The sequence below is a fragment of the Kitasatospora sp. NPDC096140 genome, from assembly GCF_040303045.1.
Classification (GTDB): Bacteria; Actinomycetota; Actinomycetes; order Streptomycetales; family Streptomycetaceae; genus Kitasatospora.
This window is the reverse complement of the sequence record NZ_JBEOUW010000062.1, coordinates 1-46,393: the sequence shown is the minus strand read 5'-3', so window position 1 is coordinate 46,393 and position 46,393 is coordinate 1. Positions and strand designations below refer to the sequence as shown.

Annotated in this window: 40 protein-coding genes and 1 riboswitch; of the genes, 14 read left to right on the top strand and 26 right to left on the bottom strand. The window is 74.0% G+C overall.

The window, feature by feature from the left end; genetic code table 11:
• Positions 1–240: 240 nt before the first annotated feature.
• The gene (locus tag ABT048_RS38230) at positions 241–1,545 is read right to left on the bottom strand and encodes an MFS transporter (protein ID WP_350526241.1); all 1,305 of its coding nucleotides are present in this window, start codon (positions 1,543–1,545) and stop codon (positions 241–243) included.
• A 55-nt stretch (positions 1,546–1,600) separates the two neighbouring features.
• Here ABT048_RS38230 and ABT048_RS38225 point away from each other — a divergent pair, with 55 nt between their 5' ends.
• Complete coding sequence (locus ABT048_RS38225) at positions 1,601–2,620, top strand: helix-turn-helix domain-containing protein (RefSeq protein ID WP_350526240.1); 1,020 nt, start codon at positions 1,601–1,603, stop codon at positions 2,618–2,620.
• Positions 2,621–2,766: 146 nt separating this feature from the next.
• On the opposite strand, the gene ABT048_RS38220 is transcribed toward ABT048_RS38225, so the two are convergent.
• Together ABT048_RS38220 and aceB are read right to left on the bottom strand one after the other, a co-directional pair.
• The gene (locus ABT048_RS38220; RefSeq protein WP_350526239.1) at positions 2,767–3,168 is read right to left on the bottom strand and encodes an allophanate hydrolase-related protein; all 402 of its coding nucleotides are present in this window, start codon (positions 3,166–3,168) and stop codon (positions 2,767–2,769) included.
• Positions 3,169–3,311: 143 nt separating this feature from the next.
• Positions 3,312–4,994 carry a malate synthase A gene (gene aceB / locus ABT048_RS38215; protein ID WP_350526238.1) on the bottom strand — a complete coding sequence of 561 codons (1,683 nt, stop codon included), beginning with the start codon at positions 4,992–4,994 and terminating at the stop codon, positions 3,312–3,314.
• A gap of 201 nt (positions 4,995–5,195) precedes the next feature.
• Between aceB and ABT048_RS38210 the strand changes: the two genes are divergently transcribed.
• Both ABT048_RS38210 and ABT048_RS38205 read left to right on the top strand, forming a co-directional pair.
• Positions 5,196–5,993, top strand: coding sequence for an IclR family transcriptional regulator (locus tag ABT048_RS38210; RefSeq protein ID WP_350526237.1), 798 nt, complete (start codon positions 5,196–5,198; stop codon positions 5,991–5,993).
• Positions 5,994–6,288: 295 nt separating this feature from the next.
• A complete protein-coding gene (locus tag ABT048_RS38205; RefSeq protein WP_350526236.1) occupies positions 6,289–6,981 on the top strand; it encodes a hypothetical protein in 693 nt (230 codons plus the stop codon).
• 77 nt (positions 6,982–7,058) lie between these two features.
• On the opposite strand, the gene ABT048_RS38200 is transcribed toward ABT048_RS38205, so the two are convergent.
• Positions 7,059–8,369, bottom strand: a complete 1,311-nt coding sequence (locus tag ABT048_RS38200; RefSeq protein ID WP_350526235.1) for a hypothetical protein — start codon at positions 8,367–8,369, stop codon at positions 7,059–7,061.
• 1 nt (position 8,370) lies between these two features.
• A riboswitch (cyclic di-AMP (ydaO/yuaA leader) is annotated at positions 8,371–8,500 on the bottom strand.
• Between the two features lie 302 nt (positions 8,501–8,802).
• Positions 8,803–10,086: an esterase/lipase family protein gene (locus tag ABT048_RS38195; RefSeq protein ID WP_350526234.1), complete on the bottom strand. Its 1,284-nt coding sequence runs from the start codon at positions 10,084–10,086 to the stop codon at positions 8,803–8,805.
• 230 nt (positions 10,087–10,316) lie between these two features.
• Between ABT048_RS38195 and ABT048_RS38190 the strand changes: the two genes are divergently transcribed.
• Positions 10,317–10,646, top strand: coding sequence for a phenolic acid decarboxylase (locus tag ABT048_RS38190; protein WP_350526233.1), 330 nt, complete (start codon positions 10,317–10,319; stop codon positions 10,644–10,646).
• Between the two features lie 69 nt (positions 10,647–10,715).
• Here the strand turns inward: ABT048_RS38190 and ABT048_RS38185 are convergent, their stop codons facing one another.
• Positions 10,716–11,858, bottom strand: a complete 1,143-nt coding sequence (locus tag ABT048_RS38185; protein WP_350526232.1) for an alpha/beta hydrolase — start codon at positions 11,856–11,858, stop codon at positions 10,716–10,718.
• A gap of 274 nt (positions 11,859–12,132) precedes the next feature.
• A complete protein-coding gene (locus ABT048_RS38180) occupies positions 12,133–12,753 on the bottom strand; it encodes a TetR family transcriptional regulator (protein ID WP_350526231.1) in 621 nt (206 codons plus the stop codon).
• A 137-nt stretch (positions 12,754–12,890) separates the two neighbouring features.
• Here ABT048_RS38180 and ABT048_RS38175 point away from each other — a divergent pair, with 137 nt between their 5' ends.
• Positions 12,891–13,655: an SDR family NAD(P)-dependent oxidoreductase gene (locus ABT048_RS38175; RefSeq protein ID WP_350526230.1), complete on the top strand. Its 765-nt coding sequence runs from the start codon at positions 12,891–12,893 to the stop codon at positions 13,653–13,655.
• A 384-nt stretch (positions 13,656–14,039) separates the two neighbouring features.
• Here ABT048_RS38175 and ABT048_RS38170 read toward each other — a convergent pair whose 3' ends face one another.
• From ABT048_RS38170 to ABT048_RS38150, 5 genes are all read right to left on the bottom strand, one after another.
• The gene (locus ABT048_RS38170) at positions 14,040–14,714 is read right to left on the bottom strand and encodes a Pr6Pr family membrane protein (RefSeq protein ID WP_350526229.1); all 675 of its coding nucleotides are present in this window, start codon (positions 14,712–14,714) and stop codon (positions 14,040–14,042) included.
• A 128-nt stretch (positions 14,715–14,842) separates the two neighbouring features.
• Positions 14,843–15,808: a phosphotriesterase family protein gene (locus ABT048_RS38165; RefSeq protein ID WP_350526228.1), complete on the bottom strand. Its 966-nt coding sequence runs from the start codon at positions 15,806–15,808 to the stop codon at positions 14,843–14,845.
• The gene (locus tag ABT048_RS38160) at positions 15,805–16,323 is read right to left on the bottom strand and encodes a carboxymuconolactone decarboxylase family protein (RefSeq protein WP_350526227.1); all 519 of its coding nucleotides are present in this window, start codon (positions 16,321–16,323) and stop codon (positions 15,805–15,807) included. The genes ABT048_RS38165 and ABT048_RS38160 overlap by 4 nt, the downstream gene beginning before the upstream one ends.
• A 17-nt stretch (positions 16,324–16,340) precedes the next feature.
• Positions 16,341–16,928 carry a DUF4865 family protein gene (locus ABT048_RS38155; protein WP_350526226.1) on the bottom strand — a complete coding sequence of 196 codons (588 nt, stop codon included), beginning with the start codon at positions 16,926–16,928 and terminating at the stop codon, positions 16,341–16,343.
• A 113-nt stretch (positions 16,929–17,041) separates the two neighbouring features.
• Entirely contained in the window at positions 17,042–17,608 is a 567-nt protein-coding gene (locus ABT048_RS38150) for a TetR/AcrR family transcriptional regulator (RefSeq protein WP_350526225.1), read from the bottom strand.
• 508 nt (positions 17,609–18,116) lie between these two features.
• Here ABT048_RS38150 and ABT048_RS38145 point away from each other — a divergent pair.
• Positions 18,117–19,109, top strand: coding sequence for an aldo/keto reductase (locus tag ABT048_RS38145; RefSeq protein ID WP_350526224.1), 993 nt, complete (start codon positions 18,117–18,119; stop codon positions 19,107–19,109).
• 516 nt (positions 19,110–19,625) lie between these two features.
• Positions 19,626–20,408: an IclR family transcriptional regulator gene (locus ABT048_RS38140; protein ID WP_350526223.1), complete on the top strand. Its 783-nt coding sequence runs from the start codon at positions 19,626–19,628 to the stop codon at positions 20,406–20,408.
• A 126-nt stretch (positions 20,409–20,534) separates the two neighbouring features.
• On the opposite strand, the gene ABT048_RS38135 is transcribed toward ABT048_RS38140, so the two are convergent.
• The 6 genes from ABT048_RS38135 to ABT048_RS38110 all read right to left on the bottom strand — a co-directional run bounded on the left by ABT048_RS38135 (position 20,535) and on the right by ABT048_RS38110 (position 27,351).
• Positions 20,535–21,017 (bottom strand): winged helix-turn-helix domain-containing protein, encoded by a 483-nt coding sequence (locus ABT048_RS38135; protein ID WP_502894120.1) that lies wholly within the window; start codon positions 21,015–21,017, stop codon positions 20,535–20,537.
• An 881-nt stretch (positions 21,018–21,898) separates the two neighbouring features.
• Positions 21,899–22,045, bottom strand: coding sequence for a hypothetical protein (locus tag ABT048_RS38130; protein WP_350526222.1), 147 nt, complete (start codon positions 22,043–22,045; stop codon positions 21,899–21,901).
• Between the two features lie 444 nt (positions 22,046–22,489).
• Positions 22,490–23,083, bottom strand: a complete 594-nt coding sequence (locus tag ABT048_RS38125; RefSeq protein WP_350526242.1) for a GTP-binding protein — start codon at positions 23,081–23,083, stop codon at positions 22,490–22,492.
• A 37-nt stretch (positions 23,084–23,120) separates the two neighbouring features.
• The gene (locus ABT048_RS41770) at positions 23,121–23,450 is read right to left on the bottom strand and encodes a DUF742 domain-containing protein (RefSeq protein ID WP_402807078.1); all 330 of its coding nucleotides are present in this window, start codon (positions 23,448–23,450) and stop codon (positions 23,121–23,123) included.
• A 260-nt stretch (positions 23,451–23,710) separates the two neighbouring features.
• On the bottom strand, positions 23,711–24,130 hold the full coding sequence (locus ABT048_RS38115) for a roadblock/LC7 domain-containing protein (RefSeq protein WP_350526220.1): 420 nt from the start codon (positions 24,128–24,130) through the stop codon (positions 23,711–23,713).
• Positions 24,127–27,351, bottom strand: a complete 3,225-nt coding sequence (locus ABT048_RS38110; RefSeq protein WP_350526219.1) for a sensor histidine kinase — start codon at positions 27,349–27,351, stop codon at positions 24,127–24,129. The genes ABT048_RS38115 and ABT048_RS38110 overlap by 4 nt, the downstream gene beginning before the upstream one ends.
• A gap of 607 nt (positions 27,352–27,958) precedes the next feature.
• On the opposite strand from ABT048_RS38110, the gene ABT048_RS38105 reads away from it, so the two are divergent.
• From ABT048_RS38105 to ABT048_RS38095, 3 genes are all read left to right on the top strand, one after another.
• The gene (locus ABT048_RS38105) at positions 27,959–29,785 is read left to right on the top strand and encodes an AMP-dependent synthetase/ligase (RefSeq protein ID WP_350526218.1); all 1,827 of its coding nucleotides are present in this window, start codon (positions 27,959–27,961) and stop codon (positions 29,783–29,785) included.
• A gap of 329 nt (positions 29,786–30,114) precedes the next feature.
• Positions 30,115–31,275: a polysaccharide deacetylase family protein gene (locus ABT048_RS38100; protein ID WP_350526217.1), complete on the top strand. Its 1,161-nt coding sequence runs from the start codon at positions 30,115–30,117 to the stop codon at positions 31,273–31,275.
• Positions 31,276–31,691: 416 nt separating this feature from the next.
• Complete coding sequence (locus tag ABT048_RS38095; protein WP_350526216.1) at positions 31,692–32,600, top strand: nitroreductase/quinone reductase family protein; 909 nt, start codon at positions 31,692–31,694, stop codon at positions 32,598–32,600.
• Between the two features lie 94 nt (positions 32,601–32,694).
• Here ABT048_RS38095 and ABT048_RS38090 read toward each other — a convergent pair whose 3' ends face one another.
• From ABT048_RS38090 to ABT048_RS38075, 4 genes are all read right to left on the bottom strand, one after another.
• Positions 32,695–33,492: an SGNH/GDSL hydrolase family protein gene (locus ABT048_RS38090; protein WP_350526215.1), complete on the bottom strand. Its 798-nt coding sequence runs from the start codon at positions 33,490–33,492 to the stop codon at positions 32,695–32,697.
• Positions 33,493–34,032: 540 nt separating this feature from the next.
• Positions 34,033–34,659: an NUDIX domain-containing protein gene (locus ABT048_RS38085; RefSeq protein ID WP_350526214.1), complete on the bottom strand. Its 627-nt coding sequence runs from the start codon at positions 34,657–34,659 to the stop codon at positions 34,033–34,035.
• Complete coding sequence (locus ABT048_RS38080) at positions 34,656–34,823, bottom strand: hypothetical protein (protein WP_350526213.1); 168 nt, start codon at positions 34,821–34,823, stop codon at positions 34,656–34,658. Before ABT048_RS38080 ends, ABT048_RS38085 begins: the two co-directional genes overlap by 4 nt.
• Before the next feature lie 206 nt (positions 34,824–35,029).
• The gene (locus ABT048_RS38075) at positions 35,030–36,205 is read right to left on the bottom strand and encodes a DUF8829 domain-containing protein (RefSeq protein ID WP_350526212.1); all 1,176 of its coding nucleotides are present in this window, start codon (positions 36,203–36,205) and stop codon (positions 35,030–35,032) included.
• Positions 36,206–36,498: 293 nt separating this feature from the next.
• On the opposite strand from ABT048_RS38075, the gene ABT048_RS38070 reads away from it, so the two are divergent.
• Both ABT048_RS38070 and ABT048_RS38065 read left to right on the top strand, forming a co-directional pair.
• Complete coding sequence (locus ABT048_RS38070; RefSeq protein WP_350526211.1) at positions 36,499–37,668, top strand: exonuclease SbcCD subunit D; 1,170 nt, start codon at positions 36,499–36,501, stop codon at positions 37,666–37,668.
• A complete protein-coding gene (locus ABT048_RS38065; RefSeq protein WP_350526210.1) occupies positions 37,665–40,706 on the top strand; it encodes an AAA family ATPase in 3,042 nt (1,013 codons plus the stop codon). The genes ABT048_RS38070 and ABT048_RS38065 overlap by 4 nt, the downstream gene beginning before the upstream one ends.
• A 117-nt stretch (positions 40,707–40,823) precedes the next feature.
• Here ABT048_RS38065 and ABT048_RS38060 read toward each other — a convergent pair whose 3' ends face one another.
• Both ABT048_RS38060 and ABT048_RS38055 read right to left on the bottom strand, forming a co-directional pair.
• Positions 40,824–41,045, bottom strand: coding sequence for a hypothetical protein (locus ABT048_RS38060; RefSeq protein WP_350526209.1), 222 nt, complete (start codon positions 41,043–41,045; stop codon positions 40,824–40,826).
• Positions 41,046–41,117: 72 nt separating this feature from the next.
• Positions 41,118–42,191, bottom strand: coding sequence for a TetR/AcrR family transcriptional regulator C-terminal domain-containing protein (locus tag ABT048_RS38055; RefSeq protein WP_350526208.1), 1,074 nt, complete (start codon positions 42,189–42,191; stop codon positions 41,118–41,120).
• Positions 42,192–42,412: 221 nt separating this feature from the next.
• Between ABT048_RS38055 and ABT048_RS38050 the strand changes: the two genes are divergently transcribed.
• A complete protein-coding gene (locus ABT048_RS38050; protein ID WP_350526207.1) occupies positions 42,413–43,528 on the top strand; it encodes an FAD-dependent monooxygenase in 1,116 nt (371 codons plus the stop codon).
• Between the two features lie 243 nt (positions 43,529–43,771).
• The gene (locus tag ABT048_RS38045; protein WP_350526206.1) at positions 43,772–44,323 is read left to right on the top strand and encodes a DUF1990 domain-containing protein; all 552 of its coding nucleotides are present in this window, start codon (positions 43,772–43,774) and stop codon (positions 44,321–44,323) included.
• A gap of 103 nt (positions 44,324–44,426) precedes the next feature.
• Here the strand turns inward: ABT048_RS38045 and ABT048_RS38040 are convergent, their stop codons facing one another.
• The gene (locus tag ABT048_RS38040) at positions 44,427–44,879 is read right to left on the bottom strand and encodes a YjbQ family protein (RefSeq protein WP_350526205.1); all 453 of its coding nucleotides are present in this window, start codon (positions 44,877–44,879) and stop codon (positions 44,427–44,429) included.
• Between the two features lie 331 nt (positions 44,880–45,210).
• Positions 45,211–45,477: a hypothetical protein gene (locus ABT048_RS38035; protein WP_350526204.1), complete on the bottom strand. Its 267-nt coding sequence runs from the start codon at positions 45,475–45,477 to the stop codon at positions 45,211–45,213.
• Positions 45,478–46,393: the final 916 nt, after the last annotated feature.

The following is a 46,393-nucleotide window of genomic DNA, read 5'->3' as shown; positions in this document are numbered from 1 at the left end:
CCGCCCCGCCCCCCCCGCCCCCCCGGCCCCCCGCCCCCCCGGCCGGGGGGCCGCGCCCCCGCCCCCGGGGCCCCCCTGGCACGGGCCCCACCCGTACCCCGCGCACCCCGCCGCGGGGGCGCGGACCGCGGCCCCGGACCCACGGCGAGGGTCCGGGGCCGCGGCGCGCCCGGCCCGGCCGGCTCCCACCCCCGTGGGGAACCGGCCGGACGATCAGGAGGGCTCGGAGCGCTCCCGGGGTCAGTGGACGGCGGTCGGCTGCTCCCCGCTGCTCGCTCCGGCTCCGGGCCCATGTCCGTGTCCGGCCTCGCTCCGGGTCCGGGTCCGGGTGACGGCCGGGAGCGCGGCACCCGCGAGGGCGAACACGCCCGCCAGGACCGCCCAGCCGACCGCACCGTGGTCCACCACCGTCAGGCCGACCACCACCGGACCGAGCACGTGCGCCGCCGCCTGACCGCTCATGAAGACGCCCTGGTACTCACCGTGGGACCGCGGATCGGCCAGGTCCAGGCTCAGCGTCCAGCCGCCGGCCGAGGTGAGCAGCTCGCCGAGGCTGTGGACCAGGGCGCCGAGCAGGATCGCCGCCGTGGCGACCGCCGCCGGGCCGAGCTGCGCCGCCGCGTACAGCAGGCAGCCGACCGCCAGCAGCAGCGCACCCCGCAGACAGGCCCGCGCCGCCGACGGGACGTCCACGACGCCCCGGCTCGCCCGCACCTGGAACACCACCACCAGCAGGCAGTTGACCACGTTGACGGCGGCCACCACGGCCGCGGGCGCATCCGTCGCGAGGACGGTCCAGAGCGGAATCCCCACGCTGAGCAGCGCGAGCTGCAGCTCCAGGACGGCGTGCAGCGCGGCCACGAGCAGGTACCGGCGGTCGCGCAGGGCTGCGCCCCGGGTCCGCACCGGAGCGCCGGTGCCGGCATCCCGACCGTCCGTCACGTCGGCGACGGGCAGCCCCGCCAGGAGCACCGCGGCACCGAGGAAGCTGACCGCGTCCAGGACCATCACGGTCACGTAGCCCGTGTAGCTGTCCGCCTGCAGGGCCAGCGCCGCGCCGCCCGAGCCGACCACCAGACCGGCGTTCATCACCGACCGCAGCAGCGCCCGCGAGTGGACCTGCCGCTCCGCCGGGAGCACCCGGGCGATCAGCGCGCTGCGCACCGCCGCCGCGCCGCGCTCCAGCAGCGTCGCCACGCAGGCGAGCGCGACGAAGGCGGCGAAGGAGTGCACGAAGGCGTACCCGAGGACGGCGACGGCCTCCAGCGGCCCGACCACGAGCAGCAGCCGCTTGCTGCCGACCCGGTCGGCGAGCCGCCCTGCGGGCACCCCGGCGAACACCCCGCAGATGCCGGCCGCGGCGAGCCCGAGCGCCGTCCGGCCCGGGGTCAGGCCGACGGAACGGGTCAGGAACAGCACGCTGACCGTCACGAACAAACCGTTGCCGATGTTGGTCACCAGGCTCATCAGGGCGAGCCGGCGCACCAGCGGGTCATGACGGAGGAGGCGTCCGGAACTGGCCGGACGCACGGCGGTCGTAGTCATGGCAGAAGGAGACCGGGGTTCCCGAAGCCGCGGAACTCTTTTACCGTTGCGGTCAATGTTCGAGTTCCGCTTGGGCGTCGACGACCTCGCCGCCACCTGGTTCGGCTACTCCGCCCTGCAGGAGGCGGTGTTGAGCATGCGCGCCCGCCTCTGGCCGGGCCGCTACCCGGAGCAGCAGCCGTGGATCGCCGGCTGGCAGGAGCGCTACCAGACCCTGGACACCGCGCTGTTGGAGTCGATGATCGCGCCGGTCGGCTTCGTGCCCGACTTCCTCACGCCACGTCCGCTCGGCCCCCGCCCGGACTTCGCGACGGAGGTGGAGCGGCTGGCGGCCACGCCGGCCGAGGTGGTGCGGGCCGACGTGCTGGAGGCGTACCGGGGCGGCGGGAACCCGAGCCCGCTGCCGCCGGTGCTGACCGCGCTGATCGACGACCCGGCGGCCCTGGCCGCCCGGCTGGCCGAGGCGCTGGACGCGTACTGGACGCACTGCCTCGCCCCCGCCTGGTGGCCGCGCGCCCGGTCGGTGCTGGAGGCGGACATCGCCTACCGGGGGCGGATGCTCTCGGAGCGCGGGGCGGAGGGGCTGTTCGCGGACCTCGACGCCCGGCTGACCTGGCACGCCGGGGTGCTGCGCCTCGTCGACCCGCACCCGGCCGTGAAGGCGGTGGGCACCACGGTGGACGTCGCGGGGCGGGGGCTGGTGCTGATCCCCACGCTGTTCGGGCTCGGCGCGCAGACCGACGTCACCCAGGCGGGGCCGCCGCTGGTCTGCTACCCGGCCCGCGGCAAGGCGACGATGGCGGAGGGGCTGGGTGCGCAGCTGCCGTCGGCGCGGGCCGGCGCGGCGCTGGTGGGGCTCATCGGGGCGCCGCGGGCGCGGCTGCTGGTGATGCTGGAGACCCCGGCGAGCACGACGGAGCTGGCGCAGCGGCTCGGGGTCACCCCGGGCGCTGTCAGCCGCCACCTGGGCGCGCTCGCCGCGGCGGGGTTGCTGGACCGCACCCGGCACGGCCACCGCGTCCTGTACCGGCGCAGCCGGCTGGGCAACGCGCTGGTGGCGGGCGGGGACGGGTGAGGGGACGGGTGACAGGGGTGGGACCGGCGAACAGGATTCAGCTGACAACTTTCATCATCTGTCAGCTGTCATCTGTTATCCGTCGGTCGTCGGCTGAAGGTTGCCGGCCGCCGGCTGCTCCGCCTCCACCCCCCGCCCCGCCACCGTCAGGCCGAGCGCCCGATCGTCGCCAGGTAGGCGCGCCAGCCGCCGTGGTGGGTGATCTCGCGGTGGACCCCGCGCTCGACCTCCCCCCGGGCGAGCAGCATGGAGAAGCAGGCGGAGCCGTCCGCCAACGTGATGACGCCCAGCTCCAGTTCGCGCGGCTCGCCGGGCAGGATGACGTCCCGCAGCCGCTCCAGGCCGACGTCGTACAGCTCGCCCTCGATGGCGGTGTCGACGTTCGGGTCGGGCAGCAGCCCCGGGCAGACGTCCGTGCCGCCGCTGTGGTCGATGGAGAAGAAGCGGTAGCCGGGTGCGGTCCGTACGGGCCCGATCAGCGCGTCGGCGACCTTGGCGTGGAACGGGCCGCCGACCATCGCCTGGCCGTTGAAGAAGATGCGCGGCATGGGTGGACTCCTCGTGGGAAAGGCCGTTCCGTACGGCGACGAGAGGACAGGTGGATTCGTCGCCGTACGGAACGGAGTAACGGGCCGCCGGAGTGCTACAGCCTGGCAGGCGTCGGCGCCGGCAGCGGCGGACTACGTTGGTCTCAGCCCAGCAGGGGCAGCGCGGGGAGGGTCAGGAAGTCCGCGAACTCCTCGGCCAGGGCGACCTGTTCGAAGAGCTTGGCGGCCTCGCGCCAGCGGCCGGCGCTGTAGGCGTCCTCGCCCAGCTCGGCGAGGAGTTCGGCGAGCTCCGTGGCGACGAGCGCGCGGACCAGCTCGGCGGTGGCCTTCTCGCCGGTGTCGGACAGCACGACCCCGTTGTGGATCCACTGCCAGATCTGCGAGCGGGAGATCTCGGCGGTGGCGGCGTCCTCCATCATGTTGAAGATGGCGACCGCGCCCAGCCCGCGCAGCCAGGCCTCGATGTAGCGGATGCCGACCTGGACGGCGTTGTGCAGCCCCGCGTGGGTGCAGGTGCCGCCGGCGCCGGCGACGTCGAGCAGCTGGGCGGCGGTGACCGGCTCGGACGGGCCGGGGTCGTCCTTCTGGTTGGGCCGCTCGCCGAGGACCGCGTCGAAGGAGGCGCGGGCGACGGGCACCAGGTCGGGGTGGGCGACCCAGGAGCCGTCGAAGCCGTTGCCGGCCTCGCGGTCCTTGTCGGCCTTGACCTTCTCCAGTGCGGCCGCGTTGACCTCGGGGTCCTTGCGGCTGGGGATGAACGCGGCCATGCCGCCGATCGCGTGGGCGCCGCGCCGGTGGCAGGTCTGCACCAGCAGGCGGGTGTAGGCGGCCATGAACGGCGAGGCCATGGTGACGCTGTTGCGGTCCGGCAGGATGTAGTGCTCGCCGGCGTCGCGGAAGTTCTTGACGATCGAGAACAGGTAGTCCCAGCGCCCGGCGTTGAGGCCGGCCGCGTGCTCGCGCAGCTCGTAGAGGATCTCGTCCATCTCGAAGGCGGCGGTGATGGTCTCGATCAGGACGGTGGCGCGGATGGTGCCGTGCGGGATGCCGAGTTCGGCCTGGGCGTGGGTGAACACGTCGTTCCAGAGCCGGGCCTCCAGGTGGCTCTCGGTCTTCGGCAGGTAGAAGTACGGCCCGGAGTTGGGGTCGTCGGCGCCCTTGGCGAGCAGCCGGGCGGCGTTGTGGAAGAAGTACAGGCCGAAGTCGAGGAAGGCGCCGGCGACCGGGGTGCCGTCGACCAGCAGGTGGTTCTCGTCCAGGTGCCAGCCGCGCGGGCGGACCACGACGGTGGCGAGCTCGGCGGCGGGCTTGAGGGTGTAGGCCTTGCCGGCCGGGCTGGTGAAGTCGATCCGGCCCTCGTAGGCGTCGATCAGGTTGATCTGGCCGCTGACCACGTTCTCCCAGGTCGGGGAGGTGGCGTCCTCGAAGTCTGCGAGCCAGACCCGGGCCCCGGAGTTGAGGGCGTTGATGACCATCTTGCGGTCGGTCGGGCCGGTGATCTCGACCCGGCGGTCCCGGAGCGCGCGCGGCGCCTCGGCGACCTTCCAGTCCGCGGCCCGGATGTCGGCGGTTCCGGGGAGGAAGTCCAGCGTGCCGGCCGCCGCGATCTCGGCGCGTCGGGTCTTCCGCCTGGCCAGGAGTTCCTGCCGGCGGCCCTCGAAGGTGCGGTGGAGGCCGACGACGAAGGCCACGGCCTCCGGAGTGAGCACCTCCTCCGCCCGATGGACGCGCGGACCGGCGACAGTGACGACCGGAGCGGCGGGAGAGGAGGTGGTTGGGGGTACCCCCGGCCGGAGGCTGGGGGAGGGCCCCTGATCTGCAGCCATGAGCAGGACACTCCTAAGACGGTTGAGCCTGGCGAAGGGAGCTCCGGTGGGAACTTCCTCGTGTACTTCCTCGATCGATTCCCGCCTGTCGGCGAGATCGATTCTGTAAGGTGGAGACTAGTTTCCGCGATACAGAATTTCAACGGTTTGTTGAAGAGGTCGCCGGGACTCTACTCCTCCCCGACAGCGAAGGGAACGCCGGTGGTTGCGACCCCCGACACAGCATCGACGACGGGCGCCGACCGCGCGAGCGGCGGCGTGCAGTCCGTCGAACGCGCCTTCCAACTCCTGGAGGCGCTGGCCGACTCGGGCGGCGTGGCCACGCTCAGCGAGCTCTCCACCAGTTCCGGCCTCCCGATGCCGACCATCCACCGCCTGGTTCGTACCCTCGTGCAGCAGGGCTATGTCCGCCAGGACACCGCACGCCGCTACACCCTCGGCCCCCGGCTGATCCGCCTCGGCGAGACCGCCGGCCGCCTGCTCGGCAGCTGGGCCCGCCCCTACCTGGCCGAACTCATGGAGGCCACCGGCGAGACCGCGAACCTGGCGGTGCTGGAGGGCGGCGAGGTGGTGTACGTCGGGCAGGTGCAGTCGCGGCGCTCGATGCGGATGTTCACCGAGGTCGGACGGCGGGTGCAGCCGCACTGCACCGGCGTCGGCAAGGCGCTGCTCGCCCAGCTCCCCGAGGAGGAGGCGCGCGCCGTGCTCGGCCCCAACCCGCTGCCGGCGCACACCGAGTACACGGTCACCGACCCGCAGGAGCTGATGCGCCAGCTCGCCGAGGCGCGCGAGCGCGGCTACGTCGTCGACGACCAGGAGCAGGAGATCGGCGTCCGCTGCATCGCGCTCGCCGTCCCGGGCGCCCCGACGCCCACCGCCCTCTCGGTCTCCGGGCCGGAGGCGCGCATCCGGGCACTGGAGGAGCAGGCCGGCGCCGCCTCGCTGGTCCCGGTGATGCACCAGATCGCCACCCGGCTCGGGCAGGTCCTCGCGCCCTGACCCTCCGTCAACCTGCTTGGCAGTCCGGCGAGGCGGGACGATCTCGGCGGGCGAGGAAGGACCGGCGCGGCGGGCGAGGAAGGACAGTCTCGTAGAACGGGGCTGGGCCGTTGCGGAGCGGGCAGGCCGACCGCCGCCCCGCCGGGCAGGCCGACGGGCCGGCGTCCTCCGTTCGAGCGCACGGCGGGCGGGGCGGGTCGGGTCGCGCCAGGTCACGGCAGCGGCTCGGCCACCCTGGTGCCGACGCGGCCCGCGACGGTGCCGGCCGCCGGAGCACGAGAGCAGGGTGACCGGGATGAGACACCGGGATGTACGGGGTGGCGCGGACCCGCGGCGCGGCGCGAGGGTCGGGGGGTTCGGCCGGGTCGGGCTGGTCGCGGTCGTGACGGCGAGCTGCGCGGCGACGGTGCTGGCCACCGGCCCGTCCTGGGCACTGCGTCGGCCTGAGCCACGCCCGGCAGTGGACGTCGTCACGCCGAAGGCGCCGGTCGTGCCCGTCGTGCCCGTCGCGCCGGGCGCACCGGGCGCACCGGGCGGGTCCGCCGGCCCCGCGGTGTCGACGCTGCCGGCCCTGGTCGCCCAGCCGTCCCACTCCCGCCTGCAGGTGGTCCGGCTCGACCCGGAGGCGGCAGCGCCCGACGGCACCACGACGATCCACGCCTTCGTCGCCAACCGTGGCCCGGAGACCACCGCCTCCCCGTTCACGGTCGTGGTCACCCTGCCGCCGGGTGTGACCCCGGTGGGCCCGTTCTTCCCCGAGGACTGCGAGGTGTTCCAGGGCGGCCACCGGGTGCGCTGCGTCTTCGGCCCCGGGCTGAAGGAGGGGCGCAGCGCGACCGCCCTCGTCCCGGTCCGGCTGGACCCCGACCTGCCCGTGGGAACCCTGAGCGGCGGCTGGGTCGCGGTGCGCAGCGCGGACGACCAGGACGAGAGCAGCCACCGGCAGCCGTTCGACATCACGGTCGCCGAGCCGGCCGACGGCTCCTGAACCACGTCGACCCACCGGTCACCGGCCGCCGGCGAGCGGCTGCCGGCTTCCGGTGACCGGTGGGACGCCCTACCCGACTACCGGTAGACGCGGACGTAGTCGGCGGCCATGGTGATCGGAGCGGTCCCCTGCGGCGCGGGGTGGTACTGGCCCGCGCACACCGAGAGGTTGAGGATCAGGTACGCCGACCAGTTGGCGCCGACGCCCTTGCCGTCCGAGAAGACCTTCGCGCCGTTGACGTACCAGTCCACCGAGTTGGCGCCGTAGTAGGTGCCGATGGTCACCCACTGGTCCTTCGCGACGGCGCTCGCGTCGGTGTAGTACTTCGCGTTGCCGGGGTTGACGTGGTTGGTCAGCTCCAGCAGGTTCGGGTTGTCGGGGTGGTACTCGAAGGAGTCGACCTCGCCGTTGCCGTTCTTCCAGGTCCACAGGGCGGGCCAGGCGCCGGTGCCGGCGGGCAGCTTGACCCGGGTCTCGGCGTAGTCGCCGGTCTTGACCTGGAAGCCCTCGCCGGAGCCCTCGGTGGTCAGGAAGCCGGTGTTCCAGGACTGCTTGCCGTTCTCCAGGGCCGGGCCGCCGGAGGTGGCGGTGAAGGTGGCGACCCCGTTCGCGACGCTGACGTTGTTCTTGTTCAGCCAGTCCAGCTTGTTGTCGTCCGGGTTGTGGTTCCCGTACTTGTAGGCGGTGCTCTTGTCGCCGACCCAGCGCTGGCCCCAGGAGATGGCGCTGTTGAACTCGTCGGACCAGGTCAGCGACTTGCCGGCGACCGGGGAGGACGGCGCGGGGGTGGTCGCGCTCGCCGTGGCGCTGGGGCTCGGCGCGGGGGTCGCGGTGGCGCTCGGGGTCGGCGTGGCGCTCGGGGTCTGCGTGGGGGTCGGCGCCGGGGTCGGGGTGGCCGTCGGGGCCGGGGCCGGGGTGGCGGTGGCCGAGACCACCAGCTGCTGCGAGGGCAGGTTGTGCCAGACGCCGCCGAGGTCCTGCCAGAATCCGAACTCGGTGTACGTCCCGGCCGGCAGGGTGCGCGCGCCGCTGGTGAAGTTCACGCCGCTCGGGCAGATATGCACGTTGGAGGCGTTGCCGGGGAAGTCGAGGTTGGTGCCGCGCGCGTCGCGGACGCCCACGCCCACGGTCTTGGCGGTGAAGCAGGCCGAGGAGTGCAGGCCGAGCGAGGCGGTGGCGGCCTTGCCCGCGACCATGGTGGCGGGGGCGAGCCGGTCCTGGGTGACGGTCGGCGCGGTGGCCGCCTGGGCACCGGTGACGGACGGCACGCCGAGCAGGCCGGCGCCGCTGATGGCGAGCGCCCCGGTGGCGGCGAAGGCGGCGTTGCGGCCGCGGTGGGAGGGGCGGGCGTGACGCGGTGCACGGCGCCGGGCAGCAGGCTTGGGCATGAGGTGACCTCTGCGACGCCTGCGAGGTTAGCTGTCGGGTTCGGGCTGCAGTTGCCCGGCCGCCTGTGGAGCGGCTTCACCCCTAGCCTCGACCCGTACGCGCGAGCGCACGGGCCGGGCGCCGACCTTGGTTTCCCCGCTCCCGTCCGCTGTGGTGCTCGGTGACCCGCCGACGGGTGGACGGGACTCGGCGTCCCGGCGGCGGGGTCCGCCAGGGGCGGACGACCGTTGCAGGCTAGGCAGGCCGTACGTGAACGGACAACTCCGGCGGACGGGTTGTCGCGCAGCTCACAGTGGCGTCGATCAACGACGCTGTGTGGCGGCCGAGTTGATCAGTTCACGTGGCCTGGAACGATGCCCGGCGGGGTGGCTCTGCGGGTGTCCGGCCGGGCGTTCCGGTTGCGCGTTCCGGTTGCGCGTTCCGGCCGGGCGTTCAGCCGAGCCAGGCGTCCACCTGGCTCTCGGCCTCCGGCGCCCACCCGAGCTCCAGGTGGTCGAGGCCGCTCAGCAGCCGGGTGCCGCCGACCGTCGCGATGCCGGTGGTGTCCAGGGCGCTCGCCGTGAACACGATGCCGTCACTGGGCCCGCGGTTCTCGTTGAGCACGCCCGGGATGTCCGCCGACCCGCCGGCCAGCAGGTAGGTGCGCACCGCGGCCGGGATCCCGGCCTGCTGGAGCGGGGCGATCAGGGAGCCCGCGTCGATCGCCGCCTGGATGCCCTGGCCGGAGGTGTAGAACCCCTGGCCGCCGTAGTAGGTGGTCCACCAGTCCTGGGCGCTGCCGTCCACTCCGTACCTGCCGTCCCAGCGGGCGAGCAGCTGGCGCTGGCCCGGGTAGCAGTCGTACCCGCCGGCCGGCAGCACGCCGAGGCAGGGTTGCGCGGTGTACGTGCCGTAGCAGGTCATGTACAGGTGCGGGGACGGTGCGTTGGCGGTGCCGCCGCAGGCCGGCCACGTCGCCAGGTCGAACGACCAGCCGTGGGCGTAGACGTAGTCGAGCCCGCCGTTCGGCCCGCCGAGGGTGACCAGACGGCGCACGTCGCCCGCGTACGCCCGCCCCCAGGACGGCCGCACCGAGGACACGTACGCCCTGGCGGCGACCTCGCCCTTGCTCCAGGCGACCACGTCGACCTGCGGGGCCCCGAGGCGGGCCCGGATCAGCGCGATCGCGTCGCCGACGGCCTGCGCCTGGAGCAGGTTGTCACCGTGCTTGTGGGCGAAGCCGATGGCGAAGACCCGGTGGCCGGTGCCGGCGAGGTACTGGGCGAGGCCGGTGGACGGGCAGGTCGCGGCGCCGCAGGTGCCGCTCTCCCCCGGGTTCGCCCAGGCGCGGTCGGCGTTGTCGTTGGCGCCGTGGACCAGCAGGACGGGCGTGGCCCGGCTGCCGGTGTCCCAGCCGGTGGCGGAGTAGAGCAGGAAGCGGCCGGAGGAGGGCTCACCGGTGCCGAAGTACGTCCGGCGGGCTCCGTCCTGGTCGCCGCGGCCGTCGGACGGGAACTGCTCGGTGCGGAAGCCGGGGGTGGTGTCGAGGTAGCGCTCGACCTTGGCCCAGCCGTTGCCGGGGGCGGGGAAGGCGGCTTCCAGGGTGAGGGCGGCGGTGGCGGTCCCCGCTCGGGCGGAGGCGGTCCCAGCTCGGGCGGAGGCGGGGGCGGAGGTGCCGAGGAGGAGGGCGGCGAGGGCCAGTAGGACGGCGGTGAGCGTGGTGGGGGTACGTCTCACGCGGGCGTGTCTCGCGCCGGTACCGGCCGTGGGGGTGCGTCTCATGGCCGGACGGTAGGACCGGTGCGCGACGGGTGCCCATGTGCCGGTCGCACACCCGGTGAGCAGCGCTGTGGCGATCCGTACCGTGGCAAAGCGATGACCGTGTACACCCGGTCGGATAAATTGGAGGTCCGACATCTTACGCAGTGCACAACACCACCACACCGGAAACGAGGAGCCGCCCCACCATGACCGCGTCCCTGCCCGCCTTCGCCGGCCGTACCTACGTCTTCCGGGCCGACAACGGCGCGGCCTTCCGCAACACCTACTCGGCCGACGGCACGCGGCTGCGCTGGGAGGGCCTCGGCGAGTCCGCGGGCCAGTGGGAGGACGTGCGGCTGCACGTCGCCGAGGTCGCGCCGGAGATCTACTTCGTCAGCTGGACGGAGCAGAGCGGGATCACCGTCAGCCACGTGATGGACCTCAACGAGCTGACGGTCCGGGCCTTCTGGACCTTCGAGGGCGAGGGCGGACGGGTCGGGCAGCTGCACACCGGAACGCTGGAGCGCGTGGCCTGAACCGCGGGACGACCGAACCCCCCGGGCCCTGCGTTCAGGCCCCGGGGGGTTCGGTCGTTCGGACGGTCCTCAGGCGGTCGGGTTCGGGACCCTGAGGTGCTGGGACAGCCACTCCAGCGAGGACGGCAGCAGTGCGCTCCAGGTCTCGAAGTTGTGGCCGCCGTTCTCCAACATGCTGTACGAGACGTTCATCGGGCTCCGCGCGGCGTCGACGAAGGCCTCGGTCTCCCGCCGGTAGTCGCCGTCGCCCTTCTTGGTCCCGGCCAGCAGCAGGGACACGTTCGGCTGGGGCAGGTTCTTCAGCCGCCAGATCAGGTTGGCCTCGTCGCGGCGCTGCTTGCTGCCGCCGAAGAGGTCACCGGTGGTCGGGTCGTCGGCGGCGTCGTAGTAGGCCGAGAGGGCGACTGCCGTCGGGAAGACGTCCGGGTGGCGCATGGCCAACTTGAGCGCGCAGTAGCCGCCGGTCGAGTTGCCCATGAAGGCCCAGGCCTGCGGGTCCGAGGAGACCCGGAAGCTGGCCTGGATCGCCGCGGGCACGTCCTTGGTGAAGTACGTGTCGGACTGCGGGCCGTTCGGGATGTCCTCGCACTCGGTGTCCTGCGGCAGCGCGGGCGAGGGACGCATCAGGACCATGACGGTCGGCTGCATCCGGCCCTCCTGCAGCAGCTTGAGCGCCGCGCCCGGGTAGTTGAACCGAGTGATCAGGTTCTCGGCGATTCCTGGGAATCCGGTGCTGACGATGACGGCCGGGAACTGCTTGTGCGCGTACTCCGGCTGGAAGTACTGCGGGGGCAGGTAGACGTAGCCCTCGGTCGACAGCCGGCTGACCGCGCCGTCGATCCGGACCTTGCGGATCTCTCCCGACTGGCCGGGCTCACGGCCCATCGCGCCACCGCCCTTGACCGAGGCGTGGCCGATCGTCTCCACCAGGAGGCGCCCGGAGGCGTCCGCCTTGTTGTGGATCACCACCGGGCCGGTGTCGCCGGTGCCGAGCAGGTCGTCCCAACTGCTGTAGAAGGCGAAGTAGTTGTTCGCCACCAGGCCCAGGGCCGAGAGCACCGCGAGCTGGGTGACGAGGAGTGCGCCGATCCGGCCGATCACCGCCTGCCAGGTCTTCCTGGCCAGTCTCGGCCACAGCCAGACCGTGCCCCCCATCACCACGACGGCTATCAATACGGTCAGCGCCAACATCTTGTGGCTCGTCAGACCCATGTCCTGCTTGCTCCCACGCCTCGAACTCCAGTCCCCTCCGCTGGGGACATCCGAGGAGGTCACCCCGGTTCCCCCGCCGGGGCGCGATCACCAACCCTAGCGGCAGCTGGGAGAAGTCTGATGACGGCTGGGAGGTTGCGGGGAACGGCCGGACTTCAGGTTTCAGGCGACAGACAACGGATGACAGATGACAGATTTCGAAATCTGTTATCTGTCATCTGAAACCCATCTGGCGACACTCCCCCGCCCGCCCCGCGTCGGGACCCGCGCGGGCTCAGGACACCCGCTCCCAGAGCCGCAGCCCCGCCGTGAGCTCGCGCATGCACCGCGCGCCCAGGTCGTGCGGGGACCCGGGGCCGGTGGCGGGGGCGTCGGAGGAGGCCCACTGCTCCAGCGCCACCCGGATCGCCGCGGTCGCGGCGGCGGCGGCCAGCCGGATCTCCAGCGGATCGGTGCCCTCCGGACAGCGCTCGGCGAGGACGGCCCGCAGGCGCACCTCCGAGTCGGCGTGGACGCGCTGCCAGGTGCCTTCCAGGCGCGGGTCGCGGAGCAGACTGCGGGTCCACTGCATCATCTCGGCGCCCGCTTCGTCGGCCGGCGTCAGCGAAGCGACCGCCGCACTCTCCAGCGCCTGACGCAGCGGCAGGTCGGCCGAGCTCTCGGCGAGTTGCTCGACCCACTGCCGTCCGCCCGCGGCGAGCAGCGGGGCGACGGCGTCCTCCTTGACGGAGAAGTATCGGTAGAAGGTGCGCAGCGAGATGCCCGCGGCGAGGGCGATCTCCTCGGCGGTGGTGGCCTCCGCCCCTTTGTCGGCGAACAGTGCGGCAGCGGTGCGGGCGATCTCCAGCCGGGTGGCGTCACGGCGGCGCTGGTTCAGGGTCGGGCGTCCGGTCACGGGGTCAGCCTACGCGGCCGAGTGCCACTGTGGCGCATCACGCCCTCATGGCACTTCGAGACTTGTTGGCACGACGTGCCACTTGGGCGTACCGTGTCTCTTGAGGTCGAGAGACCACGAACGAACGGAGTACCACCATGGAGCGCTTCAGCGGACGGAACGTCCTGATCACCGGCGGCGGCTCGGGCATCGGCCAGGCGACCGTGCACCGGATCCTCGCCGAGGGCGGGAAGGTCGTCGCCGTCGACGTCGACGAGGACGGCCTGAAGAAGACCCTGGACCGCGCGACCGCAGACGGCACCGCGGACCGCCTGACCCTCCGGGTCCTGGACATCTCCGACGAGGCAGCCGTCGTCGCGGGCGTCGGCGCGGCGGTCGCCGAGCTGGGCGGCCTGGACGTCCTGGTCAACGCGGCCGGCATCCTCCGCGCGTCGCACACCCACGAGACCACCCTGGACTTCTGGAACAAGCTCCTCGCGGTGAACCTGACCGGCACCTTCCTGATGACCCGCGAGGCGCTGCCCGCGCTGCTCGCCGGCGGCAAGGGCGTGGTGGTCAACTTCAGCTCCACCTCCGCGACCTTCGCCCACCCCTACATGGCCGCGTACGCCGCGACCAAGGGCGGCATCCAGTCCTTCACGCACGCCATCGCCTCGGAGTACTCCAAGCAGGGCCTGCGCGCGGTCTGCGTCGCCCCGGGCAGCATCGACAGCGGCATGACCAACAACCCCGGCCTGCCCGCCGACACCGACCTCAGCCTGCTCGCCAAGCTCTCCCCCGCCCTCGGCCGGGGCTTCGCGGGCCCGGAGACGGTGGCCGGTGTGATCGCCATGCTCGCCTCCGACGACGGCGCCTTCGTCACCGGCACCGAGCTCCGCATCGACGGCGGCACCCACATGTGACCGCCGCCCCCGAACCGCGGGGCCTGTGCCATCCCCCGTACGGCACAGGCCCCGCTCGTGTTCGGCGCCCCGGCCGCGTGCCTGTGGGGCGACCCACAGCGATCGCAACTCCCGTACACCGTCCGGGGATCCGTGGAGTCCGCCGACGAGCCCGACCGGGTCGTGCGCCAGGAAGGCGGCGACGTGGTGGGCACCCGGGAGGTGGAGGCGGGCGCGCCACCGTTCCTCGCCGCCCGCTCGCCACTCGGCGAGCCCGTACGCGAAGGCGTGCGGCGCGTCGGTCAGGGCGGCGAGACGGAGGTCGCGCCAGAGCGGCCAGTCGGCGGTCGTGAGAGTTCGCAGCGTCACCATGGTCAGCACCGTAGGCAGCGCGTCCGGTGTCCGTCAGCCCGTTCCGGCACGGGCGTGACGGCCCCCGGGGATCGCTCCGTCGCCGGCGTCCCGGCGTGCAGCGAGGGCGTTGCCCAGCGCGGCGACGGCGGCCCCGAGCAGGACGAAGGCCGCCGCCGTCAGGACGCAGGCCCCGGACACCCGGCGGTAGCCGCCGTGCCGGCCGGGGTCGAGGAACACGTACGGGTACCAGTCGATCGCGTAGCCGCGCAGCAGGGCGTAGGTCAGGTACACCAGCGGGAACGCCATCCAGCCGAGCACCGTGACCGGGCGGATGCGCCGGGTGGGCGGGTCGACCAGCCAGTCGGCGAGCACGACGAGCGGCAGCACGCGGTGCACCACGTCGCTCACCCACGGGATCGTCTGCTGCTCCGGATACGTCGCGAGCTGCGTGCCGTAGAACAGCCCGGTGACCACCAGGTAGAGCACGACCGCCCCGCGCACCTCGTCCGGCACCGGGCGGCGTCCGGTCAGGCCCGCCCAGCCGCTGTATCCCAGGACGGCGATGCCGGCGAGGGCGCTGAGGTTGGTGAAGTAGCTGAAGAAGTTCACCACCCCGGGGGAGTCGGTCGCCGCGCGGTAGCCGGAGAAGCAGAGGGCGACGGCGACGAGGGCCGCGACGGCGAGCCGGGCGGGTGCGAGCCACGAGTGGGCCGGTTGTGCGGGCATCGTCGGGACCGCCTCTCTGAGGGCGCCCCTCATCCGGCTGGAGGGCTATTCGGATTCAAACCCGGGCGGGAGGAGTCGGCCACAGGAGCGCGGGTGAGCGGCGCGCCTCCTGCCCGGGTCTGCCGAGGTCACGGCGTGCGCCAGTCCGCGGCGAAGGCGGCCGCCGGGTTGGCGGTGAGGAGCAGCTCGGGCAGCTCGGGACCGAAGGTGCGGGCGAGGCGCGGGGCGAGGTCGGTGAGCAGACGGGTCGGGCCGCCGGCCTGTCGGGCGGTACGGGTCGTGGTGTCGGCGCCCAGCAGCAGCTGGCCGGCGTGCCCCGCCTCGACCAGGTCGGCGATCACGTCGAAGGCCTGCAGGTCGGCCGGGTGGCCGGAACGCGAGGGACTGTCCAGCGCGAGGTGGACTCCCGCGGCGGCGAGACTGCGGTACACGGCGCGGTCGGGGAAGCGGGTGAGGTGCCCGAGGATGATCCGGTCGGGCCGGACTCCGTTCCGGCTGCTGAGCCGGAACAGGACCTCGTGCGGATCTCCGTCGGGTTCGAGGTGGACGGCGATCGGCGCGCCGGTGGCGTGGTGGGCCTCGGCGGCTGCGGCCATCGTCCGGCGGGTGTGCGGGGTGGCGGGGCCGGCGTCGTCGGCGACCTTGATCAGCCCGGCCCGGACGGCGCCGGATGCGGTGGGCACACCCGGCACACCGGGCACGCCGACGGTGTCCGGGGACGGCTCGGCGCCCGGCAGTCCGGTGGTGAGCTCGGCGACGAACCGTGCGGCGAGGTCGTCGGGGGCGGGGTCGGTGCCTGGCGGGTAGTGCACCGCCTGGTGCGCGCCGGTGGCGGCGACGACGTGGACGCCGGTCGTGCGGGAGAGGGCGGCGAGGGAGTCCGCGCCCCGGCCCATGCCGAACGGGGTCCACTGCACGAAGGCCCGGCCGCCGACAGCCGCGTAGGCGCGCAGGACGTCCTCGGCGGCAGCCGGATCGTCCAGCTCCTGTCCGGGGAGCAGCGGGCTGCGGATGAACAGGTGGTCGTGCGAGTCGGTGATGCCGAGGTGGGCGGGATCGAGGTCGCCGAGGACGGTACGGACGGTGCGGCTCATGCTTCGTCCTCGGGGGTCTCGGGGGTCTCGGGGGCGTCAGGGGTTTCCGAGGTCTCGGAGGTCTCGGGGCCGGGGGCGGGCGCCGGGTCGGCGGCGGCTTCCGCGAAGGTGGCGGTCGCGACGCGCAGGCCGGCCAGGGCCTTGGGGAGCCCGACGTAGGGGGCGAGGTGGAGGATGACCTCGGTGACCTCCTCCCTCGTCATGCCGATCCGCAGGCTGTAGCGGACGTGGTCGGCGAGCTGGGGATCCACGCCGCCGAGGGCGGTGAGGGCGGCCAGATTGGCGATCTGCCGGTCGCGCAGGGCGAGTCCGGGGCGCTGGTAGGTGCCGCCGAAGAGGCTGGTGACGATCCAGTCGGGGAAGCCCGGCGCGAGCGCGTCCAGGCCCCCGAGGGTGGCGGCGGCGCCCGGGCCGGCGAGTTCGGCGAGCAGGGCGTAGCCGGCTTCCCGGTCGAGTGGCGCGGGGGTGAGCGGGGCGGCGGTGAGCGGGGCATTGGTGAGCGGGGCGGAAGTCATCGGGGTGTCCTGGCCTTTCACCAGTGGCGACCGGTCGGCAGCCGGTCGAGTTCGGGGCGGGAGAGGTGCAGCACCTGGTAGCGAGTGCCGGGCGCGTCCTGCGGGGCCGGGCCGCGCCACAGGGCGAGGCGGAGCAGTTCCCAGCGGCTCGGGTCCACGGCGACGGCGGCGGTGTGCAGGGCGGGGTCCGCGGGGAGTTCGGCGAGGGCCCGCTCGACGGCCTCGGCCGGGTCGACGGCTTCCGGCAGCCGTACGGTGTCGCGGGTGGCGGTGGTCGGGTCGGCCTCCCCCGCAACGCCCGCTCCGCCGTGCGCCAGCCCCGATCCGAGCCAGTGGTGGACGACCGGGCGGCCGAAGTCGGCGCTCAGGCCACGGAAGCCCGGGCCCCAGAGGAAGCTGTTCATGCCCTCGGCGGTGCGCCAGAGGTAGAACGGCGCGTACTGGTTGACCGGGGAACCGTCCCGGCCGCGCTCGCGGACCAGGTACGCCTTGAGGCCGAGGCCCGGGTGGGCGTCGAGCAGATGGCCCTTGTCGGCGACGCGCTTGCGGATGATGCCCATGTCGTAGTCGGCGGGGAGGGTGATCTCGTACTGCATGGCGTGCACGGCGGGGCTCCTCGGGGTCGGTGGGGCGACGTCGGGCCGTCGGCCGGGGGTGCCTTCGGTCGGTCCGGTTCGGCCGGCTCAAGCGGTTCGGCCGGCTCAAGCGGTTCGGCCCGTCAGGCCGTCCGGTGTGCCACCAGCAGGCCGAGGGCGCCGCGGACGGCCTGGTCGAAGGGCTCGGCGCTGTCGGCGGCGCGCGCCAGCACGTAGCCGCCCTGGACGACGGCGACCACGGCGGCGGCGGTGTCGGCCGGGTCGAGCCCGGGGGCGAACTCGCCGCCCGCCTGGCCTTCGGCCACCAGGTCGGCGATCCGGCCGCGCAGCCAGTCGAAGGTCTCCTCGACGGGGGCGCGCAGCTGCGGGTCGGCGATCACGTCCGGGTCCTGGGCCATCCGGCCGATCCGGCAGCCGCGCAGGACGTCGCGGTCACGGCGCAGGTACGAGGCGATCCGGTCGTAGGCGCTGCCGGGGGCGGCGAGGTCGGCCTCGGCGATGCCCCGGATCTCCCCGGCGCTTCGGCGCAGGGCGACGGCGGCGAGGTCGGGCTTGCCGGTGAAGTGGTGGTACATGCTGCCCTGGCCGACGCCGGAGCGCTGCTGGATGGCCTTCGGGCTGGTGCCGACGTAGCCGCGCTCCCAGAGGAGGGCCTGGGTGCTCTCTATGAGGCGGTCCTGAGTGCTCATGCGGATCACTGTACATACCAGTAGGTACAAACAGCCAGCCCTCTTCCGGATCCGATTTCCGGCTTCTTCCGAACGGGCTTCCGACTTCCGACCTTCGGCTTCCGACCTTCGGCTTCCGACTTCCGGGGCGATTCCCGGAAGCGCCTTCGGCCGCCGAACGATTGAGGGCCGTGCGCCGCCCCCCGGCGGCCACGGCCCCTCGACCGTTCGTCATCCCCCGTACCACCGAGGGGCATTCCGGCCCGACCGGTGGCGCGCGTCACGTCACACACGGTTGTCGGCATCACGCCCCGTAGGGGGTGCACGGCGCGCTGCGCGGGCGGACGGCGGAGCGTCAGCCGAGGGCGCTCGCGCCGGATCGCGGGAGCCACCCCGCCCGCGAGCAGCTCCAGTTGCTCGCGCCGCGCTCCACTCGGCGTGCGCACCGACGGTCCTCCGCACGGACGGGCACCGGCCGGAATCGGGGCGAAGCCTTGATCGATCGGGGGCGGCTGGCAAGATGTCCGGCATGAACTACCTCGCCGCGGATGACCGCTATGCCTCGATGACCTACCGGAAGGCCGGGCGCAGCGGCGTCCAGCTGCCCGCCGTCTCGCTCGGGCTCTGGCACAACTTCGGTGACGCCCAGCCGCTGGAGGTGCAGCGGGCCGTGCTGCGCCGGGCCTTCGACCGGGGCGTCACGCACTTCGACCTGGCGAACAACTACGGCCCGCCGTACGGCAGCGCCGAGCGCAACTTCGGCTACCTGTTCGCCCAGGACTTCCGGCCGTACCGGGACGAGCTGTTCATCGCGACCAAGGCCGGCTGGGACATGTGGCCCGGCCCGTACGGCAACGGCGGGAGCCGCAAGTACCTGCTGGCCAGCCTCGACCAGTCCCTGGAGCGGATGGGGCTGGACTACGTCGACGTCTTCTACTCGCACCGCTACGACCCGGACACCCCGATCGAGGAGACGATGGGGGCGCTGGACAGCGCGGTGCGCTCGGGGAAGGCGCTGTACGCGGCGATCTCCAACTACCCAGCGGAGCAGCACCGGGAGGCGGTGGCGATCCTGCGGGAGCTGGGGACGCCGGTGCTGATGAACCAGTCGGCGTACTCGATCCTCAACCGGTCCGTCGAGGAGGGCGGCGTGCTGGACGCGGTGGGCGACACCCAGACCAGCCTGATCGCCTACTCGCCGCTGGCCCAGGGGCTGTTGACGGACCGTTACCTCACCGGCGACGTGCCGGCGGGCTCGCGGATGTCGGTCGGGAAGTTCCTGACCGAGGAGGCGCTGACCAGGCAGAAGCTGGAGCAGCTGCGGGCGCTGAACAAGATCGCCGAGGGGCGCGGGCAGTCGCTGGCGCAGCTGGCGCTGTGCTGGGTGCTGCGGGACCCGCGGGTGGTGTCGGTGATCATCGGCGCGAGCAGCGTGGCCCAGCTGGACCAGAACCTCGACGCACTGGCCGGTGGGCCACTGACGGCGGAGGAGCTGGCGGAGATCGACCGGCTGAGCCGGTGAACCGCCCGTCGGTCCGATCGCCGGCCCGCTGGGGCGGCGAGCGGTAGCTGACGGCGAGCGGGCAACAGATGACAGCCGACAGATTTCAACATCTGTCGGCTGTCATCTGTTCTCTGTCATCTGTTCTCTGTCATCTGTCCGTGGTGAGGTGCCCGGGGCGTCGATGAGTTCGGCATCCTTCAGGGTGAGCCCGGCGAGCGCAAGTGCGCCATGGAAGCCGGCCAGGCCGCGCACCCACCGGACGCCGATGACGATTCCACGATGCGGGACAATGTGCCGCATTCCGCACAGGCGCCCGGGCTCGGGAGGTGCTGGCCTGGCGACGACGCGCGCCGGAAGTGACACCGCTCCACGGCAGCCGAAGCGAAAGCCGAACCTTGCCACATCATGGGATCCACTGCTCGTCGATGCCATTCCATTCGCAACGTCATCGACACATTCCCGCAGCCCTGGCTGCCCTACGCTGAGACTCCCTCCGGCGGTCCGCCGGGGTTCCGAATCGAAACGCGAGGTGTCATGGCCGAGGCCGCCACCGCCGTCCAGAGTCCGCCGGCCGGTGCGCAGGCCGTTCAGCGCGCGCTCGGGCTGCTGCACTGCTTCCACGACAACGGCCCCGACCTGAGCGCCTCCGACCTGGCCCGCCGCATGGGACTCTCGGTGTCCACCGCGCACCGGCTGGCCCGTACGCTGGTCAGCGCCGCCTTCCTGGAACAGAACGAGCGGACCGCCCGCTACCGGCTCGGCCCGGCCGTCGCCGAGCTCGGCCAACTCACCTTCCACCAGCGCGGATTGCACCTGGCCGTGCCGGAGCTGGAGGTGCTCTCCCGGCGCACCGGTGCGACGGCCGACCTCGCGATCCGCAGCGGCCCGCACGCGGTGATCCTGGTCGGCGGGTCCGTCCGCCCGGACACCGGGCTGGGCCTGCGCCGCCCACTGCACTCCACGGCACTCGGCAAGGTCCTGCTGGCCTGGCCGCGCCCGGGCGAGGCGGCGGCGTACGCGCTCGGGCCGCTGCAGCCCTTCACCCACCGCACGATCACGGAACCGGCACTCCTGGAGGAGGAGCTGGCGAAGGTCCGGGTGACGGGGCACGCGCTCAACGACGGCGAATCGGCCGCCGGGGTGCGGACGGTGGCCGTCCCGGTCCTGGACCGCGCCGGACGCGCCCGCTTCGCGCTCGCGGTCCGCTCGACCCCGGCACACCTCACCGACGACCGGCTGGACTGGTTCCTGGGCCACGCCCGCACCTGCGCCGACGCCCTCGCGGTACTCCTGCTGCCGCCTGATCAGCGCGCCTGACGCATCGTCACCATGCTTGCAGCGACGGGCCACCGTCCGTTTCGAGGACACGGGCGACCCGCCGCCACGGTCGGCGGTCACAAGTCAAAGGTCAAAGGCCACAGGTCACAGGTCACAGGTCAGCCGTCAGACACCGGCCGGGGTGTACTTGTAGCCGACCCGGCGGACCGTGACGATCGTGTCGCGGTAGGCCGGTCCGAGCTTGCGACGCAGGCGGGCGACGTGCACATCGACCGTCCGGCCGTCCCCGACGTGGCCGTAGCCCCAGACCGCGGAGACCAGGTGGTCGCGGGTGTGCACCCGCTGCGGGTGTTCGGTGAGGTGGGCCAGCAGCTCGAACTCCAGGTAGGTGAGGTCGAGCAGCTGGCCGTCGACGTGGGCGTTGCGCCGCTCGGTGTCGACGCTGATGCCCTTCCCGGCCGGACGCCCCTGCCGAACGCCCGCCGACGCGGGGCCCCCGGACGACCCATCGGTCCCGGCAGCCCCGGGTGCGGCAACAGTGGCGGCAGTGACGGCAGCGGCAGCAGCTCCGGGCAGGCCGGCAGTCCCGACCGGCCCAGTCGCCGCCACCGGGCTCTCGGCCGGCACCAGCACCAGGTACCCGACCATCGGGCTCCCGTTCGCACCGCCGAACTGCGTCCCGAACTGCGCCCCGTACTGGGCGAGCAGCCCCTGCGGCAGCACGCCCTGCGGCAGGGCGGCGACGACGGCCGCCCCCTCCGGCAGCGCGGCGAGCAGCGCAGGCGGGGCCGGCGGGACGACCGCCCCCGACTGCGGCGCGGCGGCCGTCGGGGCCGCCACCGGACGGGCCGAGCCGGTGTGCGACGGGCGGACGCCCGCGGACCACCGGTCGCCGACCGAGCCGGGAACGGCCGGAGGAACGGGCGGAGCAGAGGGAACAGAGGAAACGGACGGGCCGGAGGGGACCGTCGGCGCCGTGCGGACCGCGCGCAGGTGCGGGGTCGCGGTGGGCAGGGGGAGGGTGGCCGTGGAGGAAGAAGACATGGTGTACCGCTCATTTCGCGCGTGACGGACGGGGTGGAGTCGTCTGCGCGTCGACCGGGCGTACTGCCGGGGCTGGACCGGAAGGAACCGGGTCAGCGGGCGGAGAGCCGGGACGCGCTGGGCGAACCCGGACACGTCTGATCGAACAGGTGCGGCTGCCGGGACGGCCAGAAGGGCTCCAGGTCGTGGCGACCCCGTCGGCTGTCCTCGGCGCGGCTCGCGCGCCCGTTCCACCGTCCGGTCCGTCGACCGCCCACGCACATCGCGGTGGCCGTACCGCTCGTTCGGGTACGGCCGACGGCGGCGGGTGCAGGTCTGGGGCAGACGATGTTCACTGGTGGTCTCTCCGCTGGGCGGGTCCGGTTGGTCGGCCGCGGCACGCCGGACGGCGGTCCGCTACGGCCTGGTCGACGGGATCGGCGGTGCGTCGGGCGGTGGCTGGTGGGCCGGGAGCGCCGGGGACGTACCGGGACGGGACAGGCCGGTCAGCGACAACACGCGCTGCAGATCAGCGCGTGGTCGATGTAGCGGCGGACGGTGAGCACCGGACCGGCAGCGCCCGAACGGGCGGAGCCGGGCATGAGGGGCCCGGACACGACGCTGACGGTGCGTCGTCGGCCGACGGTCGTCATGCTGCCCTTCCCCTCGTTCTGTGCGCGGGTCCGCACCGCTGCCGGTGCGCACCGGCGGTGCCTCGCCGGATCGTCGAAGGCCGTCCGCCGATCGGCAACGCCCGTGTGAACGGAGCGTTTCCGGGGCTCCCGACGGCATGGCCGGGCGGCCTTCGTCCACAGAGCCTTCCACGGCCGGGCGGGTCTAGGCAACCTTCCGCACACTGCTCGTCCGGAATGCGGACGGCGGAATGAGACATCGGTCGGGGCGGGGTGCCCGCGAACGCCGTCGCCCGAGGCTCCCTCAGAGTCGGTCGGCAGCACGGGCCGACCCCCTTCGACGCGGCACGGACGGGCCGAGCCCGCAGGTCAGGCCGAGCGAGCCACCGGTTCGAGGGAGCCACCCGAGCACGGGAGCCACCGGGCCGAGGGAGCCACCGGCCCGAGCAGCCCGGTGCTGCCCGGTCAGACCCGCGCGGGAGCGTGGCGCCGGCGCGCCGCCGCGTGCTCGACCAGCGCGACGAGCAGTTCCTTCCCGTCCTCGCGCAGCCGCGCGTCGCAGAGCACCACCGGGATGTCCGGGTCGAGGTCGAGCGCGTCCCGCACCTCGTCCGGCGCGAACCGATCGGTGCCGTCGAAGCAGTTCACCGCGACCACGAACGGGATGCCGCGCTGCTCGAAGAAGTCGACGGACGGGAAGCAGTCGGCCAGCCGCCGGGTGTCCGCGATGACCACGGCGCCGAGCGCGCCGCGCGCCAACTCGTCCCAGACGAACCAGAACCGGTCCTGCCCGGGGGTGCCGAACAGGTAGAGCGCGAGACCGGGGCGCAGGTCGATCCGGCCGAAGTCCATCGCCACCGTGGTGGTGCTCTTCGCCTCCACGCCCGAGGTGTCGTCCACCGGGCGGCCCAGCTCGCTGAGCTCCTCCTCGGTGCGCAGCGGCCGGATCTCGCTGACCGAACCGACCAGGGTGGTCTTGCCCGCGCCGAAGCCGCCCGCGACCAGGATCTTCACCGCGACGGCCGGACCGCCGCGCCACCGCGGGTCGTTGGGGCTCACCGGGTGGGACACGGCACCGTCCGGGCGGGGGTGGTGGTCAGAGCGCACGGAGTCCATTGATCACGTCTCGCAGCAGGCGCTCGTCCGGCAGCTCGGCGAGCGGAACGGGTCGGGTGACGCTGATCAGGTCGGCGTCGTAGAGGTCGCCGAGCAGCACGCGCACCACGCTGACCGGCAGGTCGGTGAAGGAGCCGAGTTCGGCGACGGAGAGCGGCTCGTTGCGGCACAGGGCCAGCAACGTCTGGTGTTCCGGGTCGAGGACGTGCGCGGGCACAGCCCCCGCGTCCGGCCCGGGCTCGGCGGCGGTGATCAGCGAGATCAGGTCGAACAGGCCCTCCTCGACCGGCCGGGTGCGACCGCGCGTCATCGAGTAGAGCCGCACCACCGGGCCGGCCTCGTCGTCGAACCAGCGGTCGTCGACCGGGGTGCGCGGACGGAAGAGGTCGACGTCGGGTCCGTCCGGGTCCACCTGCTCCACGTCCGCCGGAGCGTCCGTGCCCGAGGACGCGTCCGCGCCCGGGGACGCCTCCGCACCCGGGGACGCGTCCGCACCGGACGGCCCGTCCGCGCCCACCGGCACGTCCGGGCCGTCCGGCACGTCGGCCTTCGGATCCGCCATCGGCCCGCTCATCTCCCCGGCGGGGCGGTTTCGGTGCGCGGCTCGGCGGCCATGTGCTCGCCGACCCGCTTGACCAGCAGGGCCATCTCGTAGGCGATCTGGCCGATGTCGGCCTCGGCGTCGCTCAGCACGGCGAGGCAGCTACCGTCGCCCGCGGCCGTGATGAACAGGAACGCCTCGTCCAGCTCGACCATGGTCTGCCGGACGCCGCCGACCTTGAAGTGCCCGCCGGCGCCCTTGGCCAGGCTGTGGAACCCGGCCGCGACGGCGGCCAGGTGCTCGGCGTCCTCGCGGTCGAGCTCCCGGGAGGCGCCGGTGGCCAGGCCGTCGCTGGAGAGGATCACCGCGTGCCGCAGGGCCGCGACGCGCCCCACGAGGTCGTCCAGGAGCCAGTTGAGGTCCCCGGACGGCTGCGTCGAAGTGGTCATGAATCAGTTCCTTCCGCTGGAGCGGGTGGTGCAGGTGATGCGGGTGATGCGGGTCGTACTGGTGGTACCGGCCGCACGGGTGGTACCGGTCGCACAGCCGGTGCCGGTCGTAGGGGTGGTACCGGCTGTGCCGATGAATCGGGTGTGCCGGGTTGTCCCGGCAGTACGGGTGAGCCGGTGCCCGGGCCGCGACGGACCGGCGGTCCGGACTGCGGCCGACGGGCGAGCGGGGCCCGCCCGGTGTCCGTGGGGGCGGTCAGCGCCGCCGGGGCGGGTGCCGGGGCGATCGCCCGGCGGGACGGGTCCGGCGGCAGCCAGGGCAGTACGGCTGCGACCCGGTCGCGCGACGATCCCCCGCGGCCCTTCGACCCCTTCTCGCGGCCCTCCGACGTGCCGTCGCGGTCCTTCGAGGCACCGTCGCGGCCCTCCGCCGGGGCGTCGCGGTCCTTGGCGGCACCGGCACGGCCCACCGCGGCGGTCGCGCCGCGCCCGCGGGTGAAGCCGCGCTGGAACGAGGCGAAGGTCGCCCGGGCCTCCTCGGGAGAGCGCTCCCGCACGTCCGCGGCGTCCGGAACGGATCCGGAGTCCCCGGTCGTACCGTCCGGCCCGTCGGCGCTGCGGAATCGTTCCTTCAGCTGCTCCGTGCGCTGCTCCCTGAGCTGCGGCGCCAGGTTCGCCTGCCGGACCCGACGCGGCAGGCCGCCCGCCGTCCGCGGCGCGGCGTCGGCCGGCGGCACCTCGGCGCCGACGGCGGGACCGGTGGCACCGGTGGTGCTGGTGGTGCTGGTGGTCCCGGCAACCGCAGCCGTCCCGGTCGTCCCGGTCGTCCCGGCAGTCGCGGCCGTGCCGACAGCGCCGGTCCCGGCGGTTTCGGCAGCCTCGGCGGCCGCGAAGGCCTCCTCGGCCGCGGCCACCACCAGGTCGTCCCGCCGGTGCCGCCCGGTCCCCGGCGCTTCCCCGGCGTCCGCCCCGGGCGCGGGGACCAGGACCGGTCCGCCCTTGCCCCGCGAGGCCCGGCGCGGCAGACCGCCCGCCGTACGCCCCGCCTCGGGCACGGAGGGCCGCGGACCTCCCGTCACCCGGTGCCGACCGCCCGCATCGGCACCCGCACCGACACTGGCGCGGGCACCGGCTCCGGTTCCGGCTCCGACAGCGGCGGACGAGCCGGACGCGGAGCCCGTCGAGGCCCCGGAGGAACGCCCGGCCGGGGTCCCGGTCGAAGCCCCCGCGCCCGGCCCCGGCACCGCGACCAGGTCCCGCTGCCCGCGACGGCCGCCACCGCCGGCCGGGCGCCGCCCGGCCGCGTTCGGCTCCGCCAGCCCGTCCGGCGCCTCCGCGAGCAGTTCGCGCGGGATGAGCACCACCGCCGTCGTCCCGCCGTACGGGGACGGCCGCAGGTGCACCCGGATGCCGTGCCGCCGGGCCAGCCGACTCACCACGAAGAGGCCGAGCCGGTCGGTGTCGGCGAGGTCGAACTCCTGCTCAACGGCGAGGCGTTCGTTGATCTCGGCGAGCAGCTGCTCGCTCAGCCCGAGCCCGCGGTCGTCGATCTCCAGGGCGAAGCCGTGCGCCACCACCTCGCCCTGGACGGTGACCTGGGTGGTCGGAGGGGAGAACACGGCGGCGTTCTCGACGAGTTCGGCGACCAGGTGGGTGACGTCCGCGACGGCACTGCCGAGCAGTCCGGTGCCGGGGAACGGGCGGACGGTCACCCGGGCGTAGTCCTCGACCTCGCCGACCGCCGCCCGGACCACGTCCACCATCCGGACCGGCTTGCGCCAGGCGCGCCCGGGCGAGCCGCCGGCCAGGATGATCAGGCCCTCGGCGTGCCGGCGCATGCGGGTGGTGAGGTGGTCGACCTTGAAGAGGTCCGCCAGCTCCGCCGGGTCCTCGGTGCGGCGCTCCATGGTGTCGAGCAGGGTGAGCTGGCGGTGCAGCAGCACCTGGCTGCGCCGGGCCAGGTTGACGAACACCGCCGAGACGCCGCGCCGCAGGTCCGCCTGCTCGACGGCGGCCTCGACGGCGGCGCGCTGCACCGCGTTGAAGGCCTGGCCGACCTGCCCGATCTCGGCGTCCCCGAAGTGCAGCTCGGGCGCCTCGGTGGCCACGTCCACCGGCTCGCCGCGGCGCAGCCGCAGCATGACGGAGGGCAGCCGGGTGCCGGCCAGCTCGTTGGCCGCGTTGCGCAGTCCGATCAGCTCGCGGGCCAGGCCCCGGCCGATCCGGAACGAGATCAGCACCGACAGCACGACCGCCACCAGGCCGACCGCACCGGCGATGCCGCCGCGCCAGAGCATCCCAATCGCGGCGGACCGGGCTCGGTCGTCCAGTCCGGCGGCGATCCGGGTGTTGATCTGGGAGAGGTCGCCGAGCGCCCGGTCCGCGGTCTCCCCCCAGGAGTCGCTGTTGAGCGCCTGGACGACCCGGTCGGGGCCGCCGGCGCCGACGAAGTCGGCCTCGGCCCGGGCCAGGGCGTTCCAGGCCTCGCCGCCGCGGAGGGCGGCGTAGTCGGACTGGTCGGCGGGTTCGAGCTCGGCGATGTAGACGGTGAACAGCGCCTGCTGATTGTGCAGGGCGTCCAGCGCGACCTGGTACTGCTCGGCGGTGGGCTTGGTGATGCTGGTGCGCAGCCCCTCCATCGCCGCGTCCTCCTGCGCCAGGTACTCGCGGGCGCGTGAAAGCTCGATCAGGATGGTTCCCTGACGCGGGAGTTGCCCGCTCTGCCGGGCGACGTACGCGGAGCGGAAGCCGAACACCGGCTTGACCAGGTCGCTGTACTGGTCCAGCGCGAACTCCCAGTTGAGCGCCAGACGGCCGACCTGGGAGCGCAGCGGCCCCATCTGGTCGGCGGCCGCGATGATCTGCACGAAGCGGCCGCGCTGGGCGGTGGAGAGCTTGTTCCCGGAGCCGTCCTTCTTCTGCCGCAGCACGGTGAGGCTGCGGTCGGTGGCGGCCTTGGCGTGCTCGTAGGCGTCCCGGGCGACGGGTGAGCGCGGGTCGGCCAGGCGCTGGACGGCGGCGCGGCGCTCGTTCTGCAGGTCGGCGGCGTACTGGTCGACCGGGCCCGAGAACTCCTTGTACGTACGACTGTTCCTCAGCTGGCTCCAGACGTCCCCGGTAGTGGCGAGGGTGGCGTACACCCACAGGGCGGTGAGCGCCACGATGGGCACCAGGAGCAGCGCGATGATCTTCGCGCGGATCGAGCTGCTGCGCAGACGCATGGAGTCCTCGGTCGGGAAGTGCCAGGCGCGGACGGGGAGGGTGGGAGCCGTGGAAGCGGTGGGCGCGGCGGGAGGGGAGCGGCTCGGCGGGAAACGGTGGGGAACGGTACGGGGAACGGTGAGGAGGGTGCGGAAGGGGCTCCCGGCCACGGGTCTGCGCGACTCTACTACGCCCTGACCACTCGTTCGAGGGGCGAACCACTCCACTTCTCCACCTTGCCCCGCACACGTCAAAAACCGGTCCCAATCGCCCCCTCTTCGTGTCCGGATCATCCGCAGACGTCCGGCTTTTCCGGTCGGCCCGCACGCCGCTCCCCCGCCCCGCGCCCACGCCGGCTCCTCCCCGAGTCCTTCCTGAGTCCTTTCTGGATCTTCCCTGAGTCCTCCGCCGACCCTCCTCCGTCCCTCCTCCCGGCCTCCCCGATCACGACACCATCCGAGCGGACCCGTGCCGATCTCGTCGTGTCACCGGTGCAACCCTGGGCAGTGACGGAGCGATCCGATAGTTTCGCTCCACCCGCACAACCGGGCGCCGCCGCCCAGGCGACCGGAGGACGGGCGGGCCGGGCCGGCAGGAGGCGCCGGGACACGCGAACTGGGGAGGACCGTGCGCGAGTTCACCACCCCCGCCGCGGCCGTACCCGAGGTCGCCGGAGGACTCGCCGACTCCCTGTACGACACCGCCGAACGCACCCCCAACCTGGTCCAACTGTCCTGGCGGGCCGCCGACGGGCAGTGGCAGGACGTCACCGCCCGGGAGTTCCGGGACCAGGTGCTCGCCCTGGCCAAGGGACTGCTCACGCACGGCGTGCGCTACGGCGACCGGGTCGCCCTGATGTCCCGCACCCGCTACGAGTGGACGCTCTTCGACTACGCGCTCTGGTCGATCGGCGCCATCACCGTCCCGGTCTACCCCACCGCCGCCCCCGAGCAGGTCCGCTGGATCCTCGCCGAGACGCAGGCGGTGGCCTGTCTGGTCGAGGACGAGGACGCCGCGATGACCGTCGGCGCGGTCTGCGACGCACTGCCCGACCTCACCGGCATCTGGCAGCTGGACCGCGACTGCGTCGCCGCGATCACCGAGGACGGCCGGGGCGTGCCTGACTCCCTGGTGCACCGCCAGCGCCTGGGCGTCGCCGGCGAGAACATCGCCACCGTCGTCTACACCTCGGGCACCACCGGCCGCCCCAAGGGCTGCCTGCTCACCCACGCCAACCTGGCCTCCGAAGCCGACGCACTGCTCGCCGGCTGGGGGGACGTCCTGCGCGACACCGGCGGCAACCAGCCCGGCACCCTGCTGTTCCTGCCGCTCGCCCACGTCTACGGGCGGGCCGTGCAGATCGCCGCACTCCGCGGCGGCTTCCGGATCGGCCACGTCCCCGAGGTCTCCACCGACGCGCTGCTGCCCGCGCTGGACACCTTCCGGCCGACCTTCCTGCACGCCGTCCCGTACGTCTTCGAGAAGATCTTCCAGCAGGCACGGCGCACCGCCGAGGACTCCGGGCGCGGCGAACTCTTCGAACAGGCCCGGCAGGTGGCCGTCGACTGGGCCGCCGCCCGGGAGCAGAAGGCCTTCGGGCGCGGCCCCGGACCGAGCGCCGCCCTGCGACTGCGCCACCTCGCCTACGAGCGGACCGTCTACCCCAGACTGCGCGCGGCACTCGGCGGCCGGGTGCGCAGCGTGATGTGCGGCGGCTCCTCGCTGCGGCGCGAGCTGGGCCTGTTCTTCACCGGCGCCGGCCTCCAGCTGTACGAGGGGTACGGGCTGACCGAGACCTCCGCGGCGATCACCGCCAACCCCACCGGGCGGCAGAAGCTCGGCACCGTCGGGCAGCCGGTGCCGGGGGCCACAGTGGCGATCGCCGACGACGGCGAGGTGTGGGTGCGCGGCGGATCGGTGTTCGGCGGCTACCTCAACCACCCGCAGTGCACCGCCGAGTCGCTGGTCGACGGCTGGTTCGCCACCGGCGACCTGGGCCGGCTGGACGAGGACGGCTACCTCACCATCACCGGCCGCAAGAAGGACCTGATCGTCACCAGCAGCGGCAAGAACCTCGCACCGTCGAGCCTGGAGGAGCGGGTCGAGGCACATCCACTGGTCTCCCAGTGCCTGGTGGTGGGCGACGACCGCCCGTACGTGGCCGCGCTGATCACGCTCGACCCGGCGGCCCTGGCGCACTGGCTGAAGTCCCACGGACGGGAGCAGCTGGACGCCTGGGCGGTGCTCGCGGACGAGGAGCTGCACATCGAGGTCCAGCGCGCGGTGGCGGCGGCCAACACGGCGGTGTCGCGGGCCGAGTCGATCCGCGCGTTCCGGCTGCTGCCACGCGAGTTCAGCCAGGAGCAGGGGCTGCTGACGCCCTCGCTCAAGCTGCGCAGGGGCGCCATCGCGGAGTACTACGCGGAGGACATAGAGGAGCTGTACCTCTCCTGATCGGCGTGTCTGCGCGAGGTTCCGGCGGATTCTGACGGCTCGTCTTGTCTCTTGCGGTCATGGCTCGGTGGCCGACCGGTTCACCTGCCGTTCCCTTGACGGGCCGATTGGTCCAGTCCATTGTTTCTCTTCGGTCCGAGTGCGGCGTACCACCACCCCCTTTGCGCACGCCCCCTTGCTCGCGCTCACTCCTGCTCGCGCTCACTCCTGCTCACGTCTGCTCTTGCTCACGTCCGCTCTTGCTCACGCCCTCCCCACGGGCGTCCCCCACTCGCTGGAGTCCTCACGTGTCGATGTCCACGCGCCCTTCTGCGCGTCTGTCTGCGCACTTGTCCGCGCGCCTGTCCGCGCGCCTGTCCGCACTCGCCGCCTCCGTCGCGCTGCTCACCGCCTTCGTCGTGCCGACGGCGTCCGCCGACGGCGCGACGGCGCCCGCTGCGCGGGCCGCAGCAGGCGCGACTGCGGCGACGGTCAACCTGGCGACCAACCCCGGGTTCGAGGTGCCCTCCCCGAACCTCGCCGACTGGGGCAGCATCTCCGGCTGGAGCTGCACCGGCGGCCCCGCCGAAGCGGCCGTCACCACCACCGCCCCGCACTCCGGTGCCTCCGCGCTGACCGTCACCCCGGCGGACGCCGACTCCACCGGCGAGTGCGTCCAGACCGTCGCCGTCAGGCCGGACACCACCTACACCGCCTCCTCCTGGGTCCGCGGCGACTTCGTCCACCTGGGCGTCACCGGCACCGGCAGGGACCTCCCGCCCGCGTGGACGGAGAGCACCGGCGGCGGCTGGCAGCGGCTGACCACGCGGTTCACCACCGGTCCCGCCGCGCGCAGCGTCCGGCTGTACGTCCACGGCTGGTACCAGCAGGGCCCCTTCTCGGTGGACGACGTCCGGGTGGACGGCCCCGCGCCCGCCCCGGCGGTGGCGGAAAGCTCGGTCCCGACCAGCGACAAGGTCGTCTTCTTCACCGTGGACGACGGCTGGCAGCGCACCCCCGAGGCGGAACAGTTCATCGCCGACCACCGGCTGCCCATCACCGCCTTCCCGCTGCCGATGCCGGCCGGCACCGACCCGGCCTTCTTCAAGCGGGTCACCGCCGCAGCCGGCTCCTCGGTCCAGGACCACACGGTCTCCCACTCCGACCTCAGCACGCTCCCCCTGGACCAGCAGCAGGTCGAGATCTGCGACGCCCGGGACACCATGACCCGCCTCTTCGGCACCGCGCCGGTGGTCTTCCGCCCGCCGTTCTTCGCCTGGAACGCCGACACCCTGCAGGCCGCCGCCAACTGCGGCATCCGCACCGTGCTCACCGCCGACGCCGACTTCAGCTGGGGCGCCGCCAACATCTGGCACCCGGGCCCGCTCCAGCCGGGAGACGTCATCATCATGCACTGGACCGACACCCTGGCCACCGACCTGCAACGCGCCCTCGCCGCCGCCGACTCCGCCGGCCTCAAGCCGGCCGGCCTGGTCGACTACCTGCGCTGACCCGCCGCCCCCCATGGCCCGCCCCGGCCGCCGCACCGCCGCTTCCCCACCGGGGAGCTGCGGCGCGGGCGGCGCGGGCGGTGCGGCGGCGGCGCGGCGGCGCGGCGGCGCGGCGGCGCGGCGGCGCGGCGGCGCGGTTCGATGGAGTGACTGGTGATCATGTTCATTGACAGTGCGCCCGCGGCGTGGCTCTAATGGGGGCGTGCAGCGCGGCGCCGGCCAAAGAGCAGTGGGCCGGCCGGTGGCCGAGCGAGCACCCTTTCGAAGGGACGACGCGCGATGAGCACGCTCTCCGTTTCCCTGATCTGACGCCGGGCGGTCACCCCGCGGTGTCCGCGTGCGCGATGCGCCGCCCCTGACTGTCACCGCGTGTGGCCGCGACTCCTCTTCACTTCCGGAGACTTCACCACACACGCATGCCAATGTCCTTCAATCTGAATGTCATCGAAGAGTTCCGCGCCAACGGAGGGCGGGTCGGCGGGCCTTTCGAGGGCGGCGACCTGCTGTTGCTGACCACCACCGGGGCCCGCTCCGGGCGGCCGCACACCGTGCCGCTCGGGTACGTCCGGGCGGAGGGGCTGCTCCTGGTCGTCGCCTCGGCCGCCGGAGCGCCGGAGAACCCGCAGTGGTACCGCAACCTGCTGACCCACCCCGTGGTCCGGGTCGAACTCGGCACCGACACCTTCGACGCGGTCGCCGTGCCCGCCGAGGGCGCCCGGCGGGAGCGGCTGTTCGCCGCCGTCGTCCGGAAGGCGCCGGGGTACGGCGACTACCAGGCCCACACCGAACGGGAGTTGCCGGTCGTCATCCTGGAACGGGAGCGGCCCGGAGCCGCACCGACCGGCGAGGCACCGGTCGTGCGCACCCTCGCCGACAAGCTGCTGGAGGCGCACGGCTGGCTCCGCGCCCAACTGCACCACGTCCGGGAGGAGGCGCACGCCCACGTTCCCGGCCGACCGGCCGGACTCGGACTGCAGCTGCGGCAGCACTGCCTGGCGTTCTGCGACGGGCTGACCCATCACCACACCGGCGAGGACACCGCGGTCTTCCCCGCCCTCGCCCGCAGCCACCCGGAGCTGGCCGACGTGCTCGCGCGGCTCGACGAGCAGCACCGGGCGATCGGACGGATCAGGGACGAGCTGGTGGCACTGCTGGCCGGGATCGAGGTCAGCGAACCGGAGCGGCTCCGCACCGAACTGGACCGGATGTCGGCCGAGCTGGAGGCGCACCTCGACCACGAGGAGGCCGAGTTGTTGCCGGTCCTCGCCGGCATCCCCTTCCCCCCGACCGGACCCGCCCGCGCCGGGAGCGCTACGGACCGGTAGCCGAAGCGCCGCTGCCGCCGTCCCCTCCCCGGGCCTCCGGAGGGGGCGGCGGCAACCGCTGTGCTGCGGTGGTCGAACGGCTTCCGACGAGCCGTTACGACTGCGAGAAGACCGGCAGGTAGCCACCGGCCTGGCCGGAGGCCTTGGGGTGGTAGCTCTCGTCGATCGGCAGGGTGGTGCTGTTCAGCCAGGTGGTCAGGCTGCCGCAGATCTCGTGGTTGGTGAAGATGTTGCGGACGTCACCGAACGCGAAGCCGGCGTTGGCGGCGCGCTTGGCGAGGACGCCGTCCAGGGTGTCGGCGGCGCCGTTGATGGCGGCGCGCTTGGTGTCGCCGATGCCGAAGACGCAGTCGCCGCCGACCTTGTAGATGTGCGGGTAGCCCATCACCACGACGTGGGCGTTGGGCGCCTTGGCCTTGATCGCGGAGTACACGGCGTCGAGCTGGCCCGGCAGGGTGTTGAGGGCGTAGTTCTTGGCCGTGTTGACGGCGTTGAGGCAGGAGCTGTCGGAGCCCAGGACACAGGTCTGCATGGTGTCCGCGAAGCCGGCGTCGTTGCCGCCCACCGAGATGCTGACCAGCGTGGTGCCGGCGTCCAGGGCCGAGATCTGGCTGTTGAGGATGTCACCGGTCCTGGCGCCCGAGCAGGCGACGAACTTGAAGGAGGACGGCGAGTGCGCGTTCTTCCACAGGTACGCGTACGCGTTGGTGCTGCGCTTGCAGCTACCGCTGTCGCTCAGGTAGCTGCCGGCGCCGACACCGGAGGAGTACGAGTCGCCGAGGGCCACGTAGTTCACACCGGCCGCGTTGGCGGACGAGGCGGCGAAGAGCGTCGTCATGGTGAGGCCTGCCGCAATCGCGGCGATGGACAGGGCACGGGCAGGGCGGGGCATGACACCTCCAGGGTGGGGGGTGGAGAGTGGGGGCGTGGCGTGGGTCACAGAAGTGATACCAGGCGGTAGGGGAACCCGGAAGCGCTCATGCCAAGGATATTGACGGAGCGTCTGATAGCTCAGAGGTGAACTGCCGCCAACAGCCCGTGAGTTCGCACTGGTCAGTGCGGGTGCGTTTTGACGCGCGTAGCGTTTTGCGCGTGGACCGGCAACTTGCGGAAGTTCAGTGCGCGGTAAACCTGGAGTCGATGTCCGACCACCGTTGAGTCAGTTTCGACCCGGTCGGCAGTCCGGGCGAGAGCGCGCCGACGGGCGCGCGGGGACCGCGGCGGGCGTGGGAATGCTGCGGGCGCGAGCGGGCAAACGGATGAGCGGACGGGCGGACGCCGACAAGCTGACGAGCCGACGAGCCGACGAGCCGACGAGCCGACGGGCACGAGCGGGCCCCCGGATGAGCACCGCCGTGAGCCGCCTTCAGAACCGGACGCCGGGCACGGGCCACGGGACGACCGACCGCCCTCGGCCCCCGGGCACGACGGTCTAGCGACCGCCGCCCGGGTACACGGTGCCCGGCGAGACCGTGCAGCCCCCGACCGGCAGTTCCTCGATCGCCTCGTTCGCGGCCTCGGGCACGCCGAGCCAGCGGACGGCGGTGGCGACCGCCGCCCGGGCCTGGCGCAGCCCGGCCGCGCCCCAGCCCAGCAGCTCGACGGCGAGCCCGGGCGCGACCAGCAGCCGCCGGTAGTGGCGGCCCGAGGCCGGGTCGGCGACGCTCGGACCGACCGCCCTCAGTGCCGCCGCCATCCGGACCCGCGCGCACTCGTGCCCGCCGTTCGCCGAACCGACCCGGTCGTAGAGGTACCCGAGGTAGTACGGTCGGCCGATCACCGCCTGCGCCTCCTCTGCGGCCTCCCTGGCCAGGGCGGCCGCAGGGTCCCCGGCGTCCTCCGGTTCCAGCGAGCCGCCGGGCAGCGAGCAGATCCCGTCCCTGGGGTTCACCAGGGTGAGCACCCGCCCGTCCGGGGCGAACAGCCACCCCCAGGACTGCTTGACCGGCAGTCCGTCCGGCACCTGCTCGCCCGGCCGCCACGGCCAGCCCGCCGTGGGGCGACGCCGGACCTTCCCGAGCAGCTCGGCGATCTCCGCGCTGTACTCGATCGGGCTCATGCTCTCGCCTCGCGGCGCTCGGCGGGGGCGTCGGACCACCGGGTGGAGGCCTCGACCCTGCCCGGGGTCACGCCCGCGCCCGAGGCATTGACCTCACCGGAGCCGGCGGCGGTGGCGTGCGGCTGCGCGCGTCCTCCGGCGCCGAGCTCGCTCCGCTCGCGCATGCGTCCCCCTCTCGCTGTCGGGCTCGCCGGACCGGCGGTGCGCGGAGAGGACCTGCAGGGCGCGGTACGGAGCGGAGCGGCCGGAGCGTCGGCGTGGGGTACCGCACGCTCCTGCTGTTGATCTTCTCCGAATCTTCCCCGAACAGGCGGTCGATGAACAGTCCCCAGCGCCGCATGGTGGACGCGGAGGCGGTGAACGCCCCTGATCATCCCAGCGGCCCACCCCCTCCCCGGGGGCCGGGGAAGCCGGGCAGCGGGAACCCCGGCCGAGGGTCCACGCCCGGCGGGAAGGGCAGCCTGCGGGCGGCGTCGTCCGCGAGCTCGTCGAACACCTCGTGCGCGGTCATCGGCCGCAGCCGCCCGTCGGCCAGCGCCCAGCCGCGCACCGGCGGCCGGACTCCGGCGTCACCGGTCGGCGGGCCCGCCGGGCCACCGGTCGGCGGGTCGGCCGCGTCCCCGGGCGGCGGATCGGCCCGGCTGCCCGTCGACGGATCGCCGTGCAGCAGCAGCGCCCCCTCGCCACCGGAGGCCACGCCCGCCGCCAGCGTGACGCAGAACGCCTCGGCGTCCCGCCCGGCGGGGTACAGCTGCCCGTCCTCGACGCAGACGTCCACCGCCGAGGTGAGCTCCTCGCCGTCCTCGGGGCCGTGGCAGCGCAGCGTCAGCAGGTGGCAGCCCTCCCCCGCGCCCTCGGCCAGCGCCAGGTACACCGACGTCACGTACCTCATCACCGCCGCCATCCGGCGCTGCCCGTCCGGATCGTCGCCGACGGCGTCCAGCAGGGCCAGACAGGCCACGGACATCCGCACCCGCGCCCGGTGGTCGTCCATCAGCACCGGCAGCAGCTCGGCCAGCCGCTCGCCCGCGTAGACGAACGGCTCCCCGGCCAGCTCGGGATCGCCCGCGTAGGCGACCCGGGCCGTGGGCATCCGGGGGTCGAGGCCGAACGCCTCGCAGTAGTCCTCGAAGTCGTCCGCCTCCAGGACCCGCAGGTGCACCTCCAGACCCTGCCGGTACAGGGCCGTCAGCTGCTCCTCCGCCCGCCGCAGGTAGCCCTGGTGGTCGAGCCCGCCGAACAGCCCGTACCGCGCGAGCCCGGCGAAGTCCCCGGCCCGGACGGCCAGCGCCAGCGCGACCGGCTGCGGGGGCGCGCCCCTGGCCCGCCCGCCGCGCCGGGCCCGCGCACCACCCCCTCCCGCGCGCCCACCGGGCGGCCGCCCACCTCCGGGCGGCGCCGCCCCACCGGGCCCACCACCCGGCGCCCCGCCGGCACCGCTCCCCGGCTTCCGCCCCGCCAGCACCAGCACCCGCCGGCGCCCCCGCGACGTCCGCACGCCCGCAGCGCCCACCACGCCGCGCAGCAACTCCCGCACAGCAGCCATGGCTCCTCCTGTTTCCTCACCTGCTCGATCTCCGACAGCGCCGACCGCTCCGAACGACGGAGCCGCCGACGTCGAGGAACATACACACAGCCACTGACAACTCACCCCGAGTAATCGAACAGAGGGCCCCGGCGAGACCCCGGGAGGCCCCGCACAGGCGAGGACGGGGGCGGGCGGAACAAGCGCGCCGACCCGTCCGCACCCCCGCGGGACGGGACCCCCGGTGCCCGTGAGACGCACGCCTCCACGGATCCGGGTGGGATTGTCAGTGCCGACGGTTAGGGTCGGGGACCATGCGACTGCTGCATACCTCCGACTGGCATCTCGGGCGTTCGTTCCACCGGGAGAGCCTGCACGACGCCCAACGGGCCTTCCTGGACCACCTGGTGGACGTGGTCCGGGCCGAGGGCGTGGACGCCGTGCTGGTCGCGGGCGACGTCTACGACCGGGCGCTGCCCGGGCTGGAGGCGGTCGCGATGTTCGACGAGGTGCTGCACCGCCTGGCGGATCTCGGCGTGCCGACGGTGTTCATCAGCGGCAACCACGACTCGGCCCGTCGCCTGGGCGTCGGCGCGGGGCTGATCGGGCGGGCCGGGATCCATCTGCGGACGGATCCCGGCGAGTGCGCCACGCCCGTGGTGCTGGCGGACGAGCACGGGCCGGTGGCCGTGTACGGGCTGCCGTACCTGGAGCCCACGCTGGTGCGCGAGCGGTTCGGGCTGGCGAAGGGCGGGCACGCCGCGGTGCTCGGGGCCGCCATGGACGAGGTGCGGGCCGATCTGGCGGCGCGCCCGGCCGGTACCCGCGCGGTGGTGCTCGCGCACGCGTTCGTCACCGGCGGCGCGCCGAGCGACAGCGAGCGGGACATCGCGGTCGGCGGTGTGGCCGCGGTGCCCGCCTCGGTGTTCGAGGGAGTGCACTACGTCGCGCTCGGCCACCTGCACGGCTGCCAGACCCTCGCCCCCCACCTGCGCTACAGCGGCTCCCCGCTCGCCTACTCCTTCTCCGAGGTGCACCAGCGGAAGAGCATGTGGCTGGTCGACCTCGCGGCCGACGGCTCGGTGGCCGCCGAGCGCGTGCCCTGCCCCGAGCCGCGCCGGCTCGCCACCCTGCGCGACAGCCTGGACGCGCTGCTCACCGGCGAGCAGTACGCCGAGCACGAGCAGTCCTGGGTGCAGGCCACGCTCACCGACGCCGTCCGCCCGAGCGAGCCGATGGAGAAGCTGCGCCGCCGCTTCCCGCACACCCTGCAGCTGCTCTTCGACCCGGACGAGGCCGAGGCCGGGGCCTCCCCGTCGTACGCGGCGCGGGTGAGCGGCCGGGACGACCTGGAGATCGCCGAGGGCTTCCTGCGGCACGTCCGCCCCGGGGCCGAGCCGGAGCCGGACGAGCTGGGCTGGCTGCGCGAGGGCTTCGAGCGCGTCCGGCAGACCACCGACCGGAAGGCGGACCTGCCCCGATGAGGCTGCACCGGCTCACCGTCACCGCCTTCGGCCCGTTCGCGGGCTCCGAGACGGTCGACTTCGACGCGCTCGCCGCCGGCGGGCTGTTCCTGCTGCGCGGCGCGACGGGCGCGGGCAAGAGCAGCGTGCTGGACGCCGTCTGCTTCGCGCTGTACGGCGAGACTCCGGGCGCCCGCCGCGCCAACCGGCTGCGCAGCGACCACGCCGACCCCAAGCGGCTCACCGAGGTGCAGCTGGAGCTGACCCTCGGCGGTCGGCGCCTGCAGATCACCCGTCTGCCGGAGCAGCAGCGGCCGAAGAAGGTCGGCACCGGCACCACCGTCGAACGGGCGCAGACCCTGCTGCGCGAGTGGGTCGCCGACACGGGCGACGGCACGCCGGGCTGGCGGGGGCTCAGCAAGTCGCACCAAGAGGTCGGGGAGGAGGTCCTCGGGCTGATCGGCCTGAACCGGGAGCAGTTCTGCCAGGTGGTGCTGCTGCCGCAGGGCGACTTCGCCCGCTTCCTCAAGGCCGACTCGGAGGAGCGCGGCAAGCTGCTGCGGCGGCTGTTCGACACCGAGCGGTACCGGCACGTCGAGGACTGGCTGGCCGAGCAGCGGCGGGCCCAGGAGGCAGCGGTCCAGGCCGGGCGGCGCCGGCTGCGCGACCTCGCCAGCAAGGCCGAACAGGCGGCGGGCCCGGGCGCCGAGCCCGCCGAGGACTGGGTCCCGGCCGAGGACGGTGACACCGGGCTCACCGCCGGGGTGCTCGGCTGGGCGGCGGTCCTGCGCAGCGGCGCGGCCGAACAGCTCACCGTCGCGGAGTCGGCGCTCGCGGGCGCCGGGGCGGCGCAGCGCACCGCCCAGCGGCACCGCGAGGCCGCCGAGGAGCTGGCCGGGCGGCAGCGCCGGCACCGGGAGGCGCGGGAGCTGGCCGGGCGGCTGGCCCGGTTCGAGCCCGAAGCGGCGCTGGACCGGCAGCGGCTGGCCGCGGCGCAGGAGGCCGTCGGGGTGGAGGCCGCGCTGCGGCTGCGGGAGAGCGCGGCCGAGGCGCTGCGGCGCGCGCAGACGACGGAGCTCCGGCACCGCGAGGTGCTCGCCGCCGCGCCCGGCGGTGAGGGCCGGCGGCTCGACGGGGCCGGCGCCGCCGAGCTGACCGAGGCCGAGCTGCGGCTGCGGGCCGAGGTGGTCCGGCTGGAGGCGGCCCGGGCGGACGAACTGCGCTGTGCCGAACTCGTACGCGAGCAGGGATCGTTGACGGCGGACCGGACCGCCGCCGAGGCGCTGGCCGAGGAGGCCGAGGACTGGCTGGCCGAGTTCGAGGGCGAGCTGAGCCGCCTGGAGGAGCAGCACACCCGGGCCCGGGAGGCGACCGCCAGGGTCGAGCAACTGGACGTACAGCGCGCCGAGTCGACGATCCGACTGGACGCGGCCCGGGAACGCGACGGCCTGCGGGCCGAGATCATGGCGGCCGAGCCGCGGGTCGTCGAGCTGCGCACCGCCGCGCTGGACGCCCGTGAGCACAGCCTGGACCTGCGGGACCGGCGGCTGGCGGGCATGGCCGCCGAACTCGCCGAGCAGCTGCGCAGCGGTGAGGCCTGCCGGGTCTGCGGCTCTCCCGAACATCCGGCGCCGGCCGAGGCGGCGCCCGGCAGCCGGGTCGCCGCCGAGGACGAGGAGCGGGCCCGCCGCGCCCAGGCCGTCGCCGAGCAGGCCTGGACGGTGGCGGACCAGGCGCTCACGGCGCTGCGGGTGCGTGAGGCGACCGCCGCGGGAGCGGCCGGGCCGGAGGGCTCGGACGCGCTCGCACGGGCCCTCGCCGAGCTGGAGCGCGAGCACCGCGAGGCGCGGCACACGGCGGAGGCCCTCGGCCGGGTCGAGCAGGAGATCGCCCGGCTGTCCCAGGACCGTGCCCGCCGCGACGCCGAGCTGCACGAGGCCAAGGAGCGCGCCGCCGTCCTCACCGACCGGCTGCTGAAACTCGACACCGAACGGGACGCGCTGACCGCCCGGGTGGCGGCCGCGCGCGGCGAGGCGGCCTCCGTCGCCGACCGGGCAGCTGCCCTGACCCGGACCACCGAGCAGGTCGCCGCCACGGCCGCCGCCGCCCGCGCCCGCGCGGAGGCCGCGGCCCGGCTCGACGAGGCCGAGCGCGAGCTGGGCGGGGCCGCCGCCGCGGCGGGCTTCCCGGACGCCCGGGCGGCACTGGCGGTGCTGCTGCCGCGGGACGAACGCGAGCGGCTGGAGGCCCGGCTGGAGCGGCACCGCGCGGAGACCGCCGCCGTCCGGCGCGAGCTGGACCTGCCGGAGCTCGCCGAGGCCGCGGCCCGTCCACCGGTCGACCTGCCCGCCGTCGCTGCCGCGCTCCGCGCCGCCACCGACCGGCTCGGACAGGCGCACGCCGCCCGCGCGGCGGCCCACGAACGGTGCGAGGCACTGGCCGCGATCGGCCGGCAGCTGGCCGGGCTCGCCGCCGAGCTGGCGCCGGCCCTGGACCGGTACGGGCGGATCAACCGGCTCGCCACGCTGACCGCCGGCACCTCCGCCGAGAACCGGCTGCGGATGCGCCTGGAGTCGTACGTGCTGGCGGCCCGGCTGGAGCAGGTCGCGGCGGCGGCCAGCGACCGGCTGGTCCGGATGTCCGGCGGCCGCTACACCCTGGTGCACAACGACGGCCGGGGCGCCGGCACCAAACGCTCGGGTCTGGCCCTGCGGGTGGTGGACGCCTGGACGGGCACCGAGCGGGACACCGCGACCCTCTCCGGCGGCGAGAGCTTCTTCGCCTCGCTCTCCCTCGCCCTGGGCCTGGCCGACGTGGTGACCGACGAGGCGGGCGGCATGCCGCTGGACACCCTGTTCATCGACGAGGGCTTCGGCACCCTCGACGAGCAGTCCCTGGAGGAGGTGATGGACGTCCTCGACGGCCTGCGCGAGCGGGACCGCGCAGTCGGCATCGTCAGCCACGTCGCCGACCTGCGCAGCCGTGTCCCGGCCCAGCTGCTGGTCCGCAAGGGGCGGCGCGGCTCGACGCTGGCCCTGGCCGGACGGGAGGACGCGTAGGGGGAGCCACCACCCGGCCACGGACGGGCCACCGGGCCGGCCGCCGGACGGGCCACCGGGCCGGCCGCCGGACGGGCCACCGGGCCGGCCGCCGGACGGGCCTCGGACCGGACGGGATCAGCCCGAGCAGGCGATGCGCTGCGCCTGCTGCCAGGCGCACACCGGGCAGAGCGTGCTGCCCGGCTGATCGACGGGCAACTCGGTCGGTTCGCCGCACAGCACGCAGTCGGCGCGCGGCCCGGACGCCGCCGGGTCGTGCCCGAGCGCCGCCTCCGTGCTGCCGCCGTCGGAGGCGAGTTCGCAGACCGCCGTGGGCTCGTTCGTCGTGCTGTCGCTCATGCCGCCTTCCTACTCCGCCACTCCGCCCGAGGCAAGACCACCCCGGGCCCGCTCCCGCCGCCCGCTCCCGCTTCACGTGGTCGCGGTCGAGGTCCGGCTCGTGGACGCGTTCGCGGCCGACTCGATCATGGCGGCGACGCCGTCCAGCAGTGGCTTCAGCCCGAAGGCGAACAACGCGTCCAGGTCCAGGTCGTAGTCGTTGCCGAGGCTACCGACCATCCGCGCGAACACCGGGTGGCGCTCGCCGGTGACGATCGCCGCCAGGACCGGGCCCTGACGGTCCATCCACTGGTCCTCGGTGAGGCCCGTGGTGGCCTCGGCCTGGGCCTCCCGTTCCAGGTGAACGGCGATCCCCTGGACGTAGCTGTAGAGCAGGACGTGCAGGTCGAGCACGGTCGCGGCGTCGAGGCCGTGGCCGTCGAGCGCCGCGAGCGCCCACTCGGCGTGGTCCAGCAGGGCGGGCAGCATCAGCGGGCGGGTGAGTACGCCGACCTGGGCGAGCCACGGGTGGCGCCGGTAGATCCGCCACAGCGTGTGGGCGCCGGTCTCCAGTCGCGCCCGCCACTCCCCCGGCGGATCCGCCGGGAAGGACTCCTCCCCGAACGCCGCGTCCGCCATCAGCAGCACCAGGTCGTCCTTGCTCGGGACGTACCGGTAGGGGGACATCGCGGCGACGCCGAGTCGGGCCGCGACGCTGCGCATGGAGAGCGCGGCGAGCCCCTCACGGTCGGCGATCTCCATCGCGGCCCGGACGATCCGCTCCGCGCTGAGCTCCACTGACGTTCCCGAGCCCGTCGGTGACCCACCCCTCAGGGCGGGCGCGGCAGCCGTGACGGGCACGGGCGCACCGGGCCTGACGGGCGCGGCCGCCGCGGGCGCGGGTGCAGCTGGCGCGGGCACAACTGGTGCGGTCGGCGCGGGCGCGGCCACCACGGTGCCCACCCGCGGCCGGGTCTCGACCAGCCCCTCCAACCGCAGCGTGGTGAGCACCTTGGTGGCCGTGGCGAGCGCGACGTTCCACTCACGGACGATCCGCCGCGTCGAGGGCACCCGCTCGCCCGGCGCGAGCGTGCCGTCGGCAATCCGCTCGGCGATCTCGTCGGCGATGCGCCGGTACGGCGGGACGGACTCGGGTGTGCCGGACATGCGGACCGCCCCTCGTGTGATGTGGATCTCTTTCCGCGACAGCCGGAGCTGTACTAGCGCAGACGCTACCAGGAGTGCAGCCCAGGAACGCCCCTCTGCACTAGATCAGTTGACACGAAACAGCAGTTGGCCGGGCTACGCGTACGCCGTACATTCAGCTCGCGTACAGCGTACGACCCCACGCGCGGCACCGCGCGTGGACGGACAGCGAGGAGCGACCAATGAAGACCGTGCTCATCTCCGGCGGCGGCATCGCGGGCACCGCGCTCGCCGCACTGCTGAGTCGCCGGGGCTTCGCCCCCACGGTGGTGGAGCGCGCCCCCGGGCCGCGCGGCGGCGGGCAGGCCGTGGACGTCCGGGGCGTCGCACTGGAGGTGGTCGAGCGGCTGGGCGTGCTGGAGCGGGTCCGAGCCCGCCGCACCCTGATGCGGGGCATGTCCGTCCTGGACGGCGACGGCCGGGAGCTCCACCGCTCCACCGAGAGCACGTTCAGCAGCGGGCGGCTCGACAACGGCGACCTTGAGCTGCTGCGCGACGACCTCGTACGGATCCTGCACGATCGGGCCGTGGAAGGCGGAGGCACCCGGTTCGTCTTCGGGGACGGCGTGACCGCACTCGAACCGGGCGAGGACGACGTCCTCGTCTCCTTCGAGCACGCCGAGCCTCGCCGCTTCGACCTGGTCGTGGGTGCCGACGGCCTGCACTCGACCGTCCGGCGACTGGCCTTCGGGCCCGAGGAGCAGTTCGCGCGTCACCTCGGCATGCATCTGGCGATCTTCAGCTCGGACAACTTCCTCGGCCTGGAGGACTGGCAGGTGTGGCTGCGCGACGGCGAAGCCGGCTACGGCATCTACCCGGTTCGCGGCAACACCGAGCTGCGGATCAGCTTCGGCTTCGCCGGCGAGCCGCTGCCGGAGGGCCGGCGCGATCCGCAGGCGCAGCGGACGGTCGTCGCCGAGCGGATGGCGGCGCTGCGCTGGGAGACCCCGAGGCTGCTGAAGGCGCTGGCCGAGGCACCCGACCTCTACTGCGACACGATGACGCAGATCCGGATGGACCGCTGGTCGCAGGGTCGGGTCGTCCTCCTCGGGGACGCGGGCTACTGCGCCTCCCCGCTGTCGGGCCAGGGCACCAGCCTCGCCCTGGTCGGCGCCCACGTCCTGGCCGACGCCCTCGACCGCTCCGGCGGCGACCACCGCACCGCCTTCACCTCGTACGAGGAGCGGTTGCGCCCGTTCGTCGCGCTCAACCAGGATCTGGCGACCGAGAACCCGGGCGGTCCGGCCGCCAAGGAGTCGGTGGAGCGGGCCAAGAACGCGATCTCGCTGGACGGCTGACCAGGACGGGCGGCGGCGACCGGCAGGGCGCTCAGGGCGCGGATGTCGGTGGGCGGTGACAGCAAACGGAGTTCAGCAAACAGATTTCAGCGAACGTTCGCTGAAATCTGTTCGCTGAACTCTGTCACCGGCCACCTGTTCGCCGTCCGCCGTCCGACGTCCGCCGCAACCCGTCCGCCGACGCCCTCCGCAGCCGTCGGCCCGCCGACCGGGCGTTCCCGGCCGGCGGTTACCGTGTCCGACATGGCCACCGATCTCCGCCGACGCCTGCTCGCCGCCCACGCCACCGCCCCGTCGTACGCCGAGGTGGGAGCCACCCGGGGCGGGCGCCTGCCGGCCGGGTACGCGCACCTGCGGCGCCGCGTGCACCTCGGGCACGGGGCGGAGGTGCTGCAGCGGGCCGGGCGCTACGTGCTCGACTGGGGCACCCAGTTGGGCACCGGATTCGCGGTCCACCCCGGCGGCCCGGCCCGGCCCGGGGCGACGGTCCTGCTGCGGCTGAGTCTGCCCGGGCGCCGGTGGCCGCGGCTGGTGATCCCCTGCCGGGTGGTGTGGACGGTGGACGAGCCGGACCGCGTCGGGTTCGCGTACGGCACACTCCCCGGGCACCCGGAGTGCGGCGAGGAGGCGTTCCTGGTGTCGATGGACGCCGACGGCGAGGTGTGGTTCGAGGTCACCGCGTTCTCCCGGCTCTCCGCCTGGTACGCACGCCTGGGCCGCCCGGTCGCGCTGCTCTGCCAGCACCTGGCGATCGAGCGCTACCTCACGGTCGTGGCCGCACACGTCAGCCGCTAGCCGGGAAGCCACCGGAAGTCGACTCACCCGACCACAGGCCCCAGGCCCGGCACGGCCCCGCACGGCCTCGCCCCGGCCGGGCACGGGCCGGGGCGAGCCGCCGTCAGCCCAGGAAGGACAGCCGGACGGTCCGGCGCGGATTGTCCCCGTTGGTGTCGACGAGCACCACCGACTGCCAGACGCCGAGCGCCAGTTGGCCGCCGAGCACCGGCAGGGTGGCGTGCGGGGCCACCAGTCCGGGCACCACGTGGTCCCGGCCATGCCCCGGGCTGCCGTGCCGGTGGCGCCAGCGGTCGTCGGCCGGGAGGAGCTCGCGCAGGGTGGCGAGGAAGTCGTCGTCGCTGCCGGAGCCGGTCTCCAGGACGGCGATGCCCGCGGTGGCGTGCGGCACGAAGACGTTGAGCAGGCCGTCGCGCCCGGCAGCCCGCTCGTCGAGGAACGCGGCGCAGCGGTCGGTGATGTCGAGGGCGACCTCGCGGCTGCCGGTGGTGATCTCGAAGGTGGTGGTCCGGAACCAGCCGGTCGGGGTGGAGTTGTTGTCGTGGTTGTCCGCCATGGCGCCATCCTGGCCCAGCTCAGGTGGCCGGGCGTACTGCCTCGCCGACTCGGCTTGCCAGGGAGGCAAACTCGCATAGGGTGAAAGGTTCAGACCACCTCGCGGCACGCCGGACCCCGCCACGGCCCAACGCCGAGGACCCACCACGCATCCGCCCACGCCCCTGCGCGGACCCGCCGGGACCCTGCCCCCGTGGCACACCCGTGCCCGCCACGCGCAATCCCCCCGGACATGCCGAAGACCCGATGGACCGGAGGTCCACCGGGCCTGTTCCCGCCCAGGACGGTACGACGACCGGCCGACGCCCGACGCGGCGACCGGCGACGGACCCCTAGCCGCGCCCGCCGAAGAGGCTGCGACGCAGCCGACGCAGCGGCGTCAGCAGCGAGATCCTGGTGTGGCGACGACGGGTCGTCGGGGCCTCGGCGCCGCGCGGCGTCAGCTCCCTTATCAGCCCGAGCGCCTCGGCGGTGTCCACCGCCGGGAGTGCGGGCGCGCCGAGCACGGCCAGGTGTCGCTCGATCCGGCGGCCGGTCGTGCCGACGCCGCACTGGATCGCCGGCACACGGGGCCGAGTCCGCACTTGCATGTGTTCCATCAGTTTTCCCACCCCTACGAGGCGCCAGGGCCGTGAGGCGAAGACTATCCGTGACGGACGGCCTTCGCGCAACCGTCCTTGGCGTTGTGCCACCGTATCGTGCGGCGTCAACTGACGATGCACCAGGGGCCACCCGGCCGGTCACGACTAGGCATCAATGATGGTGCACGACCCGCCGTTCGTCAGCAGGGCAAAGAGGTGCGGCCCCGCGCCCGTGTGCGCGGCACGCGCCCGGCGCACCGGGGCGCTTTGGTGACGTCCGACACAACCGCGGTCGAGGCGCCCGCGCACACCCCCCGGGGGCCCGCAATGTGGACCCCCCATATAGGGGACAGCAGTCAGGTCGACAAAGTGATCTTCAGGACGCTGCCCGCCACCGAGCGTGACGCCCCGGCGCCACCCGCGATCACCGATCGCCACCCGTGGCGCTCCGCTGTCCACGACCTGCCGTACGCGTGATGTCATGAAGTGGCCGACTTCATGAAGTGAACACATTCGAGGGATTGACTCCCGCCGAACCTCCAAGCAATATCTGTTGCACACGTCGGTGCCCGCACCGCACCCAGGCGTGTGTTCGAGTGATGAAGAACTCCGGCTCCCGCGAGCCACTGCCCGGCCGCCTCGACGCTGCGGTGGCCAGGCTCGCGCGGTGCCCGGACCGGCGGCCGGCCGTAGAGGGTCGGCCGGGCCGCCACCTGACTGCCGGTGCCGCCCCGTGAGGGGCCCGGCACCGGCGGTCCCGGGTCCCACCCCACGGATCGTCGACAAATCCCCCGGACCCGCCCAGGCCCCAGCCCAGGGCCCCCCCCCCCCCCCGCCCCCCCCCCCCCCCCCGCCCCCCCCCCCCCCCCCCACCCGGCCCCCCCCCCCCCCGGGCCCCCCGGGCCCCGGGGGGCCCCCCCAACCCCCGGCCCCC

Coding starts and splice junctions, on each gene's coding strand:
- ABT048_RS38185 (WP_350526232.1), bottom strand. CDS start 11,858: ATGGGTCTGACGAGCCACAAGATGTTGGCGCTGACCGTATTGATAGCC.
- ABT048_RS38200 (WP_350526235.1), bottom strand. CDS start 8,369: ATGCCCAAGCCTGCTGCCCGGCGCCGTGCACCGCGTCACGCCCGCCCC.
- ABT048_RS38050 (WP_350526207.1), top strand. CDS start 42,413: ATGAAGACCGTGCTCATCTCCGGCGGCGGCATCGCGGGCACCGCGCTC.
- ABT048_RS38225 (WP_350526240.1), top strand. CDS start 1,601: ATGTTCGAGTTCCGCTTGGGCGTCGACGACCTCGCCGCCACCTGGTTC.
- ABT048_RS38090 (WP_350526215.1), bottom strand. CDS start 33,492: ATGCCCCGCCCTGCCCGTGCCCTGTCCATCGCCGCGATTGCGGCAGGC.
- ABT048_RS38205 (WP_350526236.1), top strand. CDS start 6,289: ATGAGACACCGGGATGTACGGGGTGGCGCGGACCCGCGGCGCGGCGCG.
- ABT048_RS38170 (WP_350526229.1), bottom strand. CDS start 14,714: ATGCCCGCACAACCGGCCCACTCGTGGCTCGCACCCGCCCGGCTCGCC.
- ABT048_RS38095 (WP_350526216.1), top strand. CDS start 31,692: ATGCCAATGTCCTTCAATCTGAATGTCATCGAAGAGTTCCGCGCCAAC.
- ABT048_RS38080 (WP_350526213.1), bottom strand. CDS start 34,823: ATGCGCGAGCGGAGCGAGCTCGGCGCCGGAGGACGCGCGCAGCCGCAC.
- ABT048_RS38150 (WP_350526225.1), bottom strand. CDS start 17,608: ATGAGCACTCAGGACCGCCTCATAGAGAGCACCCAGGCCCTCCTCTGG.
- ABT048_RS38060 (WP_350526209.1), bottom strand. CDS start 41,045: ATGAGCGACAGCACGACGAACGAGCCCACGGCGGTCTGCGAACTCGCC.
- ABT048_RS38055 (WP_350526208.1), bottom strand. CDS start 42,191: ATGTCCGGCACACCCGAGTCCGTCCCGCCGTACCGGCGCATCGCCGAC.
- ABT048_RS38110 (WP_350526219.1), bottom strand. CDS start 27,351: ATGCGTCTGCGCAGCAGCTCGATCCGCGCGAAGATCATCGCGCTGCTC.
- ABT048_RS38160 (WP_350526227.1), bottom strand. CDS start 16,323: ATGACTTCCGCCCCGCTCACCAATGCCCCGCTCACCGCCGCCCCGCTC.
- ABT048_RS38085 (WP_350526214.1), bottom strand. CDS start 34,659: ATGAGCCCGATCGAGTACAGCGCGGAGATCGCCGAGCTGCTCGGGAAG.
- ABT048_RS38115 (WP_350526220.1), bottom strand. CDS start 24,130: ATGACCACTTCGACGCAGCCGTCCGGGGACCTCAACTGGCTCCTGGAC.
- ABT048_RS38230 (WP_350526241.1), bottom strand. CDS start 1,545: ATGACTACGACCGCCGTGCGTCCGGCCAGTTCCGGACGCCTCCTCCGT.
- ABT048_RS38130 (WP_350526222.1), bottom strand. CDS start 22,045: ATGACGACCGTCGGCCGACGACGCACCGTCAGCGTCGTGTCCGGGCCC.
- ABT048_RS38065 (WP_350526210.1), top strand. CDS start 37,665: ATGAGGCTGCACCGGCTCACCGTCACCGCCTTCGGCCCGTTCGCGGGC.
- ABT048_RS38220 (WP_350526239.1), bottom strand. CDS start 3,168: ATGCCGCGCATCTTCTTCAACGGCCAGGCGATGGTCGGCGGCCCGTTC.
- ABT048_RS38075 (WP_350526212.1), bottom strand. CDS start 36,205: ATGGCTGCTGTGCGGGAGTTGCTGCGCGGCGTGGTGGGCGCTGCGGGC.
- ABT048_RS38140 (WP_350526223.1), top strand. CDS start 19,626: ATGGCCGAGGCCGCCACCGCCGTCCAGAGTCCGCCGGCCGGTGCGCAG.
- ABT048_RS38165 (WP_350526228.1), bottom strand. CDS start 15,808: ATGAGCCGCACCGTCCGTACCGTCCTCGGCGACCTCGATCCCGCCCAC.
- ABT048_RS38040 (WP_350526205.1), bottom strand. CDS start 44,879: ATGGCGGACAACCACGACAACAACTCCACCCCGACCGGCTGGTTCCGG.
- ABT048_RS38145 (WP_350526224.1), top strand. CDS start 18,117: ATGAACTACCTCGCCGCGGATGACCGCTATGCCTCGATGACCTACCGG.
- ABT048_RS38035 (WP_350526204.1), bottom strand. CDS start 45,477: ATGGAACACATGCAAGTGCGGACTCGGCCCCGTGTGCCGGCGATCCAG.
- ABT048_RS38135 (WP_502894120.1), bottom strand. CDS start 21,017: ATGGTCGGGTACCTGGTGCTGGTGCCGGCCGAGAGCCCGGTGGCGGCG.
- ABT048_RS38070 (WP_350526211.1), top strand. CDS start 36,499: ATGCGACTGCTGCATACCTCCGACTGGCATCTCGGGCGTTCGTTCCAC.
- ABT048_RS38190 (WP_350526233.1), top strand. CDS start 10,317: ATGACCGCGTCCCTGCCCGCCTTCGCCGGCCGTACCTACGTCTTCCGG.
- ABT048_RS41770 (WP_402807078.1), bottom strand. CDS start 23,450: ATGACGCGCGGTCGCACCCGGCCGGTCGAGGAGGGCCTGTTCGACCTG.
- aceB (WP_350526238.1), bottom strand. CDS start 4,994: ATGGCTGCAGATCAGGGGCCCTCCCCCAGCCTCCGGCCGGGGGTACCC.
- ABT048_RS38175 (WP_350526230.1), top strand. CDS start 12,891: ATGGAGCGCTTCAGCGGACGGAACGTCCTGATCACCGGCGGCGGCTCG.
- ABT048_RS38045 (WP_350526206.1), top strand. CDS start 43,772: ATGGCCACCGATCTCCGCCGACGCCTGCTCGCCGCCCACGCCACCGCC.